Source organism: Paraburkholderia sp. HC6.4b, assembly GCF_014200875.1.
Taxonomy (GTDB): Bacteria; Pseudomonadota; Gammaproteobacteria; order Burkholderiales; family Burkholderiaceae; genus Paraburkholderia; species Paraburkholderia tuberum.
This window is the reverse complement of record NZ_JACHDC010000021.1, coordinates 1-54,638: the sequence shown is the minus strand read 5'-3', so window position 1 is coordinate 54,638 and position 54,638 is coordinate 1. Positions and strand designations below refer to the sequence as shown.

General features: G+C 63.1%; 61 protein-coding genes and 1 tRNA gene (1 of these 62 running past the window's edge). 33 read left to right on the top strand and 29 right to left on the bottom strand.

Annotated features, from left to right (window positions below; translation table 11 throughout):
* Positions 1-839: the 5' portion of a pyridoxal phosphate-dependent aminotransferase gene (locus HDG34_RS29055; RefSeq protein WP_311734877.1), read on the bottom strand. It extends 409 nt beyond the left edge of the window; 839 of the gene's 1,248 nt are visible here — the first part of the coding sequence; its start codon is at positions 837-839; its stop codon lies beyond the left edge, outside the window.
* 450 nt (positions 840-1,289) lie between these two features.
* Here HDG34_RS29055 and HDG34_RS29050 point away from each other — a divergent pair, with 450 nt between their 5' ends.
* The 13 genes from HDG34_RS29050 (at position 1,290) to HDG34_RS28995 (ending at position 14,349) form a co-directional block, all read left to right on the top strand.
* Positions 1,290-1,664, top strand: a complete 375-nt coding sequence (locus HDG34_RS29050) for an Mth938-like domain-containing protein (RefSeq protein ID WP_090804589.1) — start codon at positions 1,290-1,292, stop codon at positions 1,662-1,664.
* A 95-nt stretch (positions 1,665-1,759) separates the two neighbouring features.
* Positions 1,760-3,601, top strand: coding sequence for a glycosyltransferase family 39 protein (locus HDG34_RS29045; protein ID WP_184064862.1), 1,842 nt, complete (start codon positions 1,760-1,762; stop codon positions 3,599-3,601).
* Positions 3,602-3,625: 24 nt separating this feature from the next.
* Positions 3,626-3,997 (top strand): SMR family transporter, encoded by a 372-nt coding sequence (locus HDG34_RS29040; protein WP_013089326.1) that lies wholly within the window; start codon positions 3,626-3,628, stop codon positions 3,995-3,997.
* Between the two features lie 176 nt (positions 3,998-4,173).
* Positions 4,174-5,325: a DegT/DnrJ/EryC1/StrS aminotransferase family protein gene (locus HDG34_RS29035; RefSeq protein ID WP_090805742.1), complete on the top strand. Its 1,152-nt coding sequence runs from the start codon at positions 4,174-4,176 to the stop codon at positions 5,323-5,325.
* A 6-nt stretch (positions 5,326-5,331) separates the two neighbouring features.
* The gene (locus tag HDG34_RS29030; RefSeq protein ID WP_184064859.1) at positions 5,332-6,375 is read left to right on the top strand and encodes a glycosyltransferase; all 1,044 of its coding nucleotides are present in this window, start codon (positions 5,332-5,334) and stop codon (positions 6,373-6,375) included.
* A complete protein-coding gene (locus HDG34_RS29025) occupies positions 6,372-7,301 on the top strand; it encodes a formyltransferase (protein ID WP_184064856.1) in 930 nt (309 codons plus the stop codon). The genes HDG34_RS29030 and HDG34_RS29025 overlap by 4 nt, the downstream gene beginning before the upstream one ends.
* On the top strand, positions 7,298-8,344 hold the full coding sequence (locus HDG34_RS29020) for a bifunctional UDP-4-keto-pentose/UDP-xylose synthase (protein ID WP_090804581.1): 1,047 nt from the start codon (positions 7,298-7,300) through the stop codon (positions 8,342-8,344). Before HDG34_RS29025 ends, HDG34_RS29020 begins: the two co-directional genes overlap by 4 nt.
* Before the next feature lie 10 nt (positions 8,345-8,354).
* Entirely contained in the window at positions 8,355-9,248 is an 894-nt protein-coding gene (locus HDG34_RS29015; RefSeq protein WP_184029077.1) for a polysaccharide deacetylase family protein, read from the top strand.
* A gap of 211 nt (positions 9,249-9,459) precedes the next feature.
* Complete coding sequence (locus tag HDG34_RS29010; protein WP_090804577.1) at positions 9,460-9,921, top strand: peroxiredoxin; 462 nt, start codon at positions 9,460-9,462, stop codon at positions 9,919-9,921.
* A gap of 117 nt (positions 9,922-10,038) precedes the next feature.
* Positions 10,039-10,173 carry a hypothetical protein gene (locus tag HDG34_RS39535; protein WP_260321379.1) on the top strand — a complete coding sequence of 45 codons (135 nt, stop codon included), beginning with the start codon at positions 10,039-10,041 and terminating at the stop codon, positions 10,171-10,173.
* A gap of 103 nt (positions 10,174-10,276) precedes the next feature.
* Positions 10,277-12,124, top strand: coding sequence for a PhoH family protein (locus HDG34_RS29005; protein ID WP_184064853.1), 1,848 nt, complete (start codon positions 10,277-10,279; stop codon positions 12,122-12,124).
* A 215-nt stretch (positions 12,125-12,339) separates the two neighbouring features.
* The gene (locus HDG34_RS29000; RefSeq protein WP_184064850.1) at positions 12,340-13,491 is read left to right on the top strand and encodes an NlpC/P60 family protein; all 1,152 of its coding nucleotides are present in this window, start codon (positions 12,340-12,342) and stop codon (positions 13,489-13,491) included.
* A 51-nt stretch (positions 13,492-13,542) separates the two neighbouring features.
* The gene (locus HDG34_RS28995; protein ID WP_090804571.1) at positions 13,543-14,349 is read left to right on the top strand and encodes an SDR family oxidoreductase; all 807 of its coding nucleotides are present in this window, start codon (positions 13,543-13,545) and stop codon (positions 14,347-14,349) included.
* A 142-nt stretch (positions 14,350-14,491) separates the two neighbouring features.
* Here HDG34_RS28995 and HDG34_RS28990 read toward each other — a convergent pair whose 3' ends face one another.
* The 10 genes from HDG34_RS28990 to HDG34_RS28945 form a co-directional block, all read right to left on the bottom strand.
* Entirely contained in the window at positions 14,492-15,502 is a 1,011-nt protein-coding gene (locus HDG34_RS28990; protein WP_184029113.1) for an inorganic phosphate transporter, read from the bottom strand.
* Positions 15,502-16,128 (bottom strand): DUF47 domain-containing protein, encoded by a 627-nt coding sequence (locus HDG34_RS28985; protein WP_184043927.1) that lies wholly within the window; start codon positions 16,126-16,128, stop codon positions 15,502-15,504. The genes HDG34_RS28990 and HDG34_RS28985 overlap by 1 nt, the downstream gene beginning before the upstream one ends.
* 115 nt (positions 16,129-16,243) lie before the next feature.
* Positions 16,244-17,632 (bottom strand): replicative DNA helicase, encoded by a 1,389-nt coding sequence (locus tag HDG34_RS28980; protein ID WP_184064847.1) that lies wholly within the window; start codon positions 17,630-17,632, stop codon positions 16,244-16,246.
* A gap of 168 nt (positions 17,633-17,800) precedes the next feature.
* On the bottom strand, positions 17,801-18,253 hold the full coding sequence (gene rplI, locus HDG34_RS28975; protein WP_090804561.1) for a 50S ribosomal protein L9: 453 nt from the start codon (positions 18,251-18,253) through the stop codon (positions 17,801-17,803).
* 27 nt (positions 18,254-18,280) lie between these two features.
* Complete coding sequence (gene rpsR, locus HDG34_RS28970; protein WP_013588504.1) at positions 18,281-18,556, bottom strand: 30S ribosomal protein S18; 276 nt, start codon at positions 18,554-18,556, stop codon at positions 18,281-18,283.
* A gap of 2 nt (positions 18,557-18,558) precedes the next feature.
* On the bottom strand, positions 18,559-18,858 hold the full coding sequence (gene priB, locus HDG34_RS28965) for a primosomal replication protein N (RefSeq protein WP_008922420.1): 300 nt from the start codon (positions 18,856-18,858) through the stop codon (positions 18,559-18,561).
* 68 nt (positions 18,859-18,926) lie between these two features.
* On the bottom strand, positions 18,927-19,301 hold the full coding sequence (gene rpsF, locus HDG34_RS28960) for a 30S ribosomal protein S6 (RefSeq protein WP_090804556.1): 375 nt from the start codon (positions 19,299-19,301) through the stop codon (positions 18,927-18,929).
* 191 nt (positions 19,302-19,492) lie between these two features.
* Complete coding sequence (locus HDG34_RS28955) at positions 19,493-20,509, bottom strand: anti-sigma factor (protein WP_184064844.1); 1,017 nt, start codon at positions 20,507-20,509, stop codon at positions 19,493-19,495.
* Positions 20,499-21,371 (bottom strand): RNA polymerase sigma factor, encoded by an 873-nt coding sequence (locus HDG34_RS28950; RefSeq protein ID WP_184064841.1) that lies wholly within the window; start codon positions 21,369-21,371, stop codon positions 20,499-20,501. Before HDG34_RS28950 ends, HDG34_RS28955 begins: the two co-directional genes overlap by 11 nt.
* A 175-nt stretch (positions 21,372-21,546) precedes the next feature.
* The gene (locus HDG34_RS28945) at positions 21,547-22,461 is read right to left on the bottom strand and encodes a LysR family transcriptional regulator (protein WP_184064838.1); all 915 of its coding nucleotides are present in this window, start codon (positions 22,459-22,461) and stop codon (positions 21,547-21,549) included.
* A 171-nt stretch (positions 22,462-22,632) separates the two neighbouring features.
* On the opposite strand from HDG34_RS28945, the gene gcl reads away from it, so the two are divergent.
* The 3 genes from gcl (at position 22,633) to HDG34_RS28930 (ending at position 26,331) form a co-directional block, all read left to right on the top strand.
* The gene (gene gcl, locus HDG34_RS28940) at positions 22,633-24,408 is read left to right on the top strand and encodes a glyoxylate carboligase (RefSeq protein ID WP_184064835.1); all 1,776 of its coding nucleotides are present in this window, start codon (positions 22,633-22,635) and stop codon (positions 24,406-24,408) included.
* A gap of 129 nt (positions 24,409-24,537) precedes the next feature.
* Positions 24,538-25,347, top strand: coding sequence for a hydroxypyruvate isomerase (gene hyi, locus HDG34_RS28935; RefSeq protein WP_184064832.1), 810 nt, complete (start codon positions 24,538-24,540; stop codon positions 25,345-25,347).
* 72 nt (positions 25,348-25,419) lie between these two features.
* Complete coding sequence (locus tag HDG34_RS28930; protein ID WP_184064829.1) at positions 25,420-26,331, top strand: 2-hydroxy-3-oxopropionate reductase; 912 nt, start codon at positions 25,420-25,422, stop codon at positions 26,329-26,331.
* 259 nt (positions 26,332-26,590) lie between these two features.
* Here the strand turns inward: HDG34_RS28930 and HDG34_RS28925 are convergent, their stop codons facing one another.
* The 6 genes from HDG34_RS28925 to HDG34_RS28900 form a co-directional block, all read right to left on the bottom strand.
* Positions 26,591-27,637 (bottom strand): asparaginase, encoded by a 1,047-nt coding sequence (locus HDG34_RS28925; RefSeq protein ID WP_184064826.1) that lies wholly within the window; start codon positions 27,635-27,637, stop codon positions 26,591-26,593.
* A 178-nt stretch (positions 27,638-27,815) separates the two neighbouring features.
* Positions 27,816-28,742, bottom strand: a complete 927-nt coding sequence (locus HDG34_RS28920) for a CysB family HTH-type transcriptional regulator (protein ID WP_184064823.1) — start codon at positions 28,740-28,742, stop codon at positions 27,816-27,818.
* A 118-nt stretch (positions 28,743-28,860) separates the two neighbouring features.
* Positions 28,861-29,919, bottom strand: a complete 1,059-nt coding sequence (locus HDG34_RS28915; RefSeq protein WP_184064820.1) for a sulfate/molybdate ABC transporter ATP-binding protein — start codon at positions 29,917-29,919, stop codon at positions 28,861-28,863.
* A complete protein-coding gene (gene cysW / locus HDG34_RS28910; protein WP_090804540.1) occupies positions 29,920-30,927 on the bottom strand; it encodes a sulfate ABC transporter permease subunit CysW in 1,008 nt (335 codons plus the stop codon).
* The gene (gene cysT, locus HDG34_RS28905) at positions 30,924-31,820 is read right to left on the bottom strand and encodes a sulfate ABC transporter permease subunit CysT (protein ID WP_184064817.1); all 897 of its coding nucleotides are present in this window, start codon (positions 31,818-31,820) and stop codon (positions 30,924-30,926) included. Before cysT ends, cysW begins: the two co-directional genes overlap by 4 nt.
* Positions 31,821-31,980: 160 nt before the next feature.
* On the bottom strand, positions 31,981-33,027 hold the full coding sequence (locus tag HDG34_RS28900) for a sulfate ABC transporter substrate-binding protein (RefSeq protein WP_184064814.1): 1,047 nt from the start codon (positions 33,025-33,027) through the stop codon (positions 31,981-31,983).
* Between the two features lie 312 nt (positions 33,028-33,339).
* On the opposite strand from HDG34_RS28900, the gene lexA reads away from it, so the two are divergent.
* The 3 genes from lexA to HDG34_RS28885 all read left to right on the top strand — a co-directional run bounded on the left by lexA (position 33,340) and on the right by HDG34_RS28885 (position 35,174).
* Positions 33,340-33,990, top strand: a complete 651-nt coding sequence (gene lexA, locus HDG34_RS28895) for a transcriptional repressor LexA (protein ID WP_026225415.1) — start codon at positions 33,340-33,342, stop codon at positions 33,988-33,990.
* A gap of 102 nt (positions 33,991-34,092) precedes the next feature.
* Complete coding sequence (locus HDG34_RS28890) at positions 34,093-34,437, top strand: hypothetical protein (protein WP_184043952.1); 345 nt, start codon at positions 34,093-34,095, stop codon at positions 34,435-34,437.
* Positions 34,438-34,556: 119 nt separating this feature from the next.
* Positions 34,557-35,174, top strand: coding sequence for a DUF2939 domain-containing protein (locus HDG34_RS28885; protein ID WP_184043954.1), 618 nt, complete (start codon positions 34,557-34,559; stop codon positions 35,172-35,174).
* A 118-nt stretch (positions 35,175-35,292) separates the two neighbouring features.
* On the opposite strand, the gene HDG34_RS28880 is transcribed toward HDG34_RS28885, so the two are convergent.
* Positions 35,293-35,760, bottom strand: a complete 468-nt coding sequence (locus tag HDG34_RS28880) for a universal stress protein (RefSeq protein ID WP_090804531.1) — start codon at positions 35,758-35,760, stop codon at positions 35,293-35,295.
* Positions 35,761-36,181: 421 nt separating this feature from the next.
* Here HDG34_RS28880 and nodI point away from each other — a divergent pair, with 421 nt between their 5' ends.
* Positions 36,182-37,096, top strand: a complete 915-nt coding sequence (nodI, locus tag HDG34_RS28875) for a nodulation factor ABC transporter ATP-binding protein NodI (RefSeq protein ID WP_184064812.1) — start codon at positions 36,182-36,184, stop codon at positions 37,094-37,096.
* Positions 37,097-37,115: 19 nt separating this feature from the next.
* Entirely contained in the window at positions 37,116-37,943 is an 828-nt protein-coding gene (locus tag HDG34_RS28870; RefSeq protein ID WP_184064811.1) for an ABC transporter permease, read from the top strand.
* 92 nt (positions 37,944-38,035) lie between these two features.
* On the opposite strand, the gene HDG34_RS28865 is transcribed toward HDG34_RS28870, so the two are convergent.
* Together HDG34_RS28865 and HDG34_RS28860 are read right to left on the bottom strand one after the other, a co-directional pair.
* Positions 38,036-38,458, bottom strand: coding sequence for a hypothetical protein (locus HDG34_RS28865; protein WP_090804526.1), 423 nt, complete (start codon positions 38,456-38,458; stop codon positions 38,036-38,038).
* 280 nt (positions 38,459-38,738) lie between these two features.
* Positions 38,739-39,722, bottom strand: coding sequence for a LysR family transcriptional regulator (locus tag HDG34_RS28860; RefSeq protein ID WP_184064810.1), 984 nt, complete (start codon positions 39,720-39,722; stop codon positions 38,739-38,741).
* A gap of 255 nt (positions 39,723-39,977) precedes the next feature.
* Between HDG34_RS28860 and HDG34_RS28855 the strand changes: the two genes are divergently transcribed.
* Entirely contained in the window at positions 39,978-41,402 is a 1,425-nt protein-coding gene (locus HDG34_RS28855) for a M20 family metallopeptidase (protein WP_184064809.1), read from the top strand.
* Positions 41,403-41,497: 95 nt separating this feature from the next.
* On the opposite strand, the gene HDG34_RS28850 is transcribed toward HDG34_RS28855, so the two are convergent.
* A complete protein-coding gene (locus HDG34_RS28850) occupies positions 41,498-42,550 on the bottom strand; it encodes an NADP(H)-dependent aldo-keto reductase (RefSeq protein WP_184029240.1) in 1,053 nt (350 codons plus the stop codon).
* A gap of 168 nt (positions 42,551-42,718) precedes the next feature.
* On the opposite strand from HDG34_RS28850, the gene HDG34_RS28845 reads away from it, so the two are divergent.
* Positions 42,719-42,946: a DUF3820 family protein gene (locus tag HDG34_RS28845; protein WP_184064806.1), complete on the top strand. Its 228-nt coding sequence runs from the start codon at positions 42,719-42,721 to the stop codon at positions 42,944-42,946.
* Between the two features lie 247 nt (positions 42,947-43,193).
* Positions 43,194-43,439 (top strand): hypothetical protein, encoded by a 246-nt coding sequence (locus tag HDG34_RS28840; RefSeq protein WP_018418199.1) that lies wholly within the window; start codon positions 43,194-43,196, stop codon positions 43,437-43,439.
* Positions 43,440-43,609: 170 nt separating this feature from the next.
* Here HDG34_RS28840 and HDG34_RS28835 read toward each other — a convergent pair whose 3' ends face one another.
* Positions 43,610-43,846, bottom strand: a complete 237-nt coding sequence (locus HDG34_RS28835) for a sulfotransferase (RefSeq protein ID WP_184064803.1) — start codon at positions 43,844-43,846, stop codon at positions 43,610-43,612.
* Here HDG34_RS28835 and HDG34_RS28830 point away from each other — a divergent pair.
* From HDG34_RS28830 to HDG34_RS28815, 4 genes are all read left to right on the top strand, one after another.
* A complete protein-coding gene (locus HDG34_RS28830; protein WP_184064800.1) occupies positions 43,845-44,099 on the top strand; it encodes a hypothetical protein in 255 nt (84 codons plus the stop codon). The genes HDG34_RS28835 and HDG34_RS28830 overlap by 2 nt on opposite strands.
* Before the next feature lie 191 nt (positions 44,100-44,290).
* Positions 44,291-44,656: a hypothetical protein gene (locus HDG34_RS28825; protein ID WP_184064797.1), complete on the top strand. Its 366-nt coding sequence runs from the start codon at positions 44,291-44,293 to the stop codon at positions 44,654-44,656.
* 124 nt (positions 44,657-44,780) lie between these two features.
* The gene (gene dusA, locus HDG34_RS28820) at positions 44,781-45,782 is read left to right on the top strand and encodes a tRNA dihydrouridine(20/20a) synthase DusA (RefSeq protein WP_184064795.1); all 1,002 of its coding nucleotides are present in this window, start codon (positions 44,781-44,783) and stop codon (positions 45,780-45,782) included.
* Positions 45,783-45,871: 89 nt separating this feature from the next.
* Positions 45,872-45,947 (top strand) — tRNA-His (locus HDG34_RS28815).
* Positions 45,948-46,130: 183 nt separating this feature from the next.
* On the opposite strand, the gene HDG34_RS28810 is transcribed toward HDG34_RS28815, so the two are convergent.
* A complete protein-coding gene (locus tag HDG34_RS28810) occupies positions 46,131-46,574 on the bottom strand; it encodes a hypothetical protein (protein WP_184064792.1) in 444 nt (147 codons plus the stop codon).
* Positions 46,575-46,907: 333 nt separating this feature from the next.
* A complete protein-coding gene (locus tag HDG34_RS28805; RefSeq protein WP_184064789.1) occupies positions 46,908-48,131 on the bottom strand; it encodes an ATP-binding protein in 1,224 nt (407 codons plus the stop codon).
* A 183-nt stretch (positions 48,132-48,314) separates the two neighbouring features.
* Here HDG34_RS28805 and HDG34_RS28800 point away from each other — a divergent pair, with 183 nt between their 5' ends.
* The 3 genes from HDG34_RS28800 to HDG34_RS28790 are packed head-to-tail and all read left to right on the top strand — an operon-like array spanning position 48,315 to position 49,548.
* Positions 48,315-48,704: a type II toxin-antitoxin system RelE/ParE family toxin gene (locus tag HDG34_RS28800; protein ID WP_184064786.1), complete on the top strand. Its 390-nt coding sequence runs from the start codon at positions 48,315-48,317 to the stop codon at positions 48,702-48,704.
* A gap of 15 nt (positions 48,705-48,719) precedes the next feature.
* On the top strand, positions 48,720-49,214 hold the full coding sequence (locus tag HDG34_RS28795) for a helix-turn-helix domain-containing protein (RefSeq protein ID WP_184064783.1): 495 nt from the start codon (positions 48,720-48,722) through the stop codon (positions 49,212-49,214).
* Between the two features lie 4 nt (positions 49,215-49,218).
* Positions 49,219-49,548 (top strand): hypothetical protein, encoded by a 330-nt coding sequence (locus HDG34_RS28790; protein WP_184064780.1) that lies wholly within the window; start codon positions 49,219-49,221, stop codon positions 49,546-49,548.
* Positions 49,549-49,766: 218 nt separating this feature from the next.
* Here HDG34_RS28790 and HDG34_RS28785 read toward each other — a convergent pair whose 3' ends face one another.
* A complete protein-coding gene (locus HDG34_RS28785; protein WP_184064776.1) occupies positions 49,767-50,999 on the bottom strand; it encodes a hypothetical protein in 1,233 nt (410 codons plus the stop codon).
* A gap of 659 nt (positions 51,000-51,658) precedes the next feature.
* On the opposite strand from HDG34_RS28785, the gene HDG34_RS28780 reads away from it, so the two are divergent.
* Both HDG34_RS28780 and HDG34_RS28775 read left to right on the top strand, forming a co-directional pair.
* Positions 51,659-52,174, top strand: coding sequence for a hypothetical protein (locus HDG34_RS28780; protein ID WP_184064773.1), 516 nt, complete (start codon positions 51,659-51,661; stop codon positions 52,172-52,174).
* A 421-nt stretch (positions 52,175-52,595) separates the two neighbouring features.
* Positions 52,596-52,844 (top strand): hypothetical protein, encoded by a 249-nt coding sequence (locus tag HDG34_RS28775; protein ID WP_184064771.1) that lies wholly within the window; start codon positions 52,596-52,598, stop codon positions 52,842-52,844.
* A 72-nt stretch (positions 52,845-52,916) separates the two neighbouring features.
* Here HDG34_RS28775 and HDG34_RS28770 read toward each other — a convergent pair whose 3' ends face one another.
* Genes HDG34_RS28770 through HDG34_RS28755 form a run of 4 tightly spaced genes read right to left on the bottom strand, consistent with a single transcriptional unit; the run spans position 52,917 to position 54,453 of the window.
* Positions 52,917-53,141 (bottom strand): hypothetical protein, encoded by a 225-nt coding sequence (locus tag HDG34_RS28770; RefSeq protein ID WP_184064768.1) that lies wholly within the window; start codon positions 53,139-53,141, stop codon positions 52,917-52,919.
* The gene (locus HDG34_RS28765) at positions 53,138-53,458 is read right to left on the bottom strand and encodes a hypothetical protein (RefSeq protein WP_184064765.1); all 321 of its coding nucleotides are present in this window, start codon (positions 53,456-53,458) and stop codon (positions 53,138-53,140) included. Before HDG34_RS28765 ends, HDG34_RS28770 begins: the two co-directional genes overlap by 4 nt.
* Position 53,459: 1 nt before the next feature.
* A complete protein-coding gene (locus tag HDG34_RS28760; RefSeq protein ID WP_184064762.1) occupies positions 53,460-54,011 on the bottom strand; it encodes a glycoside hydrolase family 108 protein in 552 nt (183 codons plus the stop codon).
* The gene (locus tag HDG34_RS28755; protein WP_184146158.1) at positions 53,995-54,453 is read right to left on the bottom strand and encodes a hypothetical protein; all 459 of its coding nucleotides are present in this window, start codon (positions 54,451-54,453) and stop codon (positions 53,995-53,997) included. The genes HDG34_RS28760 and HDG34_RS28755 overlap by 17 nt, the downstream gene beginning before the upstream one ends.
* Between the last annotated feature and the right edge of the window lie 185 nt (positions 54,454-54,638).

The window sequence follows — 54,638 nt, the reverse complement described above, 5'->3', positions numbered from 1 at the left end:
GACGCGAGGATGCCGAGCCCCTCCAGATAGTCTTTCGCGAGCCGGCGGTTCTCGCCGGTCAGGCCCGAAATGGCCATCCAGCCGGCGCGATAGCCGCACGAGCGGTAGCTCTTCGACAGGCTGTTGAACGTGACGGTCAGCACGTCTTCGGACAGCGACGCCAGCGACGTGTGCGTCTTGCCGTCGTAGACGATCTTGTCGTACACCTCGTCGGCGAAGATCACGAGGCCGTGCTGGCGCGCGATCTCGATCAGGCCGAGCAGCAGTTCGTCCGAGTACAGCGCGCCGGTCGGGTTGTTCGGGTTGATCACGACCAGCGCGCGCGTGTTCGGCGTGATTTTCGCGCGGATGTCATCGAGGTCGGGCATCCAGCTATTCGACTCGTCGCAGATGTAGTGCACCGGCGTGCCGCCCGCGAGGCTCACGCCGGCGGTCCACAGCGGGTAATCGGGCGCGGGCAGCAGCACTTCGTCGCCGTCGTTGATGAGGCCCTGGAGCGCCATCACGATCAGCTCGGACGCGCCGTTGCCGATGTAGACGTCGTCCAGTTCGACGCCGTGCACGCCCTTTTTCTGCGTGTAGTGCATGATCGCCTTGCGCGCGGCGAACACGCCCTTCGAGTCGGAGTAGCCCGACGAGCTGGGCAGGTTCAGGATCATGTCCTGAATGATCTCGTCCGGCGCCTCGAAGCCGAACGGTGCCAGATTGCCGATGTTCAGCTTGATGATGCGGTGACCCTCTTCTTCGAGCCGCTTCGCATGTTCGAGGACGGGCCCGCGAATGTCGTAGCAGACATTCAGCAACTTGTTGGATTTGAGAATTGGTTTCACGGCGGGCACTTCATCCTGGTTGATGGCTGGGGCAAACCTTGGGCAAACGGGGCCTGGCTGACGACGCCGGGCCGCTCGGATTCACCGCTACGGGGAATTCGGACGCGACGGCGCCGGCGGCCAGTCGCGAAATGGGGTCGAACTGTCGAGCGGCCGCGGCTTTCCGGGTTCCGGCGTGGAAAAAAACGCAGCGAAAGCGGGCGATGCCAACCCAGGTGGCCGGTGGGCCACGCCGATGCGCCCAGCGCGGCTTGTGGCGGCACTTGAGCGAGGGGCGCCGCAAGGCGGCTAAAAAGTTATAATTTAGCGGATTTTGGCCGACTTCCGCAATGCACCACCCGCATCGGCAAGCCTTTTCGGCCTTCTCGTGTGCCACACGCGTCGAACCGCGCGGCCTGTGCGACGTGCAGCCAGGCCGGCAACACGCATGACGTCTCACGACGACTTCGGAAAACCAATTTGAAATTACATCAGGATTCCAGCGGCGCGCTCAATACCGTTACCGGCTATGGCGCCGACTACGTCGAAATCAATCTGGTGCGTCACGCGGGCAGTATTCTCGTGCTGCCGGACGCGCCGGTCATTCCCTGGCCCGTCTCGTCGTTCGAGCAGTTGAGCGCCGAGCATTTCGCGATGCTGGTCGACGCCGCGCCCGAAGTGGTCGTGTTCGGCAGCGGCGAGCGGCTGCGTTTTCCGCACCCGCGCCTGACCGCCGCGCTGACCGCGAAACGCATCGGCGTAGAAACGATGGACTTCAAGGCCGCCTGCCGCACCTACAACATTCTGATGGCCGAGGGCCGCAAGGTCGCGGCCGCGTTGCTGATCGAGGCCTGAGCGTGCCCGGCGCCGGCGCACCCGGCCGGCCCGGTTCTGGCCCCCCGCGTCGCGCCCGTGCGCGCGCCGTCGATAACAAGAAGGGTTGATATTTCATGAACGATACGCCGTCGAGGCTACCGCTCAATCGCACCGCGATCCTGTTGCTGGTGCTGGTTCTCGCCGTGATCTGGTTCGTGCCGCTCGGCTGGCGCCATCTGCTGCCGAGCGACGAAGGCCGCTACGCCGAAATGGCGCGCGAAATGTTCCTGACCGGCGACTGGATCACGCCGCGCTACAACGGCTACAAGTACTTCGAGAAGCCGCCACTGCAAACCTGGGCGAACGCGCTGACGTTCGCGTGGTTCGGCATCGGCGAATGGCAGGCGCGCCTCTATACCGCGCTGACGGGCTTCGCCGGCGTGCTGCTGATCGGCTTTACCGGCGCCCGCGTGTTCAACGCGGCGACCGGCGTGTTCGCGGCACTCGTGCTCGCCTGTTCGCCGTACTGGAACCTGATGGGCCACTTCAATACGCTCGACATGGGCCTGTCGCTCTGGATGGCGCTCACGCTGTTCGCGCTGCTGCTCGCCCAGCGCCCGAATCTGCGGCCCCCATGCGTGCGCGGCTGGATGTGGGTGTGCTGGGCGTCGATGGCGCTGGCGGTGCTCTCCAAGGGCCTGGTCGGGCTGATCCTGCCGGGCGCGGTGCTGGTGCTCTACACGCTGATCGCGCGCGACTGGGCGCTGTGGAAGCGTCTGCATCTGGTGAGCGGGCTGATCGTTTTTCTCGCGATCGTGACGCCGTGGTTCGTCCTCGTGCAGCAGCGCAATCCGGAATTCCTGAACTTCTTCTTCGTCGTTCAGCAGTTCAAGCGCTATCTGACGCCCGAGCAGAATCGCCCCGGCGCGTTCTACTACTTCGTGCCAGTACTGCTGGTGGGCTTCCTGCCGTGGCTGTCGGTAACCGTGCAAAGCGTGCGCCACGCGTGGCGCCAGCCGCGTCAGCCGAACGGCTTCGCGCCGGTCACGCTGATGCTTACGTGGATCGTCTTCATTTTCCTGTTCTTCAGCGCGTCGCACTCGAAGCTGCTGTCCTACACGCTGCCGATCGCGCCGCCGATCGCGATGCTGATCGGCATGTATCTGCCGCTCGTCACGCGCGAGCAGCTGCGCCGGCATCTGGCGGGCTACGCGCTGTTTTTCGTGGTCGCCGCGTTCGCGGCGCTGTTCCTGCCGCGCTTCGGCACTGCGCGCAATCCGGCCGAGCTGTATGCCGAATACCGCGTGTGGGTGCTCGCCGCGCTAGCCGTCGCGTTCGTGCTCACGCTGTTCGCGCTGTGGCTGAACCGCCGCGGCCAGGGCGGCGTGGGCGCCAACGCGCGAGTCGGTCTCGGCAGCCTCGCCGCGTTCGGCGCGGGCTGGCTGCTGCTCGGCACCATCGCGGGCACCGGCCACGACGTGTTCGGGCGCCTGAGTTCCGGCGCGCCGCTCGCGCCCGCGATCAAGGCCGAGCTCGCGAAGCTGCCGCCCGACACGCCGTTCTACTCGGTCGGCGTGCTCGACCACACGCTGCCGTTCTACATCGGCCACACGATGATCATGGTCGCCCACCCGGACGAGCTCGCATTCGGCGTGTCCGTCGAGCCGCAAAAATGGGTGCCGACGGTCGACGCGTGGATCGAGCGCTGGAAGGCCGATCGCTACGCGCTCGCGCTGATCCCGCCGCCGACCTACGACCGCCTCGTCATGCAAGGCGTGCCGATGCAGGTGATCGCGCGCGATCCGCGCCGCGTGGTGGTGATGAAGCCGCTCGCCGACGCGGCTGCCGCCGCCCCGGCCGCAACGGCGGCGGCAGCGCCCGCTACCCCCGCTAACGCCGCCTCGGCAGTCGTGGAAGTGAGGCCCGCGGCATCGGCCACGCCGGCCCCCGTCTCCACGCCCGCGGCAAAGCCCTAACCCTTTCGAGAACCAGACCGTTCGATGAACCCGATTTCCCTGTTCTGCATCCTGGCCGGCGTCACGCTGAATGCCGGCGCGCAGCTGCTGCTCAAGGCCGGCACGAATGCCGTTGGACACTTCGAATTCACCCGTGCGAACATCCTGCCCATCGGCTTCAAGCTGGCAACCCAGCCGCCGATCATCGGCGGACTCGCCTGCTACGTGATCAGCGTGGCGGTGTGGATCATCGGGCTCTCGCGCGTGGACGTGTCGATCGCCTATCCGATGCTGTCACTGGGCTACGTCGTCAACGCGATCGCCGCGTGGTACCTGTTTGGCGAAGTGATGTCGGTGCAGAAGCTGGTCGGCATCGGCATCATTCTCGTCGGCGTGGTCGTGCTCGCGCGCAGCTAGGCGCGGCGCCCCGCGTAGGAACCGGCGCGGCACACGCGCCGCCTAAGCGTGACGTAAGGTGGGCCGCGGTAAGCTGAGCGGTTGCGTTTTTTAAGCCGCGGCCTTGGGTTTGCGGGTAGTTTGTGGTTTACTTCGCGCCCGTCGGGCCGCGCCCCTTTCAATCGAGCGATGCATTCATGAGCCAGTCACAAGTCCCGTTTTTGCCGTTTGTCAAACCCGAGATCGACGAGGAAACGATCCAGGGCGTCGCCGACGTGCTGCGTTCCGGCTGGATCACCACCGGCCCGCAGAACCAGAAGTTCGAGGCCGCGCTGTCCGAGTTCTGCGGCGGCCGCCCGGTGCGCACCTTCAATTCCGGTACCGCGACGCTCGAAATCGGCCTGCGCATCGCCGGCGTCGGTCCCGGCGACGAAGTGATCACGACGCCGGCCACCTGGGTGTCGACCTGCAACGTGATCCTCGAAACCGGCGCGACGCCAGTGTTCGCCGACATCGACCCGATCACGCGCAACATCGATCTCGACCTGCTCGAAAAAGCGATCACGCCGCGCACCAAGGCGTTGCTGCCGGTGTTCCTGTCGGGCCTACCGGTCGACATGGACCGTCTGTACGGGATCGCCCGCGCGCACGAGCTGCGCGTGATCGAAGACGCCGCGCAGGCATTCGGCTCCACCTGGAACGGCGAGCGCATCGGCAAGCTCGGCGACATCGTGTCGTTCAGCTTCCACGCGAACAAGAACCTGACCTCGGTCGAAGGCGGCGCGCTGGTGCTGAACAACGAGGAAGAAGCGGTGCTCGCGCAGAAGTACCGGCTGCAGGGCATCACGCGCACCGGCTTCGACGGCATGGACTGCGACGTGCTCGGCGGCAAGTACAACCTGACCGACGTCGCCGCGCGTGTCGGCCTCGGCCAGCTGCCGCATCTCGAGCGCTTCATCGCGCAGCGCAAGAAGCTCGTGCGCGCGTACTTCGCGCAACTCGAAGGCGGCGCGGCCGTTCAGCTCGGCGTCGGCCTGCCGCCCGCGGACTTCGAAAACAGCAACTGGCACATGTTCCAGATCACGCTGCCGCTCGAAAAACTGTCGATCGACCGCGCCGGCTTCATGGGCGAGCTGAAGGAGCGCGGCATCGGCTCGGGCGTGCACTACCCGGCGCTGCACCTGTTTTCCCTGTACCGCGCGCGCGGCTTCAAGGAAGGCATGTTCCCGCACGCGGAGCGCTTCGGCGCCACCACCGTCACGCTGCCACTCTTCACCCTGATGAACGAAGGCGACGTCGAGCGCGTGTGCCGCGCGGTCAACGAAATTTGCGAACACTACGGAAAATAAGCGGACATGACTTATTCGGAACATCGCGCCGTCGCACCGGAAGTGTCGATCATCATTCCGGTGTACAACGAGGAAGCCGGACTGGCCGCGCTGTTCGCGCGCCTCTATCCGGCGCTCGACGCGCTCGGCACCGGTTATGAAGTGATCTTCATCAACGACGGCAGCCGCGACAAATCCGCGGCGCTGCTCGCCGGGCAGTTCCGCGCGCGCCCCGACACCACGCGCGTGATCCTGCTGAACGGTAACTACGGCCAGCACATGGCGATTCTCGCGGGCTTCGAGCAGTCGCGCGGCGACATCGTGATCACGCTCGACGCCGACCTGCAGAATCCGCCCGAGGAAATCGGCAAGCTCGTCGTGAAGATGCGCGAAGGTTTCGACTACGTCGGCACGATCCGTCGGCAGCGCCAGGACAGCCTGTGGCGCCGCAAGGCGTCGCGCGCGATGAATCATCTGCGCGAGCGAATCACGCGCATCAAGATGACCGACCAGGGCTGCATGCTGCGCGCCTACAGCCGCCATATCGTCGATACGATCAACCGCTGCGGCGAAATCAACACGTTCATCCCGGCGCTCGCGTACACGTTCGCGCAGAATCCGGTGGAAATCGAGGTCGCGCACGAGGAACGCTTCGCCGGTGAGTCGAAGTACTCGCTGTACTCGCTGATCCGTCTGAATTTCGACCTCGTCACCGGCTTCTCGGTGGTGCCGCTGCAATGGCTGTCGTTCATCGGCGTGATCCTGTCGCTAGGGTCTGCGGCGCTGTTCGTCCTGCTGCTGATTCGCCGTTTCATCATCGGCGCGGAAGTGCAAGGTGTGTTCACGCTGTTCGCCATCACGTTCTTCCTGCTCGGCGTGATCATCTTCGCGCTCGGCCTGCTCGGTGAATACATCGGCCGGATCTATCAGCAGGTGCGTGCGCGGCCGCGTTATCTGGTGCAGACCATTCTCGAGCAACGCGACGGCGGGGCCGTCGTCGAAGCGCCGCGTCAGACCGTCGTGCAAGGCGTGCAGCCGGTGCCGGTCGCCGACCAGGGACACCATCCATGAAGCCGCGCGCCGTCGTATTCGCGTATCACAACGTCGGCGTGCGCTGCCTGCAGGTGCTGCTCGCGCGCGGCGTCGAGGTCGCGCTCGTCGTGACCCACGAAGACAACCCGAGCGAGAACATCTGGTTCGGCAGCGTCGCGTCGGTGGCAGCCGGGCACGGCATTGCCGTCGTCACGCCGGCCGATCCGAAGAGCCCCGAACTGCGCGCCGCGGTGAGCGCCGCGCGGCCGGACTTCATCTTCTCGTTCTACTACCGCCACATGTTGCCGCTCGACCTGCTCGCGATCGCCGCACGGGGCGCTTACAACATGCACGGCTCGCTGTTGCCGAAGTATCGCGGCCGCGTGCCGACCAACTGGGCGGTGCTCAACGGCGAAAACGAAACCGGCGCAACGCTGCACGAAATGGCCGCGAAGCCCGACGCCGGCGCGATCATTGCGCAAACCCCGGTGCCGATCCTGCCCGACGACACCGCCGCGCAGGTCTTCGACAAGGTCACGGTCGCCGCCGAGCAAACGCTGTGGCGCGTGCTGCCGGCGCTGCTCGCGGGCGAGGCGCCGCATCTGCCGAACGATCTCGCGCATGGCAGCTACTACGGCGGGCGCAAACCGGAAGACGGCCGCATCGACTGGAATCAGTCCGCGCAACAGGTCTACAACCTGATCCGCGCGGTCGCGCCGCCGTATCCGGGCGCTTTCACCGAGCTGAACGGGCGCCGTTTCATCGTCGCCCGCGCGCGTCTGGCCGCGCCCGGCGCGCTCCGCTCGGATTTGCCCCCGGGCCTGCACGTAAGCGATAATGCCGTTTTCGCGATCTGCGGCGACGGCCGCGCGATCAACATCCACGAATTGCGGCACCAGCACGACGGCGGCGAGTCTGCCGTCAGTCCGGCGGAATTCGCCCAGCTCATCCAATCTCATTCATGAAAAAAGTCCTGATTCTGGGTGTGAATGGCTTCATCGGCCATCACCTGTCCAAACGCATTCTCGAAACCACCGACTGGGAAGTGTTCGGGATGGACATGCAGACCGAACGTCTCGGCGACCTCGTCAATCATGAGCGGATGCACTTCTTCGAAGGCGACATCACGATCAACAAGGAATGGGTCGAATATCACGTCAAGAAGTGCGATGTGATTCTGCCGCTCGTCGCGATCGCCACGCCCGCAACGTATGTGAAGCAGCCGCTGCGCGTGTTCGAACTCGACTTCGAGGCGAACCTGCCGATCGTGCGTTCAGCCGTCAAGTACGGCAAGCATCTGGTGTTTCCGTCGACCTCCGAGGTCTACGGCATGTGCACGGACGAGCAGTTCGATCCGGAAGAATCGCAGCTGTCGTACGGCCCGATCAACAAGCCGCGCTGGATCTACGCGTGCTCGAAGCAGCTGATGGACCGCGTGATCTGGGGCTACGGCATGGAAGGCCTGAACTTCACGCTGTTCCGTCCGTTCAACTGGATCGGCCCGGGCCTCGACTCGATCTACACGCCGAAGGAAGGTAGCTCGCGCGTGGTCACGCAGTTCCTCGGCCACATCGTGCGCGGCGAGAACATCAGCCTCGTCGATGGCGGCGCGCAGAAGCGCGCGTTCACGGACATCGACGACGGCATCAGCGCGCTGATGAAGATCATCGAGAACAAGAACGGCGTCGCCACCGGCAAGATCTACAACATCGGCAACCCGATCAACAACTTCTCGGTGCGTGAGCTCGCGCACAAGATGCTGGCACTCGCGGCCGAATTCCCCGAATACGCGGACTTGGCCAGGAAGGTGCAACTGGTCGAAACGTCGTCGGGCGCGTACTACGGCAACGGCTATCAGGACGTGCAGAACCGCGTGCCGAAGATCGACAACACGAAGCAGGAACTCAGCTGGGCACCCACGTCGACTTTCGACGAAGCGCTGCGCAAGATTTTCGAAGCGTATCGCGGCCACGTCGCGGAAGCCCGCGCACTCGTCGAACAGCAATAAGGGCGCGTCCTTGGCTCGCATCGTCCTGAAGATCGACGTCGACACGCTGCGCGGCACCCGCGAAGGCGTGCCGAATCTCGCGCGCATCTTCGACCGCTTCAAGGCGCGCGCCACCTTCCTGTTCAGCCTCGGGCCCGACCACACCGGTTGGGCGATGCGCCGCGTGCTGCGGCCGGGCTTTCTGAAGAAGGTGTCGCGCACGTCGGTGGTCGAGCATTACGGCGTCAGGCAGTTGATGTACGGCGTGCTGCTGCCCGGTCCGGACATCGGCGCGAAGGCCGCGGCCGAGATGCGCGCGATCCACGAAGCCGGCTTCGAGTGCGGCATCCATACGTGGGATCACGTGTACTGGCAGGACAACGTGCGCGCCAAAGATCGCGCGTGGACCGTCGCGCAGATGCAGCGGAGCCACGCGCGGTTCATCGAGATATTCGGCGCGCCGCCCGTCACGCACGGCGCCGCGGGCTGGCAGATGAACGGCCACGCGTTCGAGCAGATCGACGCGTGGGGCATGCGCTACGCTTCCGACGGCCGTGGCCACTCGCCATATCTGCCGGTGGTCGACGGCAGGACGCTGAAGCACGTGCAGATGCCGACCACGCTCCCGACGCTCGACGAAGTGCTCGGTGTCGATGGTGTCGATACGCACAACGTCGCCGCGTGGATGCTGAAACAAACTGAAAAAAATCCGCACGACCAGGTGTTCACGCTGCACGCGGAACTCGAAGGACAGAAACTCGCGCCGGTTTTCGAACAGTTGCTCGAAGGCTGGCGCGCCCAGGGCCACACGTTCGCGACGATGGGCGATTACTACGCCACGCTAGACCGCGACACGCTGCCATCGTACCCTGTCGCGTGGGGCGAGATTCCGGGACGCTCCGGCGAACTGATCGTCCAGCCCTGAAGGCCCGCGACGCGGGAGTCGTTGGAAGGCGCGCCGCTTGTTGCTCGCCCATTGCCCGCCCGTTGCCCGCCTGTTGCCCGCTTCCTTGCCGGGTCTGACGATCGGACAACCGCGCGCCGACCGTATTCCCGAACAACAACAACAACCTCGACGACAGACCGGCCGACGCCGCGGCACCTAGCGACGCCAGCCCCAATAACCGGAGAACCTCGTGTCCATCGCAGTCGACCAACCCATCCCCGACTTCACCGCCGCCGCGACGGGCGGCGAAATCACGCTGTCAAAGCTGCGGGGCAAGAAGGTGGTGCTGTATTTCTATCCGAAGGACAACACGCCGGGCTGCACGACCGAAGGGTTGCAGTTCCGCGATCTGTATCCGAAGTTCAAGAAAGCCGGCGCGGAAGTGATCGGCGTGTCGCGCGACAGCCTGCGTTCGCATGACAACTTCAAGGCTAAGCTCGAACTACCCTTCCCGCTGATTTCCGACCCGGAAGAAACGCTGTGCGCCCTCTTCGCCGTCATTAAAATGAAGAAAATGTATGGCAAAGAGGTACGGGGAATCGAGCGCTCCACGTTCCTCATCGACGCCGATGGCGTGCTGCGCCACGAGTGGCGCGGCGTTAAAGTGCCGGGCCACGTCGACGACATTCTGGAGGCTGTACAAGCGCTTTGATGCGCGTTATATTGGCCCGCAATGAGTGCCTGTCCACCCCACATTGTTCTCCGCTGCGCCAGCCCTGACGGCCGCCTGACCGGATCCACCGGTGCCGTTCGGAGCGTGAGGCGCAACGTGAGCATCATCGTCGAGCCGCTTGCCCCGAATGCCGGGGCGGCGGCTTTTTTAATTGCGCGCGACCGTTCGTTCATTGGTTCGCGCGCTTCCGTCAAGGAGCCTATCGAAAACCAGGCGAACCGGCATCTCTAGACCGAATGCGCGCCTCCTCGCGCAAACTCGATGTCCCGTGAGGGCATCGTCAGAATGCGACGGGCGGCGCACGATATGTGACCCGATCATTTCGAGGGAAACCATGCCTTTGCCTACTCCCCCCAACAAGCTCGGCAATCTTTTGTCGCCTGACGAATACAAGGCCAAAGCCGTCACGCCCGCGCGCTCCGCCGCGAAAAAACAGGCGCGTGAAGGGGAATCCGCAGAGTCGGCCGATTACGGCCGCGTCAATGTCGCGACACCGATGGCGCACGCTGCCAACGCCGCCACCACGTTGTGGCCCGTGCCCGCCGTCGAGTCGCCGCCCGCCGCGCAACCCGCGCCCGCGCGCGGCCGCAAGGCCAGGCAGACCGCCGCGCTGTTGCAGCCGGTTCCGTCCGCACGCCCGCAGTTCGAAGCCGACGCGACAGAAGCGCAGCCGGTCGTCGCACGCGCGCCTGTCGCGAAGCAGCGCACGGACGAAACAGCCGCCGCGCCCGCCGCAGCGAGCCCTGCCGCCACGCGCAAGAAACGTGGCACGGGCGCCACGCCAGCCGAGGTGCAGAAGCTTTTCGTGCTCGACACCAACGTGCTGATGCACGATCCGAGCTGCCTGTTCCGCTTCGAGGAGCACGACGTCTATCTGCCGATGATGACGTTGGAAGAGCTCGACAACCACAAGAAGGGAATGTCGGAAGTCGCGCGTAACGCGCGTCAGGTGAGCCGCACGCTCGACGCGCTCGTCGCGAACGCGGGCGACATGGCCGACGGCATTTCGCTCGCGCGTCTGGGCAGCCGCGAAGCGTCCGGGCGGCTGTACTTCCAGACCCGGCTGACCGCGATCGAGCCGGTCGAAGGTCTACCCGAAGGCAAGGCCGACAACCAGATCCTCGGCGTCGTGCGCGCGCTGCAGCGCGATCGCGCGGATCGCCAGGTCGTGCTGGTGTCGAAAGACATCAACATGCGCATCAAGGCGCATGCGCTCGGTCTGCCCGCCGAAGACTACTTCAACGACCAGGTGCTCGAGGACAGCGACCTGCTGTACACGGGCATCCGCGCCCTGCCGCAAGACTTCTGGACCAGGCACGCGAAGGGCATGGAAAGCTGGCAGGACACGAAAACCGGCACCACGTACTACCGCGTGACGGGTCCGCTGTGCGCATCGATGCTGGTCAACGAGTTCGTTTATCTGGAGCCGCAGAACGGCGAGCCCGCGTTTCATGCGCTGGTGCGCGAACTGAACGGCAAGACCGCGCTGCTGCAAACGCTGCGTGACTACGGCCACCACAAGAACAACGTGTGGGGCATCACGGCGCGCAATCGCGAGCAGAACTTCGCGCTGAATCTGCTGATGAATCCGGACATCGACTTCGTCACGCTGCTCGGCCAGGCCGGCACCGGCAAGACGCTGGTCGCACTCGCGGCGGGTCTCGCGCAGGTGCTCGACGACAAGCGCTACAACGAGATCATCGTGACGCGCGCGACGGTGCCGGTCGGCGAAGACATCGGCTTTCTGCCGGGCACCGAAGAGGAAAAGATGCAGCCGTGGATGGGTGCGTTCGACGACAACCTCGAAGTGCTGCAGAAAACCGACGACGCCGCCGGCGAATGGGGCCGCGCCGCGACCCAGGAGCTGATCCGCTCGCGCCTGAAGATCAAGAGCATGAACTTCATGCGCGGCCGCACGTTCGTCGACAAGTATCTGATCATCGACGAGGCGCAGAACCTGACGCCGAAGCAGATGAAGACGCTCGTCACGCGCGCGGGTCCGGGCACGAAGATCATCTGCCTTGGCAACATCGCGCAGATCGATACGCCTTACCTGACCGAGGGCAGTTCGGGCCTGACCTATGTGGTCGATCGCTTCAAGGGCTGGGCGCACAGCGGACACGTAACGCTGGCGCGCGGCGAGCGCTCGCGCCTCGCTGACTACGCGTCGGAGATTCTCTAGACGTCGTTCGCCGGTTTTTTTTCGGCTTTTGATCGCAGGCCGCGTCCGGTTCGTTCCGGACGCGGCCTTTTTATTGCGCCGGCGTTCCACGCAGGCAACACTTAGCGCACAAACTTCAAGTAATTTATCAACAATTCTTGCCGCAGCCTTGTTGGGCGGCTACCATCCCGACATCCTCAGTGAGTAAATGGGCGCTTACCGCCCGTGCCGTCTTCATGCGCCGACTCGCCTTATCGCTGCTGCCCGTCCTGCTGCTCGCCGCCTGTGCCGGCGCGCCGCAGAAGACGTCGCGCGGGTCAGGCGGCAGCGTTGTCGCGAACGGCGCCTATCGCGCGCCGCCGCCCGGCTTTCCCCACTTCGTCGATCACAGCATCGGCCGCGAGGAAATCTCCATTCAGGCGATGAGTCTCGTCGGCGTGCCCTACCGCTGGGGCGGCAATACGCCCGACAGCGGCTTCGATTGCAGCGGGCTCGTGCGGTACGTCGTGCTGCGCGCGGCGTCGGTGAACCTGCCGCGCACGACGGCCGAGATGAGCGGGCGCGGCGAGTCGATCGAACCGGACGAAATCGCGCCAGGCGATCTGATCTTTTTCAACACGACGGGGCGCGCGCATTCGCACGTCGGCATCTACGTGGGCAAGCTGCGCTTCGTCAACGCGCCATCGACGGGCGGCACCGTGCGGCTCGACTATCTGACCAATCCCTACTGGGCGAAGCGCTTCGACGGCATCCGCCGGATGGCGGGACCGGCGGCAACGCCGGCGCCGTTCGATACGCCGAGCTATCAGGCTGCGGCGCCGCAAACCGAGCGAGGTGCTGCGGCCGCGGCGATGGGCACGGCAACAACCGTGGCAGTTCCGGCAGCGTCGACCTACGCGGGCCCGACGGCGCTGTCCAGCCCGGCGTCGATGGCAACGGCCCGGCCGGTCGCGAGCGCGACGCCGGCGACCCGTGCAGGCGGCGGCACGCCCGTCGTGCAAGCCGATCAATTCGAGCCGCCGCCGTCGGGCCTCGGCGCCGCGCAGCTGCAGGCACGCTCAGCGGGCGCCGTGGCAGCGACGATGGTCCCCGCGGCTCAGGCGAGCACGTTTGAAAGCGGCGCTCGTTCGCCCGCTCAACCGATGCAGTCCGCGACGACCGCCCGCACCCTTGCCCAACCTTCGCCCGACCCGATCGACGCCGCCGCCGATGCATTCGAACCGCCGCCACCCGCCTCCATCGCGGAACGCCAGGCCCGGCAGATGCAGCAGACCGAAGGCACTGGATCCGTGCAGCTCATGCGTGCGTCGACGGCTTCCCACGGCGTGCCCGCACCCACTCAAAGCAGCGACGACCCGATCGCCCGTTTCGCGAACGGCAACTTCTGACGCCGTGATCTGCTATCGTCATCGATATTCTTTCGACGGCGGGTAACGACCATGGAACTCGGGCTCAGAAATAAGGTGGTGCTCATCACCGGCGGCAGCAAAGGCATCGGTTTCGCGTGCGCGCGCGCCTTCGCACAGGAAGGCGCGAAGGTCGCGATCGTGTCGCGCGACCCCGCCAACCTTGCGCGCGCCTACGAACAGCTGAAACAGGAAGGATTCCACGTGCACCGCACGCGCGCCGACCTGCACGAAGCGCACAGCGCCGCCGATATCGTCGAGGAAGTCAGCACCGCCGTGGGCCCGATCGACGTACTGATCAACAGTGCCGGCGCCGCGCGCCGGTACGACCCCGAGACGCTCGATGCCGACGCATTCCGCGCGACGATGGAAGCGAAGTATTTCCCGTATATCTATCCGCAGCAGGAAGTGCTGCGCCGTATGGCCGAGCGCGCGAAAGCCAACGGCGGTGCCGAGCCGGGCACGATCGTCAATATCATCGGTATGGGCGGCAAGGTCGCGAGCGACATCCATATCGCAGGCGGCGCGGCCAACGCGGCGCTGATGCTCGCGACCGTCGGCCTCGCGCACTACTACGCGCGCTATGGCATCCGCATCAACGCGATCAATCCGGGCTCGACGCTGACCGAGCGCGTCGAGGAAGCGGTCCGGCTGGAAGCGGCGCAGCAAGGCATCGGCAATGACGAAGCGCTGGCGCGCGGCCAGGCCCGGATGCCGCTCGGGCGCTATGCAAAGCCGGAGGAAATCGCCGACGTGGCGCTGTTCCTCGCGAGCCGCCGCGCGAGCTATGTGACGGGCGCGATCATTCCGATGGATGGTGCGAATGCGCCGCTGATCTGAACGCGTCGTGCAACGCGCTTTTTAGTCGAACTGTGTAGGGAAACCGGTGCGATGCCATGGGCGGCATGTAGCCGAAGCCCGCGCGTGCTGTTCAGCCAAACTCAGCCGAACCCGGCAGCGCAGGCCATGCATCGCATGGTGATTACAGGAAGTGGTGGCCCAGCCACCAGGCCCCGCCGGACAGCACCGCGGAAGCCGGGATCGTCAGAATCCAGGCCCAGACGATGTTGCCGGCGACACCCCAGCGCACCGCGCTCAGCTTCTGCGTCGCGCCGACTCCGACGATCGCGCCGGTGATCGTATGCGTGGTAGAGACGGGAATGCCGAGCGCCGAGGCGGTAAAGAGCGTGATCGCTCCGCCCGCCTCCGCGCAGAAGCCGCCGACCGGCTTCAATTTCGTGATTTTCTGGCCCATCGTGCGCACGATGCGCCAGCCACCGAACAGCGTACCGAGACCCATCGAGAGATAGCAGCCGCCGATCACCCACAGCGGCGGCGCGTCCGCCTTCATCGACGCGAAGCCGGTGGCGATCAGTAGCATCCAGATGATGCCGATGGTTTTCTGCGCGTCGTTGCCACCGTGACCCAGGCTGTACAGGCCAGCGGAAAACAATTGCAGACGCCTGAAGCGACGGTCGACCTTGCTAGGCGGCGTGCGGAAATACAGCCACGACACCAGCAGCATGAAAAACGAGCCGAGCACGAAGCCGAGCAGCGGTGAAATGAAGATGAACGCGACGGTCTTCATCAGGCCATCCCAGTTCAGCGATCCCCAGCCCGACTTCGCGAGCGCCGCACCCACGAGGCCGCCGATCAACGCGTGCGACGAACTGGACGGAATGCCGTAGACCCAGGTGATCACGTTCCACGCGATCGCGCCGACCAACGCGCCGAAGATCACGTAGTGGTCGACGATGTCCGGGTCGATCGTGCCCTTGCCGACGGTCGTGGCCACCTTCAGGTGAAACACGAAATACGCGATGACGTTGAACGCCGCCGCGAACGCCACCGCCTGCTGTGGCTTCAGCACGCCGGTCGACACGACCGTGGCGATCGAATTCGCCGCGTCGTGAAAACCGTTCATGAAGTCGAACACCAAAGCAATGGCAACCAGGCCGGTGACGACCCAGATAGCGAGTTGTATCGATTGCATTATGCGTTTTCCAGCACGATGCCTTCGATGATGTTGGCCACATCCTCACACTTGTCCGTGATCGTTTCGAGCAGCTCGTAGATCGCCTTGAGCTTGATCAGGACCTTGACGTCGTCTTCCTCGCGGAACAGCTTCGACATCGCCGCGCGCAGCACGCTGTCGGCCTCCGATTCGAGCCGGTCGATGTCCTCGCAGGCCTTCAGGATCTGGCTCGCCTGCTTCATGTCCGACAGCAGGCTGACCGCGAACTGCACGCGCTCGCAGGTTGCCGTGCAGATATGCGCGAGCTGGCTCGCCTCCGACGTGACCGCTTGCACGTCATACAGCGAGATCGCGGTGGCGACGTCCTCCATCAGGTCGAGGATGTCGTCCATCGTCGTGATCAGCTTGTGGATCTCGTCGCGGTCGAGCGGCGTGATGAAGGTCTTGTGCAGCAGGTCGATGGCTTCGTGCGTGAGCTTGTCGGCCGCTTTCTCGGCCTTTTGTACGTTCTGCTTGTGGGTTTCGGCGTCCTGCAGATTGTCGATCAGGAGCTCGAGTTCGCGGCTTGCCGAAATGATGCACGTTGCGTGCGCATTGAAGATTTCAAAGAACTTGCCCTCGGTGGGCATGAATCGACCGAACATTGGGATCCTGGAAATGGGTCACGTTATGGCTGACATAAAAGCGCCATATTGTACCGTTCCGCCATCATTGCCGCACTCGCGACAGCGCCGTTACAACAGCCCACGGCGCCTTGCGTCACTCGCCGCCGTAGAAGTTCTGCGCGCCCGCAAAGTTATCGAACTTCGTGTATTGGCCGTGGAACGTGAGCCGAACGGGACCGATCGGACCGTTCCGCTGCTTGCCAATGATGATCTCCGCGGTGCCCTTGTCGGGGCTGTCCGGGTTGTACACTTCGTCGCGGTAGATGAACAGGATCACGTCGGCGTCCTGTTCGATAGCGCCCGATTCGCGCAGGTCCGACATGATTGGCCGCTTGTTGGGCCGCTGCTCGAGACCGCGGTTCAGCTGCGACAACGCGATCACCGGCACGTCGAGCTCCTTCGCGAGGCTCTTCAGCGAACGCGAGATTTCCGAGATTTCGGTCGCGCGGTTTTCGCCCGACGACGAGCCGCTCATCAACTGCAGATAGTCGATGATGATCAGTCCGAGCTTGCCGCACTGGCGCGATAGCCGGCGCGCGCGCGAGCGCAGTTCCATCGGGTTCAGACCGCCGGTTTCGTCGATGAAGATCTGCGCCTCGCTCATTTTCTGCACCGCATGCGTGAGCTTCGGCCAATCCTCGTCGGTCAGGCGCCCGGTTCGCATGCGATGCTGGTCGAGCCGGCCGACCGAGCCCAGCATACGCATCGTGAGCTGCGTGCCCGGCATTTCCATCGAGAACACCGCGACGGGTAGTCCGTACTCGACCGCGACGTATTCGCCGACGTTCATCGAAAACGCCGTCTTACCCATCGACGGACGGCCCGCGACGATGATCAGCTCGCCGCCGTGCATGCCCGAGGTCATACGATCCAGATCGACGAAGCCGGTCGGCGTGCCGGTCACGTCGCTCGGATTGGCGGTGTGATAGAGCGTGTCGATCCGCTCGACCACCTGGGTCAGCAGCGGCCCGATCTCGAGAAAGCCCTGGGTGCCGCGCGCGCCGTCTTCGGCGATCGAGAACACCTTCGATTCCGCTTCGTCCAGCAATTGCCGGACTTCCTTGCCTTGCGGGTTGAACGCATCGGCGGAGATTTCATCGGCGACCGACACGAGCCGGCGCAGCACCGCGCGGTCGCGCACGATTTCCGCATAGCGGCGGATGTTGGCCGCGCTCGGCGTGTTCTGCGCGAGCGCGTTCAGGTAAGCGAGGCCGCCGACCTCTTCCGCCTTGCCCGAAGTGCCGAGCGCTTCGTAGACGGTGACCACGTCGGCCGGCCGCGTGGCCGCAATCAGCTTGCCGATGTGCTCGAAGATGATGCGGTGGTCGTAGCGGTAGAAGTCGCTTTTCGCGAGGAAGTCGGCGATGCGGTCCCAGGCCGCGTTATCGAGCAGCAGGCCGCCCAGCACCGATTGCTCGGCTTCGATCGAATGCGGCGGGACTTTCAGCGACTCGAGTTGGGGATCTTTGGACGGTGCGTTCATGGGGAGGAATTATCGGGCAATCCGGCGACGGCTGCGAGCGGAAAAAACGCAAATACGGTGATATACGAGAGATAGTCGGGCACAAAAAAAGCAGGGGCCGGTTTCCCGGCCCCTGCTCTTCACCAGCAATACGCTGGCTGATCCTGCCTGATGCTTGGTGCGGTCGGCTTAGACGTGCTCGCCGATCACGGCCACCGTCACATCGACGAGAACGTCGGTGTGCAGCGAAACCTGAACCGGGTGCTCGCCAACCATCTTCAGCGGGCCTTCCGGCAGACGCACTTGCGCCTTTTCCACTGCGAAGCCTTGCTTGCCGAGCGCTTCGGCGATGTCAGCGTTCGTCACCGAGCCGAACAGACGGCCGTCGACGCCAGCCTTCTGTTTGATCTGAACGGTCTGGCCTGCCAGCTTTTCGCCTTGAGCCTGAGCGGCTGCCAGCTTTTCAGCGGCGTGCTTTTCGAGTTCTGCGCGGCGCACTTCGAATTCAGCGAGGGCTTCCTTCGTTGCACGGCGAGCTTTCTTGTTCGGGATCAGGAAGTTACGTGCGTAACCGTCCTTGACCTTCACGATGTCGCCGAGGTTACCCAGATTGACGACTTTTTCCAGAAGAATGATTTGCATTCGGATGCTCCTTATCGCGTCGTCGGGTTAGGCCTTGTGCTGGTCGGTGTACGGCACCAGCGCGAGGAAACGTGCGCGCTTGATAGCCGTGTCCAGCTGGCGTTGATAATGCGCCTTGGTACCCGTGAGACGTGCCGGCGTGATCTTGCCGTTCTCGCCGATGAAGTCCTTCAGCGTTTCGATGTCTTTGTAGTCGATGTACTCGACGCCAGCAGCCGTGAAACGGCAGAACTTCTTGCGCTTGAAGAGCGGGTTCTGTTGCTGACGACGCTTGTCGAATTTCTTACCAGTCGGGCGGGGCATGATTAGTCCTTTCCAATGTCCTGCAATGCTGTGATGTGAAATACCAGAGTTCGCGCGTTACGGTGCTTTTTAGCCAGAAAACCTGTGAAGAGCGTTTCGACGCCCATCTGACAGTTTTCGAGCTTACCGCTCGCTTCGCCCGCGGCGACCGCCTGCATGGTCAGTTCGACCTGACGGGCAATGCCCGCCTCGACGACTTCCGTGCGGTGGTGCAACGTGCAGCTGGCAATCGGAACGCCGGCGGGGGTGTACCGCACCGGTTCGCGTTCGACGACGCTCGCCGTAAGTTGCAGCCGGTTCATGTACCTGTTTATGTCTTCGTGTACGTGAGCGGAGCGACGCTGCGTGTCTGGCAGCTTAATAACGAGTCTTAAGCCTGCGCTTCGGTCGGCTGAGCTGCTGCCGACTTCTTGGCTTCTTCGCGCTGCACTTCCTTCATCATCGGCGACGGGCCGGTTTCGGCCTTCTTCATCTTGACGATGAGGTGACGCAGAACGGCGTCGTTGAACTTGAATGCGTGTTCCAGCTCGTCGAGCGTGGTCTGATCGCACTCGATGTTCATGCAGACGTAGTGAGCCTTCGCGAGTTTCTCGATCATGTAGGCCAGTTGGCGACGGCCCCAGTCTTCGACGCGGTGGATCTGACCACCGTGCGACGTGATCGTGCCCTTGTAACGCTCGATCATGGCGGGCACCTGCTCGCTTTGATCGGGATGCACGATAAAGACGATTTCGTAATGACGCATTACACACTCCTTGTGCTGACTTTTGGATAGAAGCCGCCCGGGCGTCGGAACCGGTGCGGCAAGTGAGAAGCCCAAGAGTCTAACCCGAATGGGGACGGGTTGCAAGGAATTCCGCCGATTCGGCGGCGGAATCGGATGTGTTTTCAAGAGCTTAGGGTGGGGGGTCGCGGAAGTCGGGCCGTCCTTGCCCCTCAACCCGCTTCCGTGCGCTGGCTGCCGCTCTGCAAACGCGCTCTGAGCGCCGCTTCGAGTCCCTTGAGCGCATCGGGTGCGGCGTCCGAGATCGCCCACCAGGTCATGCCCGCCGCGTCCCAGTGCGCGATCGAATAGCCGTCGTGGGCGAGCGATGCCGGCGCCGCGCCGTCAATGCCACGCGTCGTGGACTGCGGAAACACATACACGTCGATCACGTGCTTGCCGTAGCGGTACACGAGCACCGCGACCCGCTGGTGCGCGAGGTAGTCGAGCCGGCCCCCCTCCAGCGCGAAGCCAGCCGCCGCGAGGTCCTCGACCGGCGGCGAATAGTCGAGCCGACCGTTGAACCATGGCTTGACCGTGTGACGGTCGGTCGAAATCACGTCGATGTCGCGGCCGGAAACCTGCGCGCGCACATGGCTTTCGATGAGTTCGTCGGTGAATGGCGTGAATTCGGCGGGACGGCGCAGCGTCAGCGTCAGGACAGCGGTGGCCACACACAGCGCAATCACGAGCACCGCGAGACCGCCGCGCGCGACCACGCGGTTGGCGCCGCCGGCGGCATGCGGTCCGTTGAAGCCGATTAGCCGGCCGCGTGAATCGCCCGAGCGACCCGGACCGCTGAAGCCACTGAGCCACCGGTCGAGCCACGCGGGCCGCCGCGCCCAACGACGCTGACGCTGAGGTTGGTACGTCGCCATGTCGGTCATCCCGGCGCTAGCGCTGCCGGTAGACTCCTCCTCCGCATCTTCAGGCGCCGCCGTCGTGGCCAACCCCGCAGTTCCTCCCTCGACCGCGCCGGGCAAGCCCGCCACGATCCGCGCCCGCAACGACTGCGGCGCCCGATGATACGGCGCCGCGCGCAGCGCGCCGCTCAGCGCGCGCAGGTTGTCGCTCGCGCGCCGGCAGTCGTCGCAGCTCTCGATATGCTGCTGGACCCGGCGCGCATCGGGTGCCGGCAGTTCGTGATCGGCATTCGCCTCGAGGAGCGGCCGAGCTTCGTTACAGTCCATCCGGCGTCTCCTGAGCGGGGTCGGCGGCAGCGCCGGGAATGTTGAGGGGCCGGCCGTCGGCAAACGCCCGGAGTTGCGTCACTGTTGCGGTGGCGGGCACGACCGCCGATGATGCCGCGCGGCCGTCGCCGGAATTTCGCGGTGGCCGGTCGGACCGCGCGCAGGGCGTGGACGACTCCGAGGGCGCGGCTGCCGCCGACTGCACGACTCGCCCGGACTGCGCCCCCTGCTCCTGCGGCGCTTGCGTCGACCCGCGCCGGTCACCCTGCCCGCCTTTGCGCCCCCCGCCAACCGACTCCCCCCCGCCTCGCTGCTGCGCCATCAACACCTCCGCCAGCTTGCGCCGCCCACGCGCGAGCCGCGACATCACCGTACCGATCGGCACATCGGCCACCACCGCGATCTCCCGATATCCCATCTCCTCGAGCTCGCGCAAGATCAGCACCTCGCGATACTCGACCGGCAAACGCGCCAACGCGTCGTGTACCTGGCGTGCATCCTCGTCGCGGATCAGCAGCGTCTGGGGATCGTCGCCGCCCGCGCTCCAGCCGTCGAGGGTCGCGTCGTCCATCGTTTCGTCGAATTCGAGCATGTCGTGCGACGGCGCGCGACGGCGCCATTCCGTGTACCAGGTTCGGCGCACGATCGCGAGCAGCCACGGCCGCGCGGAGTCGCCGCGAAACGTATCGAAGAAGCGGAACGCGCGCATGAACGCTTCCTGCACGACGTCCTCGGCATCGTTCGGATTGCCGCACAGCCAGCGCGCGAGGTTGTACGCGGCGTCGAGATGCGGCAACGCCAGTTGCTGGAAGCGGCGGCTTTTCGCTGCATCGGCATCGGCGTCTGAATCGGTCTGGACCACGTGGGCCCCTCCAAGGGCATGGCGGCTGCGTCGTGCGGGTCGCTGTTGCGCGTCCCGCGTGGTGTCGTTCCTGACGTGTCTTTCACAGCAGAACTGGCCATAGACCGAGTTTATTCCCGACTCAGGCGAGCATTCGCAAGAAAGATCGCGATCGCCTGCGCGCGCCGCTCGCCAGCTAGTACGATGGCCGGTTCCAGTAGTCGTCGCTCGCGTACACGTCTTTCAGATAGTCGATGAAATAGCGCACGCGCGCCGGCACGAAGCGCTGCTGCGGATAGACCGCAAGGATGTCGTAATCGGGCAGCGCATATTCGTCGAGCACGGTTTCGAGCTCGCCGCGCGCGAGCTGCCGCTGGATTTCCCACGTCGAACGCCAGCCGAGTCCGAGCCCCTCCGAAACCCAGCGATGCAGCAGTTCGCCATCGTTGCAGTCGAGCGAGCCGCCCACCCGCACCGTCGCGAGCTTGCCGTTGCGGCGGAAATACCAGCCGCGGTTCTGCCCGCCTTGCAGATTGAACGCGAGACAGTTGTGGGCCGGCAGATCCTCGAGCGTCTTCGGCTTGCCGTGACAGCGAAAATAGTCGGGCGTACCGCACACCACGCGCCGGTTCGACGCGAGCTTCACCGCGACGAAGTTCGGATCGACCGCGCCGCCGATGCGGATCGACAGATCGTAGCCCTCGCGCACCAGATCGACGACCCGGTCGGTCAGATTGAACGACATCTGCAACTCGGGTTTGTCGCGCAGAAATGCAGGCGCGAGCGGCGCGACGTGCTTACGCCCGAACGCGGCGGGCGCCGACACGATCAGATGGCCGTTCACCGCGCGGCGCCCCGCGCTCAGTTCGTTTTCCGCCTGATCCCATTCGCTGAGAAGCCCGCGGCAGCGTTCGAGAAACGCGGCGCCGTCCTCGCTGACGACGAGCCGCCGTGTCGTGCGATACATCAGCTTCACGCCGAGGCGCTTCTCGAGCGCATCGATGCGCCGCCCGAGAATCACCGGCGACACGCCTTCCTCAAGCGCCGCCGCCGCGAGACTGCCCGCATCGGCGACCCGCACGAAGGTTTCGATCTGTTTGAAGCGGTCCATGTTCGTCTCCCACCTGTCTCTTGCCGGGCTGATGCCGGCCGTGCGCCGGGCTTCACGTCATTCCATACTTTTTGTTTCGGAATAAGCGACCCGAACTGATCTTATCAAACCTTTGGCGCAGGCCTACAGTGTCCCTCAACCAACGTAATTCCCGACCTTGAGGAGACATTCATGGCCAAAATGAGAGCCGTCGACGCCGCCGTTCTGGTGCTCGAAAAAGAAGGCATCGATACCGCGTTCGGCGTGCCGGGCGCCGCGATCAACCCGTTCTACTCGGCGATGCGCAAAGCCGGCGGCATCAGCCACGTGCTCGCGCGCCATGTGGAGGGCGCATCGCACATGGCCGAGGGCTACACCCGCGCGCAGCCGGGCAACATCGGCGTGTGCATCGGCACCTCGGGCCCCGCGGGCACCGACATGATCACCGGTTTGTACTCCGCGCAGGCCGACTCGATTCCTATTCTGGCTATCACAGGCCAGGCGCCGCGCGCGCGTCTGTACAAGGAAGACTTCCAGGCCGTCGATATCGAATCGATCGCCAAGCCCGTCACCAAGTGGGCCGTGACCGTGCGCGAGCCGGCGCTGGTGCCGCGTGTGTTCCAGCAGGCGTTCCATCTGATGCGCTCGGGCCGCCCGGGCCCGGTGCTGGTCGATCTGCCGATCGACGTGCAGCTCGCCGAAATCGAATTCGACATCGACACGTACGAGCCGCTGCCGGTCTACAAGCCGAAGGCGACCCGCAAGCAGATCGAGGCAGCGCTGACGCTGCTCAACGATGCCGACAAGCCGTTGATCGTGTCGGGCGGCGGCGTGCTGAACGCCGTAGCCGAAGACCTGCTCGTGAGGTTCGCCGAAACGCTCGGCGTGCCGGTGATCCCAACGTTGATGTCGTGGGGCGCGATTCCCGACGACCATCCGCTGATGGCCGGCATGGTCGGTCTGCAGACCTCGCATCGCTATGGCAACGCGACGATGCTCGCGTCCGACTTCGTGCTAGGCATCGGCAACCGCTGGGCCAACCGTCACACCGGCAGCGTCGATGTCTATACGAAGGGGCGCAAGTTCGTGCACGTCGATATCGAACCGACGCAGATCGGCCGCGTGTTCGGCCCGGATCTCGGCATCGTGTCGGACGCGAAGGCGGCGCTCGAGCTGTTCGTCGAAGTCGCCAGCGAATGGAAGGCCGCGGGCAAGCTGAAGGATCGCGCCGCGTGGGTTGCCGATTGCCAGCAACGCAAGCGCACGATGCTGCGCAAGACGCACTTCGACAACGTGCCGATGAAGCCGCAGCGCGTCTACGAAGAGATGAACCAGGTGTTCGGCCGCGACACGTGCTACGTGAGCACGATCGGCCTGTCGCAGATCGCCGCCGCGCAATTCCTGCACGTCTACAAGGCGCGCAACTGGATCAACTGCGGCCAGGCCGGCCCGCTCGGCTGGACGATTCCGGCGGCGCTCGGCGTGCGCGCGGCCGACCCGCAACGGCCGATCGTCGCGCTGTCCGGCGACTACGACTTCCAGTTCATGATCGAGGAGCTCGCGGCCGGCGCGCAATTCAAGCTGCCGTACGTGCATGTCGTCGTGAACAACTCGTACCTCGGGCTGATTCGCCAGGCGCAGCGCGCGTTCGAAATGGACTACTGCGTGCAGCTCGGCTTCGAGAACATCAACTCGCCGGAGATGAACGGCTATGGCGTCGATCACGTCGCCGTCGCCGAAGGTCTCGGCTGCAAGGCGATTCGCGTGTTCAAGCCGGAAGAGCTGAAGCCGGCGCTGCAAAAAGCGCAGTCGATGCTGGCCGAGTTCAACGTGCCGGTGATCGTCGAAGTGATTCTCGAACGCGTGACCAACATCTCGATGGGCACCGAGATCGACGCGATCAACGAGTTCGAGGAACTCGCGGAAAAGCGCGAGGACGCGCCCACGGCGATCAGCCTGCTCGATTGAGCGTTGCGTCTTCGCGGCATTCGCAGCATTCAGCGCGCTCGATGCGAGAGGGCCGAGCCCATGCTCCGCGCCCTCGCCTCATCACGACCAGCGCGCCATTCCCTGACCGACCTGAGAGACAAAAGCACCATGCCTAAATTCGCAGCGAACCTGACGATGCTGTTCAACGAAGTGCCGTTCCTCGACCGTTTCGCGGCAGCGTCCAACGCCGGCTTTCATGCCGTCGAATTCCTGTTTCCCTATCCGTATTCGATCGCCGAATTGAGCGAACGTCTGCAACAGAACCGCCTCAAGCTGGTGCTGCACAACCTGCCGGCCGGCAACTGGGAAGCCGGCGAACGCGGCATCGCGTGCCTGCCCGATCGGGTCGCCGAGTTTCAGGAAGGCGTGGGCCGCGCGATCGAATACGCAAGCGCGTTGAAGGTGCCGCAACTGAACTGCCTCGTCGGCATTCCGGGCGCGAACGTCGACGCCGACACCGCCCGCGCAACGATCGTCGACAACCTGCGCTTTGCCGCGCGCGAGCTCAAGAAGGCCGGCATCCGGCTGCTCGTCGAGCCATGCAACTCGTACGACATTCCGGGCTTCGCGCTGAACCGTTCGCGCGATGGACTCGACGTGATTCGCGAGGTCGGCTCGGACAATCTGTTCCTGCAATACGACATCTATCACATGCAGCGGATGGAAGGCGAACTCGCGGCGACGATCGAAAAGAACCTCGCGCAGATCGCGCATATCCAGCTCGCGGACAACCCCGGGCGGCACGAACCGGGCACCGGCGAGATCAACTATCCGTATCTGTTCGCGCTGCTCGACTCGCTCGGCTACGACGGCTACGTCGGTTGCGAATACAAGCCGCGCACGACGACCGATGCCGGCCTCGGCTGGGTGCAAAGCGTGGCAGGTCAGGCGCGTGGCGCGGCGCATGCGGCGGCTTGAGGCGCCTTGGGGTTCCTGATGGAACCCTGAAGCCTCAACGCACGCCCCCTATAACCCTGGAGATTCACACACATGGCAAAGATCGGCTTCATCGGGCTCGGCATCATGGGCGCGCACATGGCGCGCAACCTCATCAAGGGTGGTCACTCGCTGTTCGTGAACGGCGCGTATCCGGTACCGGACGACATCGCGAAGAGCACGAGCGTGGTCGCCAGTTCGACCGCGGTCGCGCAGGCCGCCGACATCGTCATCATCATGGTGCCGGACACGCCGGACGTCGCCAACGTGCTGTTCGCCGACGACGGCGTCGCCGCTGGCCTCACCAAAGGCAAGCTCGTCATCGACATGAGCTCAATCTCGCCGCTCGACACCCAGGCGTTCGCGAAGAAGATCAACGCGCTCGGCGTCGACTATCTCGATGCGCCGGTGTCCGGCGGCGAAATCGGCGCGCGGGATGCGTCGCTGACGATCATGGTCGGCGGCCCCGAGAAAGCCTTTGCGCTGGCCAAGCCGTTGTTCGAACTGATGGGCAAGAACATCTCGCTGATCGGCGACAACGGCGCGGGTCAGACCTGCAAGGTCGCGAACCAGATCATCGTCGCGCTGAACATCGAAGCGGTCGCGGAAGCGCTGCTGTTCGCGTCGCGCTCGGGCGCCGACCCAGAGCGGGTGCGGCGCGCGCTGATGGGCGGCTTCGCGTCGTCGCGGATTCTCGAAGTGCATGGCGAGCGCATGACGAAGCGCAGGTTCAATCCGGGCTTTCGCATCGAGCTGCATCAGAAGGACTTGAATCTCGCGCTCGATGGCGCGCGTAAGCTCGGCATCGCGCTGCCGCATACCGCGAGCGCGCAGCAACTGTTCAGCGTCTGCGCCGCGAACGGCGGCAAGGCGTGGGATCACTCGGCGATGGTGCGCGCGCTCGAAATCATGGCGAATCATGAAGTCGCGCAGGCGCCGGACAGTGAAGAAGCGAAGGCGGCTTGAGGTCTTCGTGCTTCCTCTTCAGTTCAGCTCGCCGTTGATTCCGCCGGTTGCCGCTTCGGCATCGGCGAGCTCACGGTGAACACAGGTGGGGCGCCCGTTCGTTGCACGGCAGCTTGGGTTGCCGGCGCGGCGCAACGGGCAAATCGCGCCGCTCTGGGCTGAGAGCGGCAAGTGGGGTCCGCAGCGGCACCCGTCGGTGACGGGGAAGCCTTGGTCGGTCAGACGTCGTCGTCGGGTGTCCGGCTGTCGGATTCGCCAATCAATACGTATCGAACACCTTCTGCAACGCCGCCGGCGCAGTGTGGCCCGCGGCCAGCGCCAGCATCAGCAGCACCCTCGCCTTGTACGGATTCAGCGAACCGGCGCTGACGAAACCGAGCGCATCGTCGGCCGCCGCGCCGTTGCGCATCACATGCCCCGAACCCACGCGCGACGAGCGCACCACCGCCACGCCGCGCAACGCGGCATCCGCCAGTGCCTGCTGCAACGACTGGTGGATCGAGCCATTGCCCGTACCCGCCACGACGATGCCGCGCACATCCGCGGCGACCAGCGCATCGATGGCGATCCGCGACACGCCCGCATAGCTCGTGACGATCTCCACCTGCGGCCACGCCGCATCGATTGCGAATTCGCTCGCGACCGTATGCGCGCGCACCACGCCGCGCTGGAACTCGACGCGGCCATCCTGCACCCAGCCGAGCGCGCCAATCTCAGGCGACTGGAAAGCATCGACCGCATAGGTGCTCGTTTTCACGACGTCGCGCGCGCTATGAATCCGGTTGTTGAACGCGACCAGCACGCCCTGCCCGCGTGCCGCCGCGTGCGCGGCGACCGTCACCGCATTTAGCAGGTTCAGCGGACCGTCGGCGGAGAGCGCCGACGCCGGGCGCATCGCCGCGGTCAGCACGACCGGCTTGTCCGACTTGACGGTCAGATGCAGCAGATAGGCGGTTTCCTCAAGTGTATCGGTGCCGTGCGTGACCACCACGCCGTCTACGTCGTCCGTCGCGAGCAGCGTGTTGATGCGTTGTGCGAGTGTGGTCCACAGCGGCAGCGACATGTCCTTGCTGTCGACGCTGGCGATCTGCTCGGGCGCGATCCGCGCGACCGTAGACAACGCCGGCACCGCCGCGAGCAACTGATCGACGCCGACGACGCCCGCCTGATAGCCCGACGTATTGGCCGCATCCGGGGCCGCGCCGGCGATCGTGCCGCCGGTCGCGAGCACCGCGATGCGCGGCAGCGTCGACGCGGTGCTATGGCCGGGGGGAATCGGGAGAGAGGGAGAAGTCGAGGTATTCATGGCGGCGATTGTAAGCGATGCGCTTCGCGTCGCCATGCGTGGAAGACCGGACGCGGGTTCGGCTTGCGCGAGCGTGCGCAACGCGCGAGCGGGCTTAAATCTCATGCGGTGCCCAATTGCACTCATCACCACAAGTATTGACGACGGGTGCAAGTCCCACCCTAAGCTGCTCGCAGCCCTAAGCCGCCTCGCGCAACTGCGCCGCGATGTCTGCCTCGCTCAACTGCGGCGCGAACATCTCGATCAACCGATAGGCGTACGCGCGCAGGAACGCCCCCTTGCGCAGGCCGACACGCGTCGTGCTCGCCTCGAACAGATGCTGCGTGTCGAGCGCGACGAGTTCGCTGTCGCGCTTCGGGTCGTAGGCCATTGCCGCGACCACGCCGATGCCCATGCCGAGTTCGACGTAGGTCTTGATCACGTCGGCGTCGATCGCGGTCAGCACGACGTCGGGCAACGCACCCGCTTTCGCGAACGCCTGATCGATATGCGAGCGGCCGGTGAAGTCCTGGTCGTAGGTGACGATCGGGAATTCGGCGATCTCGTCGAGCGTCAGATTCGCTCGGCCGACGAGCGGATGATCCTTCGGCACCACCACGACGTGATGCCACGAATAGCACGGGAACGTGACGATGTCGGGAAAACGGTCGAGCGCCTCGGTCGAGATGCCGATATCCGCCTCGCCGTTGATGATCATCTGCGCGATCTGCTGCGGGCTGCCCTGGCGCAGCGCCAGATGCACTTTCGGGAACACCGACGTGAACTGCCGAATCACCTTCGGCAATGCGTAGCGTGCCTGCGTGTGGGTGGTCGCGACGACGAGGTGGCCGCTGTCCTGATCCGCGTACTGACGCGCGACGCGGCGCAGATTCTCCGCATCGAGCAGCATCCGCTCGATCAACTGATGCACGGCCTTGCCCGGTTCGGTGAGCCCGGTCAGACGCTTGCCACGGCGGATGAAGATGTCGACCCCGAGTTCGTCCTCGAGATCCTTGATCTGCTTCGATACGCCCGACTGCGAGGTGTAGAGCACGTTCGCCGCTTCGGTCAGGTTCATGTTCTGCCGCACGGCTTCGCGCACGAAGCGCAATTGCTGGAAATTCATCGTTGTGTCTCCGGTTCCGCCAGAGTTGAGTTATTGGAGCCGCACATGCCAGGCGATCCACGCGGTACGGCTGATACGTTCTCTCCTGTCCACAGCGCCGCACAGCGGCGCCGCCATCTCACTGCGCCGGAAACACCCGCAGCGCGCGCGGCACCGCGGTCACGCCGTCGCCGACCGCGAGTTGCAGATCACGCCACGTTTCGCGATCGAGTTCGGCTTCGAGCAGATTGCCCTCGCGACCGGCGAGCTCGACGCGCACCGAACCGCCGAGCGTCACCACGCGCCGCACGTCGACGACAATGCCCTCGCGATGCCCCGCCGCCTGCGGATACAACTGCAGATCGTGCGGCCGCACATAGGCGAACGCCGGGCCCCTAAAACCCGCCGCGATCGCGACCGGCAGCGCCGCGCCATCGACGACGAAGCCTTGCGCGTCGACGCTGCCGTGCAGGCGGTTCGCCGCGCCGAGAAACTCGTAGACGAACGGCGTCTGCGGATGGTCGTACACCTCCTGCGGGCTGCCGACCTGCTCGACATGCCCGCGATTGAGCACGACGATGCGGTCCGCCACTTCGAGCGCTTCTTCCTGATCGTGCGTGACGAAGATCGTCGAAATATGCAGATCGTCGTGCAGGCGACGCAACCAGCTGCGCAGTTCCTTGCGCACCTTCGCGTCGAGCGCGCCGAACGGCTCGTCGAGCAACAGCACCTTCGGCTCCACGGCCAACGCACGTGCGAGCGCGATGCGCTGGCGCTGGCCGCCGGACAGCTCCGACGGATAGCGCTGCGCGAGCCAGTCGAGCTGCACGAGCTTCAGCAACTCATGCACCTTCTCACGAATCACCTTCTCGGACGGACGTTCCTTGCGCGGCTTCACGCGCAGCCCGAACGCGACGTTTTCGAACACCGTCATATGCCGGAACAGCGCGTAGTGCTGGAACACGAAACCCACCTCGCGCTCACGCGCGCCGACCGCCGCGACATCCTGGCCTTGCAGCTCGACCCGGCCGCCGTCCGCGTATTCGAGGCCGGCGATCACACGCAGCAACGTCGTCTTGCCGCAACCCGACGGCCCGAGCAGCGCGACGAGTTCGCCCGGCGGAAAGTCGAGCGACACGTTGTCGAGCGCGACGAAATCGCCGAAGCGCTTTTGCAGGTTACGAACGGTGATACCCATTTACAGCTCTCCTTGCTTGAGCGGATGTCGCTGCGACGCAGGCGTGGCGTTGACGAAAAACGAATGAGAAGCGGACTGCGCGCTATTGGCCTGCGAAGCGCCGGACGGCGACACGGGCCCCGCATACGCAGGCACTTCGCGCGCCGCCGACAGTTCCGCCGACATATGACGCTCGGCCAGCAGCTTGAGCCCCAGCGTAACCAGCGCCAGCAGCGCGAGCAGCGAGGCCACGGCGAACGCGGCCGAGAAGTTGTACTCGTTGTAGAGGATTTCGACGTGCAGCGGCATCGTGTCGGTCTGCCCGCGAATATGGCCCGACACGACCGACACCGCGCCGAACTCGCCCATTGCGCGCGCATTGCACAGAATCACGCCGTACAGCAGACCCCACTTGACGTTCGGCAGCGTGACGCGACGGAACGTCTGCCAGCCCGATGCGCCGAGCACGTGCGCGGCTTCTTCCTCGTCGTTGCCCTGCGCCTGCATCAGCGGAATCAGCTCGCGCGCGACGAACGGGAACGTGACGAAGATCGTCGCGAGCACGATGCCCGGCACCGCGAAGATGATCTGCACGTTGTGATCTTCGAGCCACGGGCCGAACCAGCCCTGCGCGCCGAACATCAGCACGTAGATCAGACCGGAGATCACCGGCGACACCGAGAACGGCAGATCGATCAACGTGGTCAGCAGCGCCTTGCCGCGGAATTCGAACTTCGCGATACACCACGACGCCGCGAGGCCGAACACGAGGTTCAGCGGCACCGCGATCGCCGCGGTGAGCAGCGTCAGTTTGATCGCCGACAGCGCATCCGGATCGGCGAGCGCTTCGAAGTAAAAACGCAGCCCCTTGTTCAGCGCCTGGTAGAACACCGCGGCGAGCGGCACGGCCAGAAACAGCGCGAGAAACAGCAGCGCGAGGCCGATCAGCAGCCAGCGCACGAGCGCCGGCTCGCTGACCGGATCGGGGCGACGCGCCACGCTCGCCGGGTGGGTCGGAACGCGGCTCATTGCACACCCCCACCGATAGCGGCGACGCTCGTGGCCACTGGCGCCGATCCCGTCTTGCCGCGGCTCGTGCGCCGCTGCAGATACCACTGCAGCGTGTTGATCGACAGCAGCATCAGGAACGACACGACCAGCATCACGACCGCGAGCGCCGTCGCGCCCGCATAGTCGTATTGCTCGAGCTTCGTGATGATCAGGAGCGACGTGATCTCCGACTTCATCGGCACATTGCCGGCGATGAAGATTACCGAGCCGTATTCGCCGAGCGCGCGCGCAAAGGCGAGCGCGAAGCCGGTCAGCAGTGCCGGCAACACGGCCGGCAGCACGATGCGGCGAAACGTGAGCCAGCGCGACGCGCCGAGACACGCGGCCGCCTCCTCCTGCTCGCGCTCGAACTCCTCGAGCACCGGTTGCACGGTGCGCACGACGAACGGCAGGCCGATGAACGTCAGCGCGACCAGCACGCCCGCCGGCGTGAACGCGATCTTGATGCCGAGCGGCGCGAGGAACTGGCCGATCCAGCCGTTGCCCGCATACACGGCCGCGAGCGAAATGCCCGCCACCGAGGTGGGCAACGCGAACGGCAGATCGACGACCGCATCGACGATACGCTTGAACGGAAACGTGTAGCGCACCAGCACCCACGCGACGAGAAAGCCGAACACCGCGTTGATCAGCGCGCCGCCTAGCGCCGAGAAAAACGTCAGCCGATACGACGCGAGCACACGCGGCGACGTGACCGCGCGCACGAACTGATCCCAGTCGAGCGTCGCGGTTTTCAGAAAGGTCGCCGCCAATGGAATCAGCACCACGAGGCTCAGATAAGCCACCGTGATGCCGAGTGTCAGGCCAAAACCGGGCAATGCGCTCGGCTTGCGGAAGGTCAACGTGGTCATGCTGGATACTCGTTCATGGTTGATGCTCGCGCGGTTGTTCGTTTTGCCGTGCTGCCGTACTGCGGTACTGCCGCACTGCTGGCCACCGGACCCCGGTTAGCCGAAAGCGCGCCCATTGGGCGCGCCCTTTTGCCCCTGGCTGTGATTCAGGCGGTGGTTCTTACTGCGGCTGATAAATCGAATCGAACACGCCGCCGTCCGCGAAATGGGTCTTCTGCGCGTTGGTCCAACCGCCGAACGAATCGTCGATCGTGTAGAGCTTCAGCTTCGGAAACTTCGCGGTCAGATCGGCGGGCACCTTGCTGGAACGCGGACGATAGAAATTGCGCGCGGCGATCTCCTGACCTTGCTCGCTATACAGGAAGTTCAGATACGCCTCGGCCAGCTTGCGCGTGCCGTGTTTGTCGACGACCTTGTCGACCACCGCGACCGGCGGCTCGGCCAGAATGCTCACCGACGGCACCACGATCTCGAACCTGTCCGGACCAAACTCCTTCAGCGACAGGAACGCCTCGTTTTCCCACGCGATCAGCACGTCGCCGATACCGCGCTGCACGAAGCTCGTGGTCGCGCCGCGCGCGCCCGAATCGAGCACGCCGGCGTTCCTGTACAGCTTGCCGACGAACTCCCTGGCCTTCTGGTCGTTGCCGCCCGGTTGATGCTCGGCGTACGCCCACGCGGCCAGGTAGTTCCAGCGCGCGCCGCCCGAGGTCTTCGGATTCGGCGTCACGATCGACACGCCCGGTTTCACCAGATCGTCCCAATCCTTGATGTGCTTCGGGTTGCCCTTGCGCACCAGAAACACGATCGTCGACGTGTACGGCGATGCGTTGTCCGGCAGACGCTTTTGCCAGTTCCTGTCGACGAGCCCCTTGTTCGCGAGCGCGTCGATGTCATAGGCGAGCGCAAGCGTCACGACGTCGGCCTGCAGTCCGTCGAGCACCGAGCGAGCCTGCGCGCCCGAGCCGCCGTGCGACTGCCTGAAGGTGACGGCTTCGCCGGTCCTGGCCTTCCATTCCTTGCCGAATGCCTGATTGATGTCCTGATACAGCTCGCGCGTCGGATCGTAGGACACGTTCAACAGCGTGGTGTCGGCGTGCGCGACGCCGCTTGCGCCCAACATGCCGAGCGCACCCGCCGCGCCGACGGCGAGCGCCGCGATCAGTTTTCTGGTTCGAGCCGCAAGCCCCATATGCCGATGGTTCATTTCGATTTTTCTCCGCGTGATGGTCCGCTGATGAGCGTCTGGTGTTGTTCTGCGTCGCGGTCACGTGCACATGAGCGCCAATCGGAGGCCAGTCTATCGAAGCGCTTTCATTATTAAAAATAATGTTTCTTCATTTTTTAATGCTCAAAAGTGGTAACGACAGATGCGCCGGCGGTTGGGACGCCGACAACGCCGTCATGTCGCCGATAAACGACGCCCCAGCGCGACCCCTTGCGCCGAACTTAAAGTAAAGCTTGAAATGCGCCGAATACTGTATAAAAATACAGTCACCTGTTCATACATACAGTGGCCATGACAAAACTCACCGCACGACAGCAGCAGGTTTTCGATCTGATCCGCCGCGCGATCGAACGCACCGGCTTTCCGCCCACTCGCGCGGAAATTGCCGCCGAACTCGGGTTCAGTTCGGCCAATTCCGCGGAAGAGCATCTGCGCGCGCTGGCGCGCAAGGGCGTAATCGAACTCGCGGCCGGCGCGTCGCGCGGCATCCGTCTGCTGTCCGGGCAGGAGGACGCGCCGTATCAGTTCACCCTGCCGCATGCGGGCCTGATGCAGTTGTCGTTGCCGTTGATCGGCCGGGTCGCGGCGGGTAGCCCGATCCTCGCGCAGGAACATATCTCGCAGCACTACGCGTGTGACCCGGCGCTGTTCTCGAGCAAGCCCGACTACCTGCTGAAGGTGCGCGGCCTGTCGATGCGCGACGCGGGCATTCTCGACGGCGACCTGCTCGCGGTGCAAAAGCGCACCGAAGCGAAGGACGGCCAGATCATCATTGCGCGGCTTGGCGACGACGTGACGGTCAAGCGTCTGAAGCGCCGGCCGAACGGCATCGAACTGATCGCCGAAAACCCCGATTACGACAACATCTTCGTGGAAACCGGCAGCGCCGATTTCGCGCTCGAAGGGATCGCGGTCGGGCTGATCCGCCCCAGCGAGTTCTGATCTTTCGCTGTCGCCAGAACGCTTGCGCCGGTTTGTCCGACCCAAGCCGCATTTACGCCTGCATCTACGCCCGCATCTACGCCGAATCGCCTGGAGAGACTCATGGAACGCCTTGCCCGCCTGTTGCCCTTTCGCCAGTTCGGCCGTCTGCGCCATCTGCGCAAGCTCACGCCCTGCGCGCTAATCGAGGCGCCCGCTGCGCGCACGCCGTCGCTGTTCGACGCGGCTGCCGAAGCTTCCGGTCTGCCGTCGTCGTTGCCGGCGTTCGCGCGCGTGTCGCTGAATTCGGCGCTGAACATCGCCGAGCCCGCGCGTCGGGCGCCGGTGCGGGTCTATCATGGACCGTCGCGACTGATCATGGTCGGCACGGTCGACGCCGTATGCCGTATGATCGATCGCTGCATAGCCGACGAAGCCAACGTGCACGGCGCGGTGTTCGAAGCGTGAGCGAATCCTGAGTACGCATGCAACAAGCACTTCGGATGTTCAGAGATTCGCGTGGGATGGGATCGTTTCGTCCTCGCCGTGGTCGACGTTAGATCATCACTGACGTGGAGTCCCATTCGATGACAATTCGGAAACGCATACAGGGCAGCGCCACCCGGCCGCTGCTGATCACGCTGATCGTGGTGATCGTGATTGCCGCGCTGGGCTTTATTTATGCGTCACCGTATCTCGCGGTGAACAATCTCAAACGCGCCGCCGATGCGCGCGACGTGCAAACCGTCAATCAGTACGTGGACTTTCCCGCGCTACGCGATAGCCTGAAGCAACAGGTGGGCGCCATGCTGACACGCCGGCTCGAGGCGGATGCCGGCAACAAGATGGCCACGATCGGCGCGGTGATCGGCGTGACGCTGATCGGCCCGCTCGTCGATGCCTATGCGACACCCGACGGCGTCGCGGCGCTGCTGAACGGCATGCCGCCGCGTGGCACGCCGGGCGAGCAACCGTCCGCGCCGCCAGCCGCGGGCGGCGAAGCGCCGGCCGCACCAGCCGCGGGCGACACCACCACGCAGGCGAGCGCACCGCCGCCCGGGCGTCAAAGCACGGCCGGCTATCGCAGTCTCAACGAGTTTGTCATCACGTACCGGCGTGGCGAAGGTAACGCGAATTATTCGGCAATCTTTCGTCGCGAAGGTCTGGTCACGTGGAAACTCGCGGCGATCAATCTGAACGAGTGAGATCGAAGCCTGGCCGGATGGGATGCGTGGCTGGCCATCGGGGCCGGCCACGCGACAGGGCCTATTCACATCTGGACTAGATAACGGGGCGCGCGGCTTCGCGTCCCTCACTAGCCCATTACGCCGCGGCCGCCTGCTGCTGCTCCTGCGCGGACGAGCACGCCACCAGAATGCTGCACGACACGCGGTCGAGCAGCGGCGTGTTGCCCGCCCCCATCCACCACCGCGACAAACCAGTCCTGCAGCGATGACCCACCACCACGAGGTCGACCTGCAACTCGTTGGCAAGATTGGCGATCTCGTCGATCGGATGACCGAATGCGAAATGCCCTTGCGCGCTCACGCCTCGCTCGGTCAGCCAGTTCACGCCCTCCTGCAGAATCTCGCGGGCCGTTTTTTCGAAGCTGCTGCAGGCGACGTCCGTCAACAGGCCCGCGCTCTGCGCGATGCTCGAACGCATGTCGACGACCGACAGCAGATGCGTTTCCGCCTTCAGTTCCAACGCCAGATCGGCACCGCAACGCAGGGCTTTCCGGCCTTCGCGCGAGCCGTCGTAGCACAACAGGATTTTCTGGTAGCTCGCCATCTGTTTTCTCCATTCGCGCGGAAAGCGCGGTCTGAATCAATCATGGTGCGCCGCAATTCGGCTTGCAAGGGATGGAAAACGCTAAGTGCATACTCGGTGCATGCCGATCCAGTCTGCACAAGCGTTGGGCGACCCGACGCAGCGTTTGCACACGGATGCCGCAATGCAAAACTTCGTTTGCGAACGCTGCGTCGACACACTGCGGGCCGGTTGACGTGCCAGTCGTGCCACCGCCAATCAGCGGCGCGAATCGACACCGACGAGCGCATCGCACCCTGCGCATGACGCGTTCCCGGACACCCGCTCGCATCAGCGATCCGATACCTGGAGTAAGCGGCTTCGCGTGCGCAATGCGTGCATCGCAGGTATGTTGTGTGTCGTGCGCGTACGTTGTGTCTTTTTCCGGAGCCTTGCTCGAGCCATGCCCACCGCCCCCATCGAATTCCATCAGGTCAGGAAAAGCTACGGCGAAAAAACGGTCGTCGACGGATTGTCGTTTCATGTGAACACCGGCGAATGCTTCGGGCTGCTCGGCCCCAACGGCGCCGGTAAGACCACGACATTGCGCATGCTGCTCGGCATTGCGGCGCCCGACGCCGGCGCGATCCGGCTGTGCGACGAGCCGATCCCGGGCCGCGCGCGCCTCGCGCGCTCGCGCGTCGGCGTGGTGCCGCAGTTCGACAACCTCGATCCCGATTTCACGGTGCGCGAAAATCTGCTCGTATTCGGTCGCTACTTCGGTATGAGCGCCGCGCAGTGTCGCGCGGCGGTGCCGGGTCTGCTCGAATTCGCTCGCATCGAGAACAAGGCGGACGCGCGCGTGAGCGAACTGTCGGGCGGCATGAAGCGGCGCCTCACGCTCGCGCGCGCGCTGATCAACGATCCCGACGTGCTGATCATGGACGAGCCGACCACCGGTCTCGATCCGCAAGCACGCCATCTGATCTGGGAGCGGCTGCGCTCGCTGCTCGCGCGCGGCAAGACCATTCTGCTGACCACGCACTTCATGGAAGAAGCCGAACGGCTCTGTCATCGACTGTGCGTGATCGAGGAAGGCCGCAAGATCGCCGAAGGCGCGCCGCGCGAGTTGATCGAGTCCGAAATCGGCTGCGACGTGATCGAGATCTACGGCCCCGATCCGTTTGCGTTGCGCGACGAACTCGCGCCGCTCGCCGAGCGCACCGAGATCAGCGGCGAGACGCTGTTCTGTTATGTGAGCGACGCGCAGCCCGTGCATATGCGCCTCAAGCAGCGCGCCGATTTGCGCTATCTGCATCGGCCGGCGAATCTCGAGGATGTGTTTCTGCGGCTCACCGGTCGCGAAATGCAGGACTGAACCCATAGCGAGACACTTGATGGACGCACGTACTTACGAAACCCACGACGGCACGCCATCGGCGCAAGAACCGTTCGGTGCCTTCCCCGCCAATGCCACGAACTGGATCGCGGTGTGGCGCCGCAATTACCTGGTGTGGAAAAAGCTCGCGATCGCGTCGATGTTCGGCAACTTCGCCGATCCGATGATCTATCTGTTCGGTCTCGGCCTCGGGCTCGGGCTGATGGTCGGGCACGTCGACGGCGTGTCGTATATCTCGTTCCTCGCGGCGGGCACGGTGGCGTCGAGCGTGATGATGTCGGCGAGCTTCGAGTCGATGTATTCGGGCTTTTCGCGCATGCACGTGCAGCGCACGTGGGAGGCGATCATGCATACGCCGCTCACGCTCGGCGATATCGTGCTCGGCGAGGTGGTGTGGGCCGCCAGCAAAGCGGTGTTGTCGGGTGTGGCGATCATGCTGGTGGCGGGCGCGCTCGGCTATGCGAGTTTTCCGTCGATGCTGCTCGCGCTGCCGGTCATCGTGCTGGCCGGTCTCGCGTTCGCGAGCCTCGCGATGATCGTGACGGCGCTCGCGCCGTCGTACGACTTTTTCATGTTCTATCAGACGCTCGTGCTCACGCCGATGCTGCTGCTCTCCGGCGTGTTCTTTCCGATCTCGCAACTGCCCGGCGCCGCGCAAGCGGTGACTGTCGCGCTGCCGCTCGCCAATGCGGTCGATCTGATGCGCCCGGCGATGCTCGGTCGGCCGATGGAGCACGCTGCGCTGCATGTGAGCGTGCTGGCCGCTTATGCAGTCGGCGGCTTCATCGTGTCGGCGATCCTGTTTCGGCGTCGCATGATGAAGTAAGCCGAACGCGCGGGCGGCGCGTTGCGCCTGCACCCGCGCAAGACGACGCCGCGTCGGTCGTCGCACGGCGTGTTTGCTATCGTTGTGCGCGCTCAGTCCTCGTCATCGGTCCACGGAATGTCGACGTCGGAGATGAACGCGACCGTCGCGAACGGGCCGCCCTCGTGACGCCCGATCTTGCCATCGGCGCGCTGCCATTCCACCCGGAACACGGTGACCGGATCATCCGCGATCAGCCGCACCGTGCGCAATTCGTCGGGATCGGCGTCCTCGACCGGACCGTCGAGCGAAATCAGCAGCGCCTGTGGCCATAGACCATCGGCGGGATCGTAGATCTTGTCGCCGTCGTGAATCAGCGTGAAGGCTTCCACGCCGATGGTCGCCGACGCATCGACGATCATCTTGGCGAGCGCACGCAACAAGGCGGTCGCTCGCGCCGAGTTCGCCTGACGGATCGCGAGATCACCGCGTGTGAGAGCCTGCTCGAGTTTTGGATTGGTTTTCTGTTGCGCCATGGCTGTGTTGGTCCTATCGCTCTGTCGTGGGCAACGCGCCATCGGGACGACGCGCCGCCTTTCTATTTGGGTCCATCTATTGCCGCTTGTGTGCATTGCAGCATCGCGGGCTGGGCGGCAGGTCCGCGGTTCGACTGTCATTGTTCCGCGTTTCCCCTGATCGTGGCGCGCACCCTCAGGGTCGTTTTCTCAGGGCCGTCCTTGCCGTCCACCACAGTTTAGGTCGTGATTCGGATTCCGGGAGAACATTTGCCGCTTAGTGCGTGGCATGTGTCGCATTTCATGCATCGGCTCGCGGGCGCCGCGGCGTACGTTTACCGCGTCCACCGGTGACCTTCGACGCCTGCGCCCCAGCCGGCTTCGCATCCGCGATCCGCGCGATCAGATGGTCGCGAAACGTGCGCACCGACGGGGGCAACTCGCGCCCCGCCATCGTCTGCACCTGGATGCTGCGCTGGCGCATCTGCGGGTCCGTGAGCGGAATCACGACGAAGCCGTCGTCGGCATAGCGGTCGCGCACCGACAGCAGCCCCGTGAACATGATCGCTCCGGACCGCTGCGCGTAGCGATAACTCGCGCCGCTGTTGTTGCAGATCAGGTCCGGCTCGAGGAGGATGCCTTCGAGCGCGCACGCGATGTCGATCAACTGGCGAATCGTGGTGCCCGTCTCCGACAACACGAGCGGATAGCGACTCACCTCGGCGAGCGACAGTTTCGCGCGCGCCGCAAGGGGATGATCGGCGCGCAGCAGCACGAACACCGGCGCGCGTTCGGTGTGCTCGACCTTCACGCCCTTCTCCGGCGCGAGGCTGAACGACAGCGCGATATCGACGTCGCCGTCGCGCACGTGGCGAGTGGCGTCGGCCGGCGACATCACGGTCAGCGTGAAATCGATGCCGGGGTGCTCGGCGCGGAAATCCGCAATCGCGGCGGGCAGGAAGTCGACCGCAAAGCCCTCGGCGGTCGCGATCTTGATCCGGCTGCCGTGCAAGCTCGCGAGGCCGCTAATCTCTTTCATCACGTGCTCGGCTTCGAGCAGGCTGCGTTGCGCGTACGCAAGCAGCCGCTCACCGGCCTCGGACAGCGTCATGCCGCGCGGACGCCGCTCGAACAGCGTCACGCCGAGCTCGCTTTCGAGCCGCACGATTTGCCGGCTGATCGCCGATACCGCGACGTGCAGCCGCTCGGACGCGTCGCTCAGCGAGCCGCCGCGCGCGACTTCGACGAAATAACGCAACGCGATGCCATGCAGTGAACGTGCCATCCTGGACGCCTCGATCGAATCAGTTGCAACGGTGCCATGGGTGGGCGGGTGCCGCGGTTCGAGCCGACGCGCGACGCTTTGCTTTTCCGGCAAGGCAAGCTTCGAAACATGATCATTGTGACAAAAATGGCGCGCTTCTAGAATCGGTCGCAATCACGTTGCAGACGATTCGCCTGAACGCCGCGCCGAGCATCGAGCCATCGAGCCTCGCGGCCCTCCGCCCCTTCACCCATCCCCCGCATCGGAGACATCGACATGAGCCGCAACCAGGCCATCGAGCTTGCCACCCGGCACTTCGAATCCGGCGCTTTTCTCGCCGATCTGAACCGTCGCGTCGGTTTTCGCACCGAAAGCCAGGAAAGCGATCGCGGCGCACTGCTGCTGTCCTATCTGACCGACGAAATCCAGCCCGAAGCGGAGCGCCTCGGCTTCAGCACGCGCATCGTCGATAACCCGGTCGATGGCTTCGGTCCGTTCCTGATCGCCAACCGTCACGAAGGCCATCATCTGCCGACCGTGCTGATCTACGGCCACGGCGACGTCGTGCGCGGCTACGACAGCCAGTGGCGCGCGCCGCTGACGCCGTGGGCGGTGACCGTGGAAGGCGAGCGCTGGTTCGGTCGCGGCACCGCCGACAACAAAGGCCAGCACTCGATCAACCTCGCCGCGCTCGCGAGCACGCTCGCCGCGCGCGACGGCAAACTCGGCTTCAACACGAAGCTGTTGATCGAGATGGGCGAGGAAACCGGCTCGCCGGGGCTCGACGCGATCTGCCATGCGCATCGCGACGAACTCGCCGCCGACGTGCTGATCGCCTCCGACGGTCCGCGTCTCGCAGCGCGTCGTCCGACCGTGTTTCTCGGCTCGCGCGGCGCGGTCAATTTCAGGCTGTCGCTGAACCTGCGCGACGGCGCGCATCACTCGGGCAACTGGGGCGGCTTGCTGCGCAATCCGGCGACGATGCTCGCCAACGCGCTCGCGAGTCTCGTCGATGCGCGCGGCGTGATCGCAGTCGACGGCCTGCGTCCGCCGCCGATCCCCGAGGCCGTGCGCCGCGCACTTGCCGACATCACGGTGGGCAACGGTCCGGGCGACCCCACCGTCGACGATAACTGGGGCGAGCCGGGTCTTTCCGCGCCCGAGCGCGTGTTCGGCTGGAACAGCTTCGAAGTGCTGGCTTTCAAGGCGGGCAATCCGGAGAACCCGGTCAACGCGATTCCGCCGTCGGCGTTCGCGGTCTGCCAGTTGCGTTTCGTGGTCGGCACCGATTGGGAAAACCTCGGCGAGCACCTGCGCGCGCATCTCGATGCGCACGGTTTTCAGCTGGTCGAAATCGACGTCGAACGCGGCGCGCCAGCCACGCGGCTGGATCCCGACGATCCGTGGGTCACGTGGGCGATCGCGTCGCTCGAAGCAACCACCGGCAAGAAGACCGCGCTGCTGCCGAATCTCGGCGGCACGCTGCCGAACGAGGTATTCGCCGACACGCTCGGTCTGCCGACGATCTGGGTGCCGCATTCTTATCCGGCCTGCTCGCAGCATGCGCCGAACGAGCACCTTCTGGCTCCGGTGGTGCGCGAGGGCCTGCAGATGATGGCGGGACTGTTCTGGGATCTCGGCGAGAATTCGCCGCTTGCGGCGAAGCGCGAGACGGTGGATACGGCAAAGGCCGCGGGTTGAGTTCGGCCGACGCCGAGTGATTCGCCGCGCCTTGCGCGGCCGCCCCGGCAATCGACCGGGGCCACCGCGGCAAGCGCGTCGCGCTTACCTCGACATCAAGGCGCCGGATTCGGCTGCAGCTCGTGCAGCCTGTCGATTTCCGCCAGCACTTCCGGCGACAGCTTCACGTCCGCGCTGGCGATGTTTTCCTTCAATTGTTCGAGCGAGGTCGCGCCGATCAGATTGCTGGTCACGAACGGCCGGCTATTGACGAACGCGAGCGCGAATTGCGCGGGGGTCATGCCGTGGCGCTTCGCGAGCTCGACGTAACGCGTGGTCGCCTGCACGGCTTGCGGCTTGCTATAGCGCTGGAAGCGCTCGAACAGCGTGATGCGCGCGCCCGCAGGACGCGCGCCGCCTTCGTACTTGCCCGACAGCCAGCCGAACGCGAGCGGTGAATACGCGAGCAGACCGATGTTGTCGCGATGCGCGTACTCGGACAGACCCACTTCGTACGTGCGGTTCAACAGGCTGTACGGATTCTGGATGCTGACGATGCGCGGCAAGCCGAGTCTTTCGGCCGCGCGCAGAAACTGCGCGACGCCCCACGGCGTTTCGTTCGACACGCCGATATGGCGCACCTTGCCAGCCTTCACGAATTCGGCGAGTACCGTCAGCGTTTCCTCGATCGGCACCGTGTACGCGTCGTCGACCCACGGATACGACGGACGGCCGAACGTCATCGTGCTGCGATCGGGCCAGTGCAGCTGATACAGATCGACGTAGTCCGTTTGCAGACGTTCGAGGCTGTCGTTGAGCGCCTCGGTCAGGTTCTTGCGATCGAACTGGTTGCCCTCGCCGCGAATATGACGCGGATTGTGCGGCTGACGCGCGGGGCCCGCGATCTTGGTGGCGAGCACGATCTTCTCGCGCGCGCTCTTGTGCTGCGCGAGCCACGTGCCGATGTAGCGCTCCGTCGAGCCTTGCGTTTCGGCGCGCGGCGGCACCGGATACATTTCCGCGGTGTCGATCAGGTTCACGCCGTGATCGAGCGCGTAGTCGATCTGCGCGTGCGCTTCCTGCTCGGTGTTCTGCTCGCCCCACGTCATCGTGCCGAGACCAATCAGGCTAACCTGCACGTCGGAGTCGCCGAGTCTGCGGTATTCCATCTAACTTGTCCTGTTGAAGAGGTGAACGGAAAGCGCAGACGTTACCACGCCGACGCATTACCTGCAGCAAGGCTAGAATGCGGGGCCATGCGTTGCAGCGCGCCGCCTGGTGCTTGCGCGTTGCGCGCTTTGCGCTCTCGATGCGCGTTTCATCATGACTTCGTTGCCATGAATCACGAACACCTCGAATTGCTGGTCACGCGCGTGATGCCCTACGGGAAATATAAAGGCTGCGTGATCGCCGACCTGCCCGGCCACTATCTGAACTGGTTCGCGAGCCAGGGCTTTCCGCCCGGCGAGATTGGCCGTCTGCTCGCGTTGATGCACGAGATCGATCACAACGGTTTGAAACCGCTGCTCGATCCCTTGCGCAAACCGAAGCCCCTGGAGCGTTGAGACCGTCGCCGTGAAAGCGTTGCCAGGCCGGCTGAAAGTCGCGGCGCAGGCAAACTGCAAGCAATGTAGGACAGTACAAATTCATACAGGTTTTTTCTTGCGGATCGCGTTTGCGTGGCCTTTAATCGGCATAGGTCGTCGCGCTGTGAAACGTCGAGAGTGAAGCGGATCAGTCGTCATTCGCTGAACAATTTCGATATGTTCCGGCGCCGTGCGATCCCCCGCCTTCGTGACTCCCTGCATATCCATGTCGCAATTCAGCCTGTCGGCGTTGCTCGAATTCATCGGCCACGATCTGTCGCCGGTGCGCGCGGTCATCCTGTTCTTCGTGATCGGCTACGTCGTGGTCGGACTGCCTGTGCATTTTCGCCAGGGCGCGGCCTCGCGCGACATCTGGGGCACGGCCGCCGGCGTAACGATGGCCGCGATCTACGCGGCGTTCATTGCCGGCGTGTACCCGTGGCTGCATCACGTATCGGTGATCGCGCGTTGAGCGTCGGCCGCCGTCAGGTCGGGGCCGAGACCTTCCCATAGCGGTTCACGCAATTCGCCTCGCGGCTGCCAGCGCCGCATCGACGTTCGATACGACGGTCGGCGCATCTGTGCGGAACTCGCGGTACTGACACGCCGCATCGTCTCGCGAAATGCGAGGCAATGTTCGTCTCACTCGAGCCCGCAATGCGCGAGCATGCGACGCACGTTCGTTTCGCAAGCGTCGACCAGCTCCTCGTGCTCGATCTCGATCATCACGCCCGCGAGTAGAACGCGCCGCCAGCGCGTTATCAACGCATCGTACGCGCGCTGACAGCGGCCCAGCTCGCCGAGGTGGCAGCCGAACGACACGTCGTAAAAATGCGCGAGAAAATCGATAGACAGAATGTAATGGCGAGTGGCGGCCATGATCGATCCGCGCGTTCGGCAGCGCGAGATGAATGAGGCCGACGTTGATGAAGTTGAACGGGTATTTGTCGGCAAAGCGCGCGAGGGCGCCAAGCGATTCCGCCTCGTTGTCGCGCATGCCCTGGCGATACAGCACGTTGCCTTTGAGCAGATGATCGAACGGGGCGGGCACGCGAATCGCTTCCGACTTAAACGACGAATCGTCCGATGGAAGTTAGCAGCCACGCCCGTCAGTAACGTATCAGATCGTTAACGAAGTGTTACCGCAACACCGCTCGGTAATACGCGAGAAGATTGGCGAAACGGTCGAACGTCGCGGCAACGGCTCGCGTGGTCGAAGCCCCGAGCGCGCACCGCCGCGCCGGCGCGGGTAACGCTCGGACACAAACGCGGCTGAACTCCGTTGCGCGCGGTTTTTCTGAGGTTTACGTGAAGGAGAAAATCGTGACCAGGCTCATTGCATCGATGACGCTGCTAGCGGCCGCGGCAGCGAGCATTACTGGATGCGTCGTCGCGCCGCCAGCGGACTACGGCTATGCGCAACCCTACTATCCCTACGCGTATGGACCGCCTTACTACGGACCGGCGTACGGCTCGGTTGGTATCTATGGCGGTTTCGGAGGGTCGTGCTGCTATTACGGACATGGGTATTGGCACGGGCGCGGTGGATGGCATGGCGGTGGCGGGCACGGCGGGCACGGCGGATGGCATGGCGGGGACGGCGGATGGCACGGTGGCGGATACGGCGGCATGCACGGCGGCGGCAGTTCGTGGAGCAGTGGTGGCGGGATGGGGGGACATGGACACTAAGGCATTGACGCATTGACGAACCGGTGCCCGCCTCTGTCGCGACAGTGATATGGCTCCAGCGCGCCCGGCGGTTTCTGGCCTTGCGGTAAAATTATTGTTTTGATTCAAGCCGCCTGGCCGCTCCATGTCTTTACCTCGCACTCCCAGCCCCCGCCGCGTGTCCGTTGCCCCGATGATGGACTGGACGGATCGTCATTGCCGCTCGCTGCATCGAATGATTTCGCGCCATACCTGGCTTTACACGGAAATGGTGACGACCGGCGCGCTGCTGCACGGCGACGTGCCGCGTCATCTCGCATTCACGCCCGACGAAGCGCCGGTCGCGCTGCAACTCGGCGGCAGCGAGCCCGACGATCTCGCGCGTTCGGCCAAGCTCGGCGAGCAATGGGGCTATGACGAAATCAACCTGAATTGCGGCTGCCCATCCGAGCGCGTGCAACGCGGCGCGTTCGGCGCATGCCTGATGACCGAGCCGCAACTCGTCGCCGATTGCGTGAAGGCGATGCGCGACGTCGTATCGGTGCCAGTCACGGTCAAGCACCGCATCGGCGTCGATACGGTCGAGGAATACGGCTTCGTCCGCGATTTTGTCGGCACGATCGCACAATCCGGCTGTGAGGTCTTTATCGTTCATGCGCGCAACGCGATCCTGAAGGGCCTGAGCCCGAAGGAAAACCGCGAGATTCCGCCGCTCAAGTACGACTACGCGTATCAGTTGAAGCGCGATTTTCCGCAGCTGGAAATCGTCATCAATGGCGGTATCAAGACGCTCGACGAAGTCGACGCGCATCTTCAGCACGTCGACGGCGTGATGCTCGGGCGCGAGGCGTATCACAACCCCTACCTGCTCGCCGATGTCGACGCGCGCTTCTACGACTCCGCGCAGGCGCCGCTGACGCGCGAGCAGGTCGAAGCGAAACTGATCGAGTATTGCGCGACCGAAATGGCGCGCGGCACCTATCTCGGCGCGATCATGCGCCATGCGCTTGGGCTGTATCGCGGCGAAGCGGGTGCGCGTGGTTGGCGTCGAGTTTTGTCCGACAGCAAGCGACTTGCGGCCCGTGATCTGACCATCTTCGACGAAGCAAGACAGTATCTGCGCGAGCCCATCGAAATTTTTGAATAAAGGACTAGGCAAACCACCACCTAGTCCCTATAATCTCGTTTCTTCGTCGGCGAGACAGGTTTTTAGAGTAAGTCAAGCGGATGTTAGTGGTGGCTGTAGCTCAGTTGGTAGAGTCCAGGATTGTGATTCCTGTCGTCGTGGGTTCGAGTCCCATCAGCCACCCCAGAGAATTCAAGCGTATCAAGTAGTTACGCCTCAAAAGCCGTTCCGGAATGTGAAATTCGGAACGGCTTTTGTGTTTTCGGAATCGGCTACTCCACTGCTCGATCTGGTGCATACCGACGTCAATGGATCATTGGTTTCACGGGGTACGGCCCCACGGTGCCGTCGCATGCATTTGGGAGACGGCTAGCCTCGTCGTTTGATTATTCTGACGAATGCTTCGCAAATCTGACACAAGGCGATGACGAGCTCCACCTGTGCTCCGGCCGCTCCCAGATCCAGCGGCGCCTGCATGACAGGATAAACCGGAAGTTGGAGTCGCCCTTCAAGCTGCTTGTAATCCCGTGCTTGCTCCAGGTATCTCCTCACCTGACCTAATACCTCGCTCACTCGTTTTCTAACTTTGTCATCTTTGGACAGAACCTCGTTATGTTCAATGTCCCTGACAAGCGATGCCATCTCCCGATACCACGCTGTGACTTCCGCTTCGGGTAGCCCGCAAACAGCGTCATAAAAGTTCTGCAAGTCTGACGCGTGAGCTACGGAGACGATTGATTTCGATCGGATGGACTGATGTTTAACTTTCTCCCGACCTTGAACTCTTAGGTACGTGCCTTGAGGTTTGGGCATGATTCCGTCCTCTGTCGACATCTGTGACGGGCAATCCTCGACAGTCGCGTCGAAGCTGTTATCCACTGAGCGCCGGGCGATATCGCTCAAGATTCACGAACACCGCGGCTCATGAGCTGATTCACAGAGTTCCGCCTGTCGCGTGGCTCCGAGCTGTCGCATCAAGTTCCTGAGTTGCGCGACATTACGATAGCAGGACGTGGGTGCGCGCTGCGAGATTTCGTGGACGACCACTATTGGAGGGGACTCGAACCCCGACATTTCAGTGTAGATAAAGGCCCTGACGAACGACGCTGGCAAAAGGCTGGCAAACGAGTTGCCACTCCAGAGTACTCACGAAATCGTTACTTTCCCTGCTAGGCAACCTTGCATCACTACGAAGGGTTGCAACAGAGGATTAATGAAGCGAAACCGAAAACGTCGCGCAGTGCCGATCTTTTTCAGAATGGGACCGCGCTTTTCCTCCGAAAATTCGTTCAGGTGCTGCGAAAAACTCGGAATTTGATAGTCCTTCCCGGTGATGTCTTGAATCGGCTTGCGAATGTCCTGCGCGGCAAAGTACCCCATCTGATCCACAGGCGCCAGCGCACACGCCAGTAGGACGTCGGAAAACAAATTGTCCTTCCGAGGGCTCATCGTAGCCAGATGGTAAGCGCTCAGGATGGATTGTTGAGCGTTGCGCACGGCTTGCTCAATGGCTTTTTCAACCGCCTCAATGCCAATTTCCGTCTGTCCGCTCTCGATTGTTTTGCGCGCCGAGTACAGGCAGATGAGATGTGTATAGTGCGGCAGTCCTTGCGACAAAACCCGAATAGCCTTCTGCGCAGTTCCGGTGATTGTCAAACGAAGTTGCTGGGTTCCGTTCGTAATAACTTCGGTAATTTCGCTCTCCGACATTCTCGGCATCGGAACCTGGACCATCGCCCGCTCGACGGACGCATGCTCTTTTATGAGCTCAGCTACCGTATCTGCGACTCCTACCATGATGATAGTCGCGTCGACGCCGTGATCCGACAGGGTTTTGACAGTATCAGCAACGGAGTGCTTGACCGCGTCCGATAATCGATCGAACTCGTCAAGAATGATGATCGGGATGTAGAAGCGCGAGACAATCGACAAACCCCGGCGCACATTGTCGGGTGTGAATTTTCCATCCACCAGCGATCGACCGTCTATTTGCTGAGGGACTGAGACTGCGGGATTGAAGCCGATCCCTTGACCTGTCTGTTGTACCAAGGATATTTCGCGAAACACCTTCTCGAATACAGACTCGAACGTGTCGGACGAGTCGCAGTTGATCCGAGGCGTGATAGCGGGACGCCCACCGGCGTACGGCAAAAATTCGGCCAATACATTGGCAAGTGATGTCTTGCCAACCCCGCGCTCTCCAAAAATGATCGCGTGCTGCCCTTTCTGGTTCACTGCATCGATGACCTGGCGGAGCTGCTCGTGACGGCCAGCAAATAAGGCCTTAACGTCGACTGGAGCTGTAGGAGTGAAGACCTTGCTCACTTCCAGTGATCGTTGAAGAACGTCGCCGCTAGGAAAGTCGCTCATTTACACATACGCCGCTGTTGAAGATGGGCCAATATAGCACGTTCTTGGGCAATTATAAGCAACGCCGCTGTATCCCATGGGCCTAAACACCCGTTCCCACGAGCAAGATCGATCCGTCGCTATAATTGGCGATCCGGCAAGAGACTCAGACTAATGCGCAACATTAACCTATAGGTTAAAATATTGAGCTACTTCGTGATCGAGAATGATAAGCTCAAGGTCGCGGCGCTCGCTGACCCGAGCGAGATCTACGGCGTTGTAGTACCGGCCATCGCATTCTTGATGCAGAAGGCGAAGGAGGGGCAGTACCGCGCATCGGCGCTGGGCTTCAAGCCTGTATTCAAGCGCTACGCTGCTGGGGAGCAACTTCCTTCGGCCCTGTTTCATGAGGCCAACAAAGAAAAGAAGGTATGGGAGTTCATCAAAGGTGACCTGCGCGTTTTCGGCTTCAAGGACTCCCGCGGCAGCATCATGCTGACCGGGGCATGCATCAAGAAAGGCCAAAAAGCCGACCCCGCAGAGGTCGAGCGCGCGTCGCGCGCCCGCAGTGACTTTGGCGACCAAGTAATTTAGAGAGAGACGCAAAACATGAACGAGCTCGTTGCACAACCGGACGAGGCGCCCGGCCCCCAGGAGCTTAATTGGTATCACGCGGCCGAGACAGATTGGACGGACGAACTAAAGCTGGATTTCGCACTGTCCGTCGATCGAGAGCTCAGGCGTTGCAGTTTGACGCGTAGCGATCTCGCACGTTCGATTGGGACAAGCCCGGCCTGGGTCACAAAGGTACTGCGAGGCGATGCAAATCCGACTATCGAGACGATGCAGAAGATCGCCTCAGCGGTCGAGTCCAATGTTCACGTGCATTTAGCCCCTAAAGGTTGTGTCGGGGTTTGGGTAGAGGTCAAAGAGCGTGCTGACTCGGCACCGATTTCCGCTGCCGGGTACGTATTGAAAAAGCCGAATGCCTTTGGCGCGGTAGTCCCAAGCACGCCCAGTATATCGTCCGCCCCAAGTACCTACCTGGCCTTGGACATCACGCAAAGCAGTCCAGCACTTCTGAAGATAGTCAAACCGGAGTAATCGCATGAGCCGCAGCATTTCCGTCAACGAAAATGGCGCTAATTTCGTGCTGGACTTCCCGGACAGCACTCCCGATAACTTTGCGGATGGCGTCTCTCAGCTGTTAATTGGCTGGCCGACCAGCAAGGTCGTTTTCCATACGCTAACGCAGCCTGCGTCGAAGGCCGATCCCCAAGAGCAGAGACAATGCGCGCTCAGGCTGACCGTACCGACGCCGGTCCTTCTGGAACTCGCGCAACAGATTGTGGGGGCTCTGGCGCACAACAATCAGTCGTTGACCGAGGCGGCCAGCAAGTACAGCGACAACTTCACTCAGGCGCTACCGGTCGCTTGAGGCGCGAATGTCGCGTGCGCGCTACACGACACCATCAATGGCGGTAGGTTACGCTGCCATCTGGTGCTCGTAGTACGGCCGCTCCCGATCCTCCAGAATCGCATCAAGTGCGGCGAAAGTCGCCGGATCGGGTTCAGTCATGCGTCGACGTTCTCGCGCCTAATCTGCAGACTGAGCCTAACTTCGGACGAGGCCACGTCACGGTGCACGCAATCGCCCTACCGGAACTCGCGCATTCTGACCTGCCGTAACCAAGTCTGAGCATCATGCTCGACCTGTTTAAGACGATCGTCCAGAACGGGAACGCGAATGTGCACGAGGCAGAAGTCCGATTTTGAAGCCAGTATCAGCACGTCGTCGTAGACATAGGCGGTAGCATCCTCTTTCCCATCACCGACGCTGATGGAACGCCGCAGCCGAGCGTAAGATCCGGAATAGTTTGAAACGAGTCGCTCAACATCAATCCGTCCTTCGCCGGACACCCCAAATACATAGAACAAAAGCCTCCCGAAAAGCAGGCCCGTTTCAGGCGTGACCCTGGTCAGGCTCTCCATGCCATTACCGACCAGCTGAAGAGGAATCTCTGTGTAGTAGAGAAATCTATCCTCCAACTCGCCCCCGATCCTCTCAATTTTTTCCTCTCTCTGCTGTTCACTCAAATTTTCAAAAATTGTGTCCTGCTCTTGCGACGTGAATGCTCCCTTGAAAAACACCTGAAGTGGAAATGAACGCTCCCTAAGTTGACGAAAGCGCTCATCAACTAGGTTATTCGACAGTCCATGGAATTCCGAGTTAGCCACATCCTGAGCCGCATCCAATCCCTTAAATGCTAAACTGTTTCCGTCTTTGTTAATCGATTTCATCAGTTCCTGCGCCCGCTCGCGCGAAATCACCGAAATTTGAATATATGGTGTCAAGAAGCCTTGTTTTCTATTTTGGTATTGAATATGTATCGCTGGATCATCCAATGTCCAGATTTTCGGAGGATTCTTATTATTGAAAATGAATGTCGCTGGCATCGCTGCTGATATTTCCGCATCTGTCGCGCCAATAAGAGTTGCTAACAATGTAAGATCATTTGCTTTAAACGGCTTCCAACCTGCCGGCAGAGGGGCAACGAATAGACGGTCATCGAACAAAGAAGTCAGTCCCGATGTGTCATATGAAGGCCCGATCACGAATTCATCGATCGCCAACGTCCTATTTTGATCGCCCACTATTTCCGTTGAAGTGAGCGAGGCCGTTAAAGTGGCATTCTTCTCTTTCAAGGCATCTAGGTCCGGGGAGAACCGCTGCCCAACCGCAAACGTGGCTCCTATTACGGCGAACAGCACCGCCCCTATACCGGCCAGTTCGCTCGCAGTGAGTTGTCGGAAAATTGTCCAAAACGAAGTCTCCGACAGATGATCCTTTTGAGATTCTTTTCCTTCTGTGTTTTCTGCATCGCTCATGGTCTGCACCGTGCTCATGCGGGAGAGTTACCGGAGAAACAGATAGCAAAGCCAAGCTCACAATAAGAATAGACAATCTACGACGAATTCATGCGGGCGGAACTGGCTGCGAGTTTCGGACGGCCAAAGCAACGCATGAATGTCCGAGCGGCACTATGTCCGAAGGGGAGTTATGGGCCGCTCGCGGTGGCGCTCACCGTGAGCCAACTCGTCCCAGCCACTGGCTAGCGCAGCCAGGCGCGTTCTCGTCCAACCGAGCGCGGACCGCCGTCCAGCAGGCTATACTGTATATCCATACAGTACTGATTCCATGTCCCACATCCGCTACCCGGACGCCGCGACTGACCGCCCCTGCCGTTTCTGCGAGCATTGGGGCGGCGACATCGCGGGCGGATTCCACGCTCTGTGTCTGAAAGGAGGGATGAGGCAGGTACAAGCTCAGCCCAGAGCGCGGATGCGTCTATTGGGTCAGAGCCGTCGGCGCCAATGACGACTCGACTCAAGATGATCAAGCGAGCAGGAAAAAGGCTCGGCGCTAGCCCACTTCGGGGCAGCCGGCTTCCAGGTGCACCGCCAGCTTGCGAATAGCTTTTTCCGTCGATAGAATCGTTTCCCGTTACAAATTGTAACAACCATAAATCCACAATACGGGAAGCAAAATGAAAAAAGCGACATTGGGGACTCTCGCATGCGTCGCCGCACTCAGCGGCTGCGCATCTATCGTCGGCGGAACGAATCAAGTCGTCTCCGTGCAGACAATAAAGGGGGCCGACGAATTCACCGGCGCTGCTTGCAAACTGGAAAACGACAAGGGGACGTGGTTCATCAAGACGCCCGGATCGGTGACCATTCACCGAGCCTACGGAGATCTGAGTGTGAAATGCGAAAAGGATGGCGTTGATCCGGGCATCGCAACCGTGAAGTCGAGCACGAAGGGCATGGCCTTCGGCAACATCCTTTTCGGTGGGTTGATCGGCGCTGGCGTTGACATGAGCACCGGCGCCGCATACGACTACCCAGCGCTCATTACCGTAAGCATGGGGTTGACCACGATTATTGAGCCGCCGAAGAAGGCCGACGATCAGAAGGCTGCCGCGAGCGATGCATCGCCGGCCGCTGGCCCCACCCTTGCCGCAGCGAAAGACCTGAAGCCAGTCACTAACACCACGAAGTGATCACGTCGCCGGCGCGAGGCTGAGATCACCAATAGCCTCCCGCCGGCATACCTTCTGCATTCCTCTGCATTCGCGGCGACAGGAAGCAGGCGCAGGCTCAGTCAGAGCGGGATGCGTCCATTGGCTAAGAGCGATCGGATCAGACGATGACATCGAAGAGCGTCCACGTCGACGCTAGCCGGGAGCGGAATTTCTGCCCTGCGCGAAAGGCAGCGCGAAGATTTCGGAGTTGTCCGACTGCCCGCCACGGGCAAATCTAAGAGACTTCATTGGCGGGCCGCTTCCCCTGGGTCCGCTTTGTCAGATTGGCATCTTTCCGCCGCCCCTGTCCGGGCGGCGTTTTTTATTGCACATCGATTCCCGATCCTGTGTTCGCATACAGGGGTCGCGACCCGAGCGCGTCCTACCAAAAAAAGGAAATATGGAAATCAAAAACTTTACTGCATGTGATGGTTGGTATTTTGTCGAGCGCGATAGCAAGCTCATTTTCAAGGTGGCAGGATGGGCTCTCCTGGAATCAGGAGACATCGTTGGCATGATCGCGCCCACTGGCGCACGGACCAGCGACCAGCTTCCGCGCCTCACAACGCCTCCTTCTGCGGTTGACGGCCATTATGTACCTGCGGAATGCCTGACCGACCGACAGCAAGCGCTGGCGCGGCGTCTTTGATCGCACCACCGCAGCCATCGCCTCCTGGTCCGGAACAGGCGGCAGAGCCGTGCTGAATGGTTGCTCCTGCCTTCAACGAGGTGCATCAGGACAGTTCGAAATGAACGCCTTGTCGTGGGCGATGATCTGACGCTTCGTTTCGGGCGTATCGTCCGGGCTCGCCGAGATGAACTTCACCCACTCGCAGCCCTTGTCGACGATCTTCGTTTGAATGGGGGGCGTCGACGATTGTTGAGCGGGCTGCAACACCATGCAGCCCGCCAACGACATTGAGACAAGCACCAGCGCGATTTTCATAGCTGCTTGTCCTTTCGCAGTGCGCCGAGCCGCTCGAGTTCGGCATCGAAATCGCCGGGCGCAAGCGCAGCCGCATCCTGGTCGGCCTTCGCGCGATTTGCTATCGCCTGCTCCCCTGCCTGCGCCGCCGCGGCGTTAGCCTGGTCAGCGGCGCTGCGCACTTCTGCCGCCTGCTGTTTTGCCTGTGCTTCACCGGTCTGCGCCTGAGCGACCCTCGTATCAGCAGACTTCGTCTTCAGCCAACCGAACAGGACGCCGCCCGCGAGACCGAAGAGACCAATCAACGCCGGCCACGCTTTCTTCAACAGAACGAACATTTCACACTCCAAAAGCACGGTTGAGTTGCCAGCCATATTCGAACACCTCCTGCGACGGGGTCTTTTCGGCCAGCTCGATATAGCGCACCGACTGCTGCGCACGGATCATGTTCAGCAGCACGTCCCGACCGGCAGCACCCCGTTGCGCGTAAAACGCATTGAGTGCAGCAAGCGTCAGCGGTCCGATACCTCCATCGACGGAAATATCCGAGAAGGCTTTGCCCTGGTTGTTCAGGACATTGAGTGCGCGCTGCACGTACCGCACGCCCATCGCCGGCCCCATATTCACGCCAATATCGAAAAGCTTCTCGGCAAGGTTCGCGTCGATCGCATAGACCTGGTCGAATCTAGGCACGACCCAGTAGCGTTGGCGGTAGACCTCGACGGCCGTCGATCGCGGCATGTCTTTCACCGCCCCGCTATAGCCATACGCACGCGCGGTGGCAGCAGTGATGCCCCAGATGGTTTCGCCACCGTTGTCGGCCGGATTATTCGAATACCCGCCTTCCCGCCCGATGAGCGCGTCGATGAGATCGTCAGGCACGTTTGCCATGTCTCTTCCCTCCTTTGGTCAGGCTGCGCTCGGCACGACAACGCGCTCGCTCGGCGCGGCGGCGCTCGAGCGCGTCGACAAGCGTGCGCCAAAGTGGGCGCAAATCACCGCCGTACAGATACACGACCCACGCAATTCCAATGTTCGGCGTGAGTTCCGATGGCTCAACCGGTGTCTCGTAGTGCCCTGACCAGATTCGCAGTGCCAACGCTGCATACGAGCAGCAGATCGCCGCGCGCAGCCAGCGAACGGGACGCTCGACGGTCGCGCCCCGCGGAATGCTCGCGAAGACGAGTCGCAGCGAGATGTACATCGCGACGATGCCGTTAAGAAGCAGCAGCACGAAGTCCAGACCGTCGCGTGCATGCAGATAGCGCATTGCGATGTACACGTACCGCAACTCGTTCGACAGAAACGCCCACACGTCAGTTAGCAGAGCCATCATCGGATTTCCTCCCCGGCAGTTTTCCCAATGCCCACGATCGCACCTGATCGAGCGTCGCGCCCACGTTCGCCTCGATCCAGCTGAGGATGGGCGGCGACAATTATCTTGGCCGGTCGTTGACGATTGTTTTGGCCGGTGGTGAGGAGTCGGAGGCGGCGTAGCCGCCGGAGACGACGAACCAC

Excerpts from the sequence above, each read along its gene's own strand:
- HDG34_RS29045 (WP_184064862.1), top strand. The coding sequence starts at position 1,760 with ATGAACGATACGCCGTCGAGGCTACCGCTCAATCGCACCGCGATCCTG.
- HDG34_RS29040 (WP_013089326.1), top strand. The coding sequence starts at position 3,626 with ATGAACCCGATTTCCCTGTTCTGCATCCTGGCCGGCGTCACGCTGAAT.
- HDG34_RS29035 (WP_090805742.1), top strand. The coding sequence starts at position 4,174 with ATGAGCCAGTCACAAGTCCCGTTTTTGCCGTTTGTCAAACCCGAGATC.
- HDG34_RS29030 (WP_184064859.1), top strand. The coding sequence starts at position 5,332 with ATGACTTATTCGGAACATCGCGCCGTCGCACCGGAAGTGTCGATCATC.
- HDG34_RS29025 (WP_184064856.1), top strand. The coding sequence starts at position 6,372 with ATGAAGCCGCGCGCCGTCGTATTCGCGTATCACAACGTCGGCGTGCGC.
- HDG34_RS29020 (WP_090804581.1), top strand. The coding sequence starts at position 7,298 with ATGAAAAAAGTCCTGATTCTGGGTGTGAATGGCTTCATCGGCCATCAC.
- HDG34_RS29005 (WP_184064853.1), top strand. The coding sequence starts at position 10,277 with ATGCCTTTGCCTACTCCCCCCAACAAGCTCGGCAATCTTTTGTCGCCT.
- HDG34_RS29000 (WP_184064850.1), top strand. The coding sequence starts at position 12,340 with ATGCGCCGACTCGCCTTATCGCTGCTGCCCGTCCTGCTGCTCGCCGCC.
- HDG34_RS28995 (WP_090804571.1), top strand. The coding sequence starts at position 13,543 with ATGGAACTCGGGCTCAGAAATAAGGTGGTGCTCATCACCGGCGGCAGC.
- HDG34_RS28990 (WP_184029113.1), bottom strand. The coding sequence starts at position 15,502 with ATGCAATCGATACAACTCGCTATCTGGGTCGTCACCGGCCTGGTTGCC.
- HDG34_RS28985 (WP_184043927.1), bottom strand. The coding sequence starts at position 16,128 with ATGTTCGGTCGATTCATGCCCACCGAGGGCAAGTTCTTTGAAATCTTC.
- HDG34_RS28980 (WP_184064847.1), bottom strand. The coding sequence starts at position 17,632 with ATGAACGCACCGTCCAAAGATCCCCAACTCGAGTCGCTGAAAGTCCCG.
- rplI (WP_090804561.1), bottom strand. The coding sequence starts at position 18,253 with ATGCAAATCATTCTTCTGGAAAAAGTCGTCAATCTGGGTAACCTCGGC.
- rpsR (WP_013588504.1), bottom strand. The coding sequence starts at position 18,556 with ATGCCCCGCCCGACTGGTAAGAAATTCGACAAGCGTCGTCAGCAACAG.
- priB (WP_008922420.1), bottom strand. The coding sequence starts at position 18,858 with ATGAACCGGCTGCAACTTACGGCGAGCGTCGTCGAACGCGAACCGGTG.
- rpsF (WP_090804556.1), bottom strand. The coding sequence starts at position 19,301 with ATGCGTCATTACGAAATCGTCTTTATCGTGCATCCCGATCAAAGCGAG.
- HDG34_RS28955 (WP_184064844.1), bottom strand. The coding sequence starts at position 20,509 with ATGGACTGTAACGAAGCTCGGCCGCTCCTCGAGGCGAATGCCGATCAC.
- HDG34_RS28945 (WP_184064838.1), bottom strand. The coding sequence starts at position 22,461 with ATGGACCGCTTCAAACAGATCGAAACCTTCGTGCGGGTCGCCGATGCG.
- gcl (WP_184064835.1), top strand. The coding sequence starts at position 22,633 with ATGGCCAAAATGAGAGCCGTCGACGCCGCCGTTCTGGTGCTCGAAAAA.
- hyi (WP_184064832.1), top strand. The coding sequence starts at position 24,538 with ATGCCTAAATTCGCAGCGAACCTGACGATGCTGTTCAACGAAGTGCCG.
- HDG34_RS28930 (WP_184064829.1), top strand. The coding sequence starts at position 25,420 with ATGGCAAAGATCGGCTTCATCGGGCTCGGCATCATGGGCGCGCACATG.
- HDG34_RS28925 (WP_184064826.1), bottom strand. The coding sequence starts at position 27,637 with ATGAATACCTCGACTTCTCCCTCTCTCCCGATTCCCCCCGGCCATAGC.
- HDG34_RS28920 (WP_184064823.1), bottom strand. The coding sequence starts at position 28,742 with ATGAATTTCCAGCAATTGCGCTTCGTGCGCGAAGCCGTGCGGCAGAAC.
- HDG34_RS28915 (WP_184064820.1), bottom strand. The coding sequence starts at position 29,919 with ATGGGTATCACCGTTCGTAACCTGCAAAAGCGCTTCGGCGATTTCGTC.
- cysW (WP_090804540.1), bottom strand. The coding sequence starts at position 30,927 with ATGAGCCGCGTTCCGACCCACCCGGCGAGCGTGGCGCGTCGCCCCGAT.
- cysT (WP_184064817.1), bottom strand. The coding sequence starts at position 31,820 with ATGACCACGTTGACCTTCCGCAAGCCGAGCGCATTGCCCGGTTTTGGC.
- HDG34_RS28900 (WP_184064814.1), bottom strand. The coding sequence starts at position 33,027 with ATGAACCATCGGCATATGGGGCTTGCGGCTCGAACCAGAAAACTGATC.
- lexA (WP_026225415.1), top strand. The coding sequence starts at position 33,340 with ATGACAAAACTCACCGCACGACAGCAGCAGGTTTTCGATCTGATCCGC.
- HDG34_RS28890 (WP_184043952.1), top strand. The coding sequence starts at position 34,093 with ATGGAACGCCTTGCCCGCCTGTTGCCCTTTCGCCAGTTCGGCCGTCTG.
- HDG34_RS28885 (WP_184043954.1), top strand. The coding sequence starts at position 34,557 with ATGACAATTCGGAAACGCATACAGGGCAGCGCCACCCGGCCGCTGCTG.
- HDG34_RS28880 (WP_090804531.1), bottom strand. The coding sequence starts at position 35,760 with ATGGCGAGCTACCAGAAAATCCTGTTGTGCTACGACGGCTCGCGCGAA.
- nodI (WP_184064812.1), top strand. The coding sequence starts at position 36,182 with ATGCCCACCGCCCCCATCGAATTCCATCAGGTCAGGAAAAGCTACGGC.
- HDG34_RS28870 (WP_184064811.1), top strand. The coding sequence starts at position 37,116 with ATGGACGCACGTACTTACGAAACCCACGACGGCACGCCATCGGCGCAA.
- HDG34_RS28865 (WP_090804526.1), bottom strand. The coding sequence starts at position 38,458 with ATGGCGCAACAGAAAACCAATCCAAAACTCGAGCAGGCTCTCACACGC.
- HDG34_RS28860 (WP_184064810.1), bottom strand. The coding sequence starts at position 39,722 with ATGGCACGTTCACTGCATGGCATCGCGTTGCGTTATTTCGTCGAAGTC.
- HDG34_RS28855 (WP_184064809.1), top strand. The coding sequence starts at position 39,978 with ATGAGCCGCAACCAGGCCATCGAGCTTGCCACCCGGCACTTCGAATCC.
- HDG34_RS28850 (WP_184029240.1), bottom strand. The coding sequence starts at position 42,550 with ATGGAATACCGCAGACTCGGCGACTCCGACGTGCAGGTTAGCCTGATT.
- HDG34_RS28845 (WP_184064806.1), top strand. The coding sequence starts at position 42,719 with ATGAATCACGAACACCTCGAATTGCTGGTCACGCGCGTGATGCCCTAC.
- HDG34_RS28840 (WP_018418199.1), top strand. The coding sequence starts at position 43,194 with ATGTCGCAATTCAGCCTGTCGGCGTTGCTCGAATTCATCGGCCACGAT.
- HDG34_RS28830 (WP_184064800.1), top strand. The coding sequence starts at position 43,845 with ATGATCGATCCGCGCGTTCGGCAGCGCGAGATGAATGAGGCCGACGTT.
- HDG34_RS28835 (WP_184064803.1), bottom strand. The coding sequence starts at position 43,846 with ATGGCCGCCACTCGCCATTACATTCTGTCTATCGATTTTCTCGCGCAT.
- dusA (WP_184064795.1), top strand. The coding sequence starts at position 44,781 with ATGTCTTTACCTCGCACTCCCAGCCCCCGCCGCGTGTCCGTTGCCCCG.
- HDG34_RS28810 (WP_184064792.1), bottom strand. The coding sequence starts at position 46,574 with ATGCCCAAACCTCAAGGCACGTACCTAAGAGTTCAAGGTCGGGAGAAA.
- HDG34_RS28805 (WP_184064789.1), bottom strand. The coding sequence starts at position 48,131 with ATGAGCGACTTTCCTAGCGGCGACGTTCTTCAACGATCACTGGAAGTG.
- HDG34_RS28795 (WP_184064783.1), top strand. The coding sequence starts at position 48,720 with ATGAACGAGCTCGTTGCACAACCGGACGAGGCGCCCGGCCCCCAGGAG.
- HDG34_RS28790 (WP_184064780.1), top strand. The coding sequence starts at position 49,219 with ATGAGCCGCAGCATTTCCGTCAACGAAAATGGCGCTAATTTCGTGCTG.
- HDG34_RS28785 (WP_184064776.1), bottom strand. The coding sequence starts at position 50,999 with ATGAGCGATGCAGAAAACACAGAAGGAAAAGAATCTCAAAAGGATCAT.
- HDG34_RS28780 (WP_184064773.1), top strand. The coding sequence starts at position 51,659 with ATGAAAAAAGCGACATTGGGGACTCTCGCATGCGTCGCCGCACTCAGC.
- HDG34_RS28775 (WP_184064771.1), top strand. The coding sequence starts at position 52,596 with ATGGAAATCAAAAACTTTACTGCATGTGATGGTTGGTATTTTGTCGAG.
- HDG34_RS28770 (WP_184064768.1), bottom strand. The coding sequence starts at position 53,141 with ATGAAAATCGCGCTGGTGCTTGTCTCAATGTCGTTGGCGGGCTGCATG.
- HDG34_RS28765 (WP_184064765.1), bottom strand. The coding sequence starts at position 53,458 with ATGTTCGTTCTGTTGAAGAAAGCGTGGCCGGCGTTGATTGGTCTCTTC.
- HDG34_RS28760 (WP_184064762.1), bottom strand. The coding sequence starts at position 54,011 with ATGGCAAACGTGCCTGACGATCTCATCGACGCGCTCATCGGGCGGGAA.
- HDG34_RS28755 (WP_184146158.1), bottom strand. The coding sequence starts at position 54,453 with ATGGCTCTGCTAACTGACGTGTGGGCGTTTCTGTCGAACGAGTTGCGG.